This window comes from Corynebacterium senegalense, assembly GCF_900411315.1.
Lineage (GTDB): Bacteria > Actinomycetota > Actinomycetes > Mycobacteriales > Mycobacteriaceae > Corynebacterium > Corynebacterium senegalense.
This window is the reverse complement of sequence record NZ_LS990887.1, coordinates 168,945-224,443: the sequence shown is the minus strand read 5'-3', so window position 1 is coordinate 224,443 and position 55,499 is coordinate 168,945. Positions and strand designations below refer to the sequence as shown.

Genomic DNA, 55,499 nt, shown 5'->3' with positions numbered 1-55,499 from the left:
GAAGACGACCACCCCGGCTCCATGCTCCACGTCGACGTGAAGAAGCTCGGCACCATCCCCGACGGCGGAGGGTGGCGCTACGTTGGCCGACGACAAGGAGGAAAGAACCGCCGCCACACCAGGCAAGCCCAAGAACAAGCACTACGACCCGCTTATGGGCAAGGCCTGCGTCCACACCGTCATCGACGATTACTCCCGCGTCGCCTACGCTGAAATCCACGACGACGAAACCGCGGTCACCGCCACCGCTGTCCTGATCAGGGCTGTCGAGTGGTTCAACGTCCGCGGTGTCACCGTCGAGCGTGTCCTGTCCGACAGCTGGGCCTACGCCCGCTGCTACACCTCCGAGGCCGAACGACGCGGCGAGCTCGACGGTTGGCTGCACTACTACAACCAGCACCGCCCGCACACGGCCTGTGGCAACCAGACGCCCTTCTCACGATTGATCAACGTCCCCGGTCAGTACAACTCGCCAACTAGAACAGGCCGGAGACGACGCCGGTCTCGTCGACGTCGATGTTGTTGGCGGCCGGCTTCTTCGGCAGCCCCGGCATGGTCATCACGTCGCCGGTCAGCGCGAGGACGAAGCCCGCTCCCGTGCGCGGGATGAGCTTGCGCACGTGCAGCGTGTGCCCCTCGGGCGCGCCCAGAAGCGTCGGCTCGTCGGAGAAGGAGTACTGCGTCTTGGACACGCACACGGGCAGGGTGTCGAAGCCGTTGTCCTTCAGCGTCTGCAGGTCCTTCTTCGCGTTGACGGAGTACTGGACGCTCTCGGCGCGGTAGATCTCCCTCGCGATGGTGGCGATCGAGTTTTCCACCCCGTCCGCGGGGTCGTAGAGCGGGTGCGAGGTCCCCTCGCCGAGGTTGTCCAGCACCGTTCGCGCGAGGTCGAGGGCGCCCTCGCCGCCCTTCGCCCACACCTCGCACTCCTCCAGGGCGACGCCGCGCTCGGCGGCCCAGTCGCGGACGAACGCCCGCTCCGCGTCGGTGTCGCTGGTGAAGAGGTTGATCGCCACCACGGGGGTCATGCCGAACTTGGCGACGTTCTCCACGTGTCGCTCCAGGTTCACGATCCCCTCCCGGACCGCGTCCACGTTCTCCTCCGTCAGCCTGTCCTTCGGCACGCCGGCGTTGTACTTCATCGACCGAATCGTGGCCACGACCACCGCCCCAGCGACGTCTAGGCCGCCGTACCGGGCCTTGATGTCGAAGAACTTCTCGGCGCCCAGGTCGGAGCCGAAACCGGCCTCCGTGAGGACGATGTCCGCGTAGTTCATGGCGGTGCGGGTGGCAATTAGGGTGTTGCAGCCGTGCGCGATGTTGGCGAAGGGCCCGCCGTGGATGAACGCGGGGGTCCCGCCGAGCGTCTGCGCGAGGTTGGGTTTGATCGCCTCCTTGAGCAGCGCCGCCATCGCGCCCTGCGCATCGAGGTCGCCCGCGGTGACGGGGCGCTTGTCGTAGGTCAGCCCGATGGTGATCGCGGCGAGGCGGCGCTTGAGGTCCTCGAGGTCGGTGGCCAGCCCGAGGATGGCCATGATCTCGGAGGCGGCCGTGATGGTGAACCCGGTCTGCGCGGGAACACCGTTGGCGGGGCCGCCGAGGCCGGTGACCACGCTGCGCAGGGAGCGGTCGTTGACGTCCAGGCAGCGCTGCCAGGTGACCCGCCGGGGGTCAATGCCGAGCTCGTTGCCCTGGTGGATGTGGTTGTCGATGAGCGCGGCCAGCGTGTTGTTGGCGGAGGTGATGGCGTGGAAGTCGCCCGTGAAGTGCAGGTTGATGTTCTCCATCGGCACGACCTGCGAGTAGCCGCCGCCGGCGGCTCCGCCCTTGATGCCCATCACGGGGCCCAGCGAGGGCTCGCGCAGCGCGACCATCGCGTTGTGGCCCAGCCGGGCCATCGCGTCGGTCAGCCCGATCAGGACGGTCGACTTGCCCTCCCCCGCCGGCGTCGGGGACACCCCGGTGACCAGCACGAGCTTGCCGGGCTGCGCGCCCTCGGCATGGCTGGTGTCCACCTTCGCCATGTGCCTGCCGTACGGGATGAGCGCCTCCCCCGGCACCCCCGCCTTCGCGGCGATGTCAGTGATGGGCTCGAGGGAATGGGCCTGGGCAATTTCTACGTCAGTGCTCATGGCCCTAGATTACAACCGCGCCGATGGCGTAGGAGAGGATCACCGACAGGGCGATGCAGACCACACCCGGAACGATGAACGGGTGGTCGAAGACGTACTTGCCGATGCGCGTGGAGCCCGTGTCGTCCATCTCGACAGCCGCGAGCAGCGTCGGGTAGGTCGGCAGGACGAAGAGCGCGGAGACAGCCGGGAACGCGGCCAGCGCGGTCAGCGGGCTGACTCCGATGGCGATCGCGGCGGGCATGAGCGCCTTCGCGGTGGCCGCCTGCGAGTAGAGCAGCGAGGCCGCGAAGAAGAGCACGACGGCGAGCAGCCACGGGCGAGCGTGCAGGACGTCGCCCGCGATGGTCTGGATGTCCTCGATGTAGTGGTTGATGAAGGTGGTGCCCAGCCAGGCAACGCCGAGCACGCAGACGGAGGCCGACATGCCCGAGCGGAACACCTGGGTGTTGAGGATCTCCGCCGACTTCTGGCGCGTGACGAGGAGGATGACGGCGGCGGCCGCGAGCATGATCGCCATGATCGCCTCGTTGCGCGGGATCGTCGGGTTCGGGATGAGCCCGACCTGCTCCGAGATGAGCGTGGCGTAGGCCATGACGATGACGATGGCGGCGAGGAAGATGCCCACCGACGCCTTGGCGCCCTTCGGGGCGACGTACTCGGCGGCCGGGGTGGGCTGCGAGACCAGGCCGTGCTCGAGCCGGTCACGGTAGACCGGATCGTCCTCGAGGTCCTTGCCCAGGCGGTTGGAGATCCAGGCGGTCGGGAAGATGGCCAGGAACGTCGCCGGGAGCATCACCCCGAGCAGCTGAAGGTAGCCGACGCCGAGGGGTTCGAGGACGGAGGCCATGAACACCACCGCCGCGGAGATCGGGGAGGCGACGATGGCCATCTGGGACGCGATGACCGCGACGGACAGCGGGCGCGACGGGCGGACCTTGCCCTCCTGGGCCACCTCGACGATGACGGGCAGCGTGGAGAAGGCGGTGTGACCGGTGCCCGCCAGAACGGTCATGAGCCAGGTGACGATCGGGGCGTACAGGGTGATGCGCTTCGGGTTGCGGCGCAGGAAGCGCTCTGCGACGTGGACGAGGTAGTCCATGCCTCCCGCGAGCTGCATCGCCGAGATCGCGGCGATGACACACATGATGATGCCGATGACGTCGAAGGGGATGTCGTCGGCGGTGACGTTCATGCCCGTCAACCCAAGAAGAAGGACTCCAAGGCCGCCGGCGAAGCCGATGGCGATGGAGCCCATGCGGGCGCCGAGAACGATGGCGCCGAAGAGGATGATGAGTTGTAGTGCTAGCAGCATTGGAATGTCTCCCTATTGCTGGGGCTGGTGATACTTATCAGTATTCAGCACTCCAACGCTGCCAGCAAACTCTAGTTGTCGTCCTCGTCGAGGTAGAGCTTGCCCCGGTACTCCGGGTGCATGAGGTTTTCCTTGCTGAACGCGCGGTCGAGCTCCGCCTCCGTCATCAGGCCGCGCTCGAGGACGAGCTCGCGCACGCCGCGGCCGGTGAGAGCAGCCTCCTTGCCGATGACGTCGCCGTTGTGGTGCCCGATGTACGGGTTGAGGTAGGTGATGATGCCGATCGAGCTGGTGACGTAGGCCTCGCACACCTCCTTGTTCGCGGTGATTCCCGTCACGCACTTCTCGCGGAGGGTGCGCGCGGCGTTGCGGAGGAGGTTGATCGACCCGAAGATCGACTCCGCGATGACCGGCTCCATCACGTTGAGCTGCAGCTGGCCCGCCTCGGAGGCCATGGAGACGGTGATGTCGTTGCCGAAGACCTTGAAGCAGACCTGGTTGACCACCTCGGGGATCACCGGGTTGACCTTCGCGGGCATGATCGAGGAACCGGCCTGGCGCTCCGGCAGGTTGATCTCGTTGAGGCCGGCGCGCGGGCCGGAGGAGAGCAGGCGCAGGTCGTTGCAGATCTTGGACAGCTTCATCGCGGCGCGCTTGATGGCCGAGTGCATCATGACGTAGCCGCCGGTGTCCGAGGTGGCCTCGATGAGGTCCGGGGAGGCCTGGATGTCGAGCCCGGTGACCTCGCGCAGCGCCGCGACGACCTGGTCGCGGTAGCCGGACGGGGTGTTGATGCCGGTGCCGATGGCGGTGGCGCCGAGGTTGACCTCGAGCAGGGCCTCCGCCGCGGACTGGATGGTGCGCTGCTCCTCGGCCAGGTTCGCGCCGAAGGCGGTAAACTCCTGGCCCAGGGTCATCGGCACGGCGTCCTGCAGCTGGGTGCGGCCCATCTTGATGACGTCGTGGAACTCGTCGCCCTTCGCGCGGAAGGCCTTCTGCAGCTCGTCGAGCTCCTGGAGCAGGCCCTGCACGGCGTAGTAGACGCCGAGGCGGAAGCCGGTCGGGTAGGCGTCGTTGGTGGACTGGGACATGTTGACGTCGTCGTTGGGGTTGATGACGTCGTAGGAGCCCTTCTCGTGGCCGAGGTGCTCGAGGGCGAGGTTGGCGACGACCTCGTTGGTGTTCATGTTGACGGAGGTGCCGGCCCCGCCCTGGAAGGCGTCGATCGGGAACTGATCGAGGCAGCGGCCCTCCTCGATGATCTGGTCGCAGGCCCACATGATGGCGTCGGCCTTCTTCTTCGGCAGAGCGTGGAGGCGGCGGTTGGCCATCGCGGTGGCCTTCTTCACCTGGGCCATGCCGCGGATGAATTCGGGCAGGTCGTTGATGGTGGAGCCGGAGATGTTGAAGTTGTTGATCGCCCGCAGGGTGTGCACACCGTAGTAAACGTCAGCGGGGACTTCCATGGGGCCGAGCAGATCTACTTCTGTACGAGTACTCATGTCCGCCATCATACGCACAACTCAGAGTCGGGCGATTCGCAGCTCAGTGGCCAGAATGCCCTCCGCTCCGACGCTAGCCAGATCGTCCATCACCTTGTTCGCGTCGAGCCGCGGCACCATGGCGCGCACGGCGACCCAGCCCTCCCGCGACAGCGGGGAGACCGTCGGCCCAGTGATGCCCGGGGTGATGGCCGTCGAGGCCTCGAGCTTGTCGCGCGAGACGTTGTAGTCGATCATCAGATAGGTCTGTGCGTTGAGGATGCCCTTGATGCGCTTGAGCACGACGTCGTGGCGCGCGTCGAGCTCGACGCCGGCACGCTTGACGACGACAGCCTCGCTGCTCGTGATCGGCTCGCCGAACGCGGCGAGGCCCTGCTGCCGCAGTGTCGTGCCCGTGGAGACGACGTCGGCAATGACGTCGGCCACGCCCAGCTTGATGGAGATCTCAACCGCGCCGTCGAGGCGGATCACCTCGGCGGGCGCGATGCCGCGGGCGGCGAGGTAGTCCTCGACCAGGTGCGGGTAGGAGGTGGCGATGCGGCGGCCCTGCAGCGCCTCCACGGTCCACGCCTCCCCCTGCGGGGCGGCGAAGCGGAAGGTGGAGCTGCCGAAGCCGAGCTGCAGCACCTCCTCGACCTTCGCGCGGGAGTCGAGGGCGAGGTCGCGGCCGGTGATGCCCAGGTCGAGGTGGCCCTGGGCGACGTAGATGGCGATGTCCTTGGGGCGCAGGAAGAAGAACTCGACCCCGTTGTCCTCGTCGAGGACGTTGAGCGACTTGTGCATCCCGCGGCTCTTGTAGCCGGCCTCGGTGAGCACCTCCATAGCCTTCTCGGACAGGGATCCCTTGTTGGGAACGGCGATCTTGATCACGGTGGTGCGCTCCTAGAGGTACTTGTAGATGTCGTCGGGGGTGATACCGCGCTTGATCATCATCACCTGGGTCCAGTACATGAGCTGGCTCATCTCCTCGGCCAGCTCGGCATCGGACTGGTACTCGGAGGCGATCCACACTTCGCCGGCCTCCTCGATGATCTTCTTGCCGATGAAATGCTCACCCTTGTCCAGGGCCTCCACGGTTCCGGAACCGGCGGGGCGCTCGGCGGCTTTGCGGGTGAGTTCGGCAAAAAGGTCATCGAAGGTTTTCACGCTGAATCACTCTATCGCATCGGTGCCGGCCAGTGCGCTGAACCACCGGGCGACGTCTGCCGCGCCCGCGCCGACGAACAGCGCGGGGTCGAAGCGGGTCACACCGTTGGGCACCTCCTGCGCGAGGCCGAGCACCCGGCAGCCGGCCGCCGCGGCGGCGCTCATGCCGGCCCAGGAGTCCTCGACGACGAGGCAGTCGGAGGGGTCCTCCCCTACTCTCCGGGCCGCCTCCAGGTACATGTCCGGCGCGGGCTTGGGGCTCGCGACCTCGTCGCCGGTGATGGAGTCGACGAAGAAGTGCTCTCCGACGGCGGCGATGCAGGCGTCGGCAAGCTCGCGCTCGGTGTTCGTGGTCACCAGCATCCGCATCCCGGCGTCGCGCAGCGAGGTGAGCAACCCGTGGATCCCGGGGTTGGGCTCGAGGCTGCCGGCGAGCAGCTCGCCCATGCGCGCGTACATCCACGCCCGGTAGCGCTCGTAGTCGCCCTCGCGAAGCTCTCGGCCCGCGAACTCCGCGCACAGACGCAGCGTGTTGGCGAAGCTGCCGCCGACCGTCCGCGCGCGAACCTCCGGGGTGATGCGTCGGCCCAACTTCTCCGACAGCTCGTAGGTGGCGATGCCCCAGAGGGGCTCGGTGTCGACGAGCGTGCCGTCCATGTCCCAGAAGACGGCCCGCGGCATCCCCCTACTCAAACTCGGGGAGGTTGTTCAGGGCCTCGTCGTCCGCGCCCGTCGCCGCGACTGCCCGGAACACCAGCGACTCCAGGTCGGCCTTCTCCTCGGGCTCGAGCACGGCGTCCGCGTTCGCCGCGTTGAACTCCTGCAGGTTGGCGTAGAAGGGGGCCACGACCTTGTTGATGTTCTCGCCCTCCGGGTCATCGCCCAGCAGCTCGAGGGCGTCGAGGAACATCTCGACGAGGCGCTTCAGGTCCGGCAGGACGGCGGGGTCGAAGGGCTGCTCCCACAGCTCCTTGTCCTCTTCCTGCAGGTAGGAGCCGGAGGCGAAGGTGGTCAGGTCGTCGATGAACTCGTCGACGTCGGGCTGGAACTGCTCGCGGATGCTCATGCGTTCATTGTGCGCGAAGTTGGCTGCAGCTGCACGCCGAGCAGCCCGTCGACCGCCGCGGCCACGAGGCCGTCGTGGTCGCCCTCCGCCGCGTCGAGGATCGCCAGGGCGCGGGGGGTGTCCAGGTCATCCGCGAGCGCCGCGCGGAGCCCGGCGACGACAGCGAGGGCCTCCGCCTCGGAAACCTCGCGGCCGGCGGCCTCGCGCCAGCGGGTGAGGCGGGAGGTGGCGGCGTCGAGAAGCGAATAGGAGAAGTCCCTGTCCTGCCGGTAGTGCCCGGCGAAGAGGGCGAGGCGGATCGCGCCCGGCTCGTAGCCCTCCTCGGTGAGTTTGTGCACGAAGACGAGGTTGCCCAGGGACTTGGACATCTTCGTCCCGTCGAGGGCGATCATGCCCGCGTGGACGTAGTGGCCCGCCATCCGCGGCACGCCGTAGGCGGCCTCGGCGTGCGCCGCGGAGAACTCGTGGTGCGGGAACGCGAGGTCGGAGCCGCCGCCCTGGATGGAGAAGCGGTGGCCGAGGCGGTTCGTCGCGATGGCGGAACACTCCACGTGCCAGCCCGGCCGGCCGGGGCCGAAGGGCGAGTCCCACGCGGGCTCGCCCCCGCGGTGGCCGCGCCACACAAGCGCGTCGAGGCTGTCGCGCTTGCCGGGGCGCTCCGGGTCCCCGCCCCGCTCCGCGAAGAAGTGCTCCATCTCGGCGCGCCCCAGGTTGGACTCGTAGCCGAACTGCTCCGTCGCCTCGATGGAGGCGTAGACGTCGCCGCCGTCGAGGCGGTAGGCCGCCCCGGCGCCGAGAAGCGCGGAGACCATCTCGATGACCTCGTCGATGGATTCCATCGCGCCGATGTAGTCGCGCGGCGGGATCACCCCGAGCTGCTCCATATCGCTGCGGAACAGGTCGATCTGCGAGATGCCCAGCTCGCGCCAGTCCACACCGTCGCGGGCCGCGCGCTCGAACAGCGGGTCGTCGACGTCGGTGATGTTCTGCACGTAGTGGACGCGGTGCCCGTTAGCTGCCAGCTGGCGGTGGATGAGGTCGAAGGCGAGGTAGGTGGCGGCGTGGCCCAGGTGGGTCGAATCGTAGGGGGTGATGCCGCAGACGTACATGCCCACCTCGCCGTTTGCGTCGGGGGTGACGTCGACGGCCTTGACGGCCTGGTCGGCGGTGTCGTAGAGGCGGAGTACTACAGCCTCGCCCGGCACGGGCGGGACGGAGGGGGTGGGCCAGGAATGCATGGGCACTACCCTACTCAGTCCGCTACGCGGGGTTCATAAGGCCGAAGCCGAGCAGCGCCATGACGAGCAGGCCCAGCGGGATGCGGTAGGCGGCGAACCAGGCGAAGGAGTTGTTGGAGACGAACTTGAGCAGCCACGCAATCGAGGCGTAGCCCAGGGCGAAGGCGATCGCGCTGCCCACGAACAGCTGGGCGCCGCTGGCCGCCTGCCCGGCCTGGGGGCTGAAGGCGTCGGGAAGCGAAAACAGGCCCGAGGCCAGCACCGCAGGGATGGCGAGCAGGAAGCTGAAACGGGTGGCCACCTCGCGGTCGAGGTTGCGGAACAGGCCGCCGGAGATCGTGCCGCCCGAGCGCGACACGCCCGGGATCAGCGCGAGGCACTGCCACAGGCCCATGACGATCGCGTCGGTCATGGTGAGCTCCTCGAAGCCGCGCGACTTCGTGCCCTTGCGTTCGGCGGCGATGAACACGAGCGAGAACAGGATGAGCACCGCCGCCGTGATCCAGAGGTTGCGGAAGTTCTCGCGGATCAGGTCCTTGAGCAAAAAGCCGAGCACAGCGACCGGGATGGTGCCCACGATGACCATCCACCCCATGCGGTAGTCGAAACCGCGCTTTTCCCTGTTGAACAGCCCGACGAACCAGCCGGAGAGGAAGCGCCAGATGTCCTTGGCAAAGAAAACGAGCACCGCCAGCTCGGTGCCGAGCTGGATGACGGCGGTGAAGCTGGCGCCGGCGTCCTCGCCCCAGAACAACTCGGAGACGATGCGCAGGTGGCCGGAGGAGGACACCGGCAGGAACTCGGTGAGGCCCTGCACGATAGACAGGACGATGACTTGGAGCCAGCTCATACTCATGGGTGGAGAGGTTACACCCGCTCATGGATGCCGGGCGCGGCGGGAAGCGTTGCTAGGCTTGGCAAACGTGAGTGTGAGCGTGAAAAAAGCGACGTTGATGGTGGCCGCGGGCTGCGCCGCCGCCGCGCTGGCCGCGTGCCAGTCCGAGCCGGCCCAGGACGACGGGCAGCAGAAGGATGTGTTCATGGGCAACGCCAGCGCGCAGCCCTCCCCGCCCTCGGCCGGCGTGGCCGGAAAGGTCTACCCCTCCGCCGCGGTCACGGAGCTCGACGCGACCGGCGACCTCCTCGCGCTGCGCACCGCCTCCGAGCTGCGCGTGGGCACCCTCGACGAGATCACCGCAGGCAAGGGCTCGAGCTACCCGCTTGACGACGCCTGCGGCGACGTCTCCGCGAACAACGGCACCTTCGTCATCGCCTGCGGCGACGAGATCCGCCTGATCACGGAGTCCGGTGAAAACTCCGTGGGCACCGACTTCCCCGCCACGGCCGCCGCCGTGACCACCGGCGGGGAGATCATCGCGGGCTCGCGCGAGGACAACACCGTGCGCGTCCTGCGCGACGGGCAGACGGTCTCCGAGTTCACCGTCGCCCGCGAGACCGACCGCATCTTAGCCGCCCCGCGCGGCGAGGGCCGCCCGGACGCCGTCGTGCGGCTCAACAACGCGGACACGACCGTCCAGGACCTCGACTGGCAGTCCGGCCGCCAGGGCGGCACGCTGCGCGCGGGCCTCGGCGTGGGCGGCGCCGCGACCGGCCCGGAGGGCATGGTGCTGGCGGCGGACGCGACGGGCAACCAGGTCCTCGTCTACAACACCGAGGACATCATCCGCCTGCAGATGACCGCGCCGGTGGCCGAGAGCCCGTGGGCCGTGGCCTGGGAGCTGCCGGGGCAGCTCGCGTGGGTGAGCTCCACCGCCGTCAACAAGGCGGAGGGGTACTCGCTGTCCACCGGGGTGCCCATCAAGCACGCCGGCTTCGCCACCGTCGCCGACGCGCAGTCGATGGTTGCGCTGCCCGATGGCACCCTCGTCCTCGCATCCGCCACCGGCGACGGCATCCAGGTCGTCTCCCCCTCCGACCGCTAGAAAGGTCCCTCCATGCGCCCCTACGACGTCCTGCTCAAAGCCATGTTCCTCCTGCCGCCGGAGCGCATCCACGGCATCATCGGCGGCTTGCTGCGCCTGCTCCATGCCGCGCGCCCCGTCAACCGCGCGATGGAGAAGGTGGTCCGCGTCCACGACCCCGTCCTGGAGCAGGAGCTCTTCGGCGTGCGCTTCCCCGCCCCGCTTGGGCTCGCGGCGGGCTTTGACAAGAACGCCGCTGCGATCGACGCCTGGGGGGCCGTCGGCTTCGGCTACGCCGAGATGGGCACCGTCACCCCGCGGCCTCAGCCGGGCAACCCCGCCCCGCGGCTGTTCCGCTTGCCCGCGGACAAGGCCATCCTCAACCGCATGGGCTTCAACAACGAGGGCGCGCTCGCCGCGGCGGTGAACCTGCGTTCGCGCAAGTCCGGCGACGTTGTGGGCATCAACATCGGCAAGAACAAGACCTCCGAGGACGCGGTCGCGGACTACCGGGCCGGCGCGAGCGTACTCGGGCCCCTGGCGGACTACCTCGTGGTCAACGTCTCCTCCCCCAACACCCCCGGGCTGCGCGACCTCCAGGCCGTGGAGGAGCTGCGCCCCATCCTTGAGGTCGTGCGCGACAATACCGACACCCCCGTCCTGGTGAAGATCGCCCCCGACCTCAGCGACGAGGACATCGACGCCGTAGCCGACCTGGCCGTCGAGCTCGGCATCGTCGGCATCGTGGCGACCAACACCACAATCTCCCGCGAGGGGCTCGTCACCGACCCCGCCGAGGTTGAGGCAATGGGCCCGGGCGGTATCTCCGGCGCCCCGCTGAACGAGCGCTCACTCGAGGTGCTGCGCCGCCTCCACAACCGCGTCGGCGGCAAGCTCGTGCTCGTCAGCGTCGGCGGGATCTCCACCCCGGAGCAGGCCTGGGAACGCATCACCTCGGGCGCGAGCCTGCTCCAGGGCTACACCCCATTCATCTACGGCGGGCTCGGCTGGATCCGGGGGATCCACGCGGGTCTCGCCGCGCAGGTGAAGGCGCACGGGTTGGCGTCGATTAGCGAGGCCGTGGGCAGCGGCCTCACATGGCGGAACGACGCAGAATAAGCGCGCAGACGGCGGCCGTCACGGCCCAGAGAATGAGCCAGAACGGCTGCGTCACGAAGAGCTCGGCCGAGGGGGCGAGGAACCCCACCACGAGGAGCACCACGGCCAGCGCGAGCGCAACGACCTGCGGCCGCGAGCGCTCTTGGCCGCGGACGAACGTCGCGTTCGCCCCGAAAATGACCGCCGCTGCGACGATGCTGAGCACCTGGGGCGTCACGACGAATGTCTCGTCCCCGCGCAGGTAGGCCAGCGCCGCGTAGATGAGCAGAACGAGCGCCACGGCCATGAAAGCCCCGCCGGCGCGCAGCTGAACCGGGACCGTCACTTGTTCTCGTACCAGCCCCACACCACGCCGCGGCCCAGGGAGTGGAAGAAGAGGTTGAAGGCCAGCACCGTGGGCGTCGCGTCCTCGGGCACGTCAAGCTTCTCCACGTCAACCGCGTGCACCGCGAAGATGTAGCGGTGCGGCGCGTGGCCCGCCGGCGGGTTGGCACCGTAGAAGGCGCGCTGCCCCGAGTCGCCCTTCAGAGTGACCGCGCCGACGCCCAGGTCCTCGGCGCTGCCCGCGCCCGCGGGGAGCGCGGTGACGTCGACGGGGATGTTGAACGCAGCCCAGTGCCAGAACCCCGCGCCCGTCGGCGCGTCCGGGTCGTAGCACGTCACCGCCAGCGACTTGGTGCCCTCCGGAAGCTGCGACCAGGAAAGCTCGGGCGAGGTGGCGTCCTCGCCGACGAACGTGTCGGCCAGGCGCTCCCCGTCCGAGACGCCGCTGGAGGTCAGCGGGAACGAGGGGACGTCGGCCAGCGACGCCAGCGGGTCGTGGCCCGGGAAAACATCGGAGTCGTAGTCGTAGGTAGTCATGGCTCCATTTCTACCCGATGCGCCCGTGCACGGGGGCCGGATTCATGGAATGACAGGTGTGGGATTCCTCTTCGTCTTAACGCCGATTTCCGCGCGCTGACCTGCCGATTTGTGTGTTTGTCACAGCACCCCCTATAGTAATGCAGGTGCCCAGCCGAGAGGCTGAAAACAAAACCCGGCCCGGGTGGCGGAATGGCAGACGCGCTAGCTTGAGGTGCTAGTGTCCTATTAACGGACGTGGGGGTTCAAGTCCCCCCTCGGGCACAACTCTCCGAGACATCGTGATCACGGTGTCTCGGATTTTTTATTGTGCCGGCACGGCGTCGCCGGCTACACCCCCAGCGCGTCGGCCAGGTAGTAGGAGCCGATGAGCACGAAGATGGCGCCCGGCAGGAAGCGCACCGCCGGCAGGTTTGCCAGCGGCGAGGACGACGCCGCCTTGAGCACCACAGACATGGTGGAGAAGATCAGCAGGGACACCGCGAGGAGGAGCGCGAGCATCGCGGCCTTCGCCGCCGCGCCGTCGTAGTGGTTCATCAGCGGAGTGAAAAACGAGGTGAAGAAGACGAGCGCCTTCGGGTTGGAGAGGTTGGTCACCAGGCCCAGGCGCACCGACCGCCACGCCGAGGCGCGGTCCGGTGCGGACGCCTCGCCGACGTAGCGGACCCCGCCTCCCCCGGCGGGCCGCGCGGCGCCCCTCAGCGCCAGCAGGCCGAGCAGGATGAGCACCGCCGAGCCGAGCACCGGCAGGATGACGGCGAGCGCGGGCACGGCGAGCAAAAGCGCCGAAATCCCGACGAGGGAGAGGACGGACCAGAGGGAAACGCCCAGGGCGGCCCCCAGTGCCGTCGCGAAGCCTGCCCTGTGCCCGTGGCGCGCGACCTGGCTGCCGATGGCGACGATGTCGGGGCCCGGGATGGCCATGACCGCGGCCCAGCTGAGGACGTCGGCGGCGACGAGCATGCTGGCTTCTCCCTGGGGTGCGTGCGGGGGTAGGTTTGTGACGACTATATAGCCCCCCTAGAAAGACCACCCATGCCGAGAATGTCCGCGCGCCGCGCCGTTCTGCTCGCGGTCGCCGCCGCCGGGTTCGTCGCGGCATGGCTGCTTCTCGACGTCCCCCCGCTGCCCGTCCTGCGCTCCTGGGCCGAGCACACCGGCCCGTTGTTCCCTCTCTTCTTCTGGCTGCTCTACGTCTTGGTCACGCAGTTTCCCATCCCCCGCACCATCATGACGCTGTCGGCCGGCGTGCTCTTCGGCAGCCTGTGGGGCCTGGCGATCGCGATCACGGCGACGACGGCTTCCGCGGTGCTCTCCCTGCTCGTGGTGCGCGGCCTGCTGCGCGACTGGATCGCGCCGCGGCTGACCCACCCGGCGGTGGAGACGGTGAACCGCCGCCTCGAGCAGCGCGGCTGGCTGGCGGTGGCGAGCCTGCGGATGATCGCGGTCGTTCCCTTCTCCATCATGAACTACGCCGCCGCCCTCACCCGTGTCGGCGTTCTTCCCTTCGCTCTGGCCACCTTCGCGGGCTCGCTGCCGGGGACCGTCGGCACGGTGTTCCTCGGCGATACTCTGACCGGCCGGGCGGATCCCGCGGTGATCGCGCTGACCGTGGTGCTCGGGCTCCTCGGCCTCGGTGGGCTGCTTCTCGACGCCCTGCTGCCCACCCGCCAGGGCGCGCCGAGTCAAGTCGGGAGCCCGGACAACTAGACTGTTGAGCCATGATTGCCGTACACGCACGCTACCGGGGGCGGGAGAAGCGGCGCGCCGAGCTGGTGCGCCGCTCTGCTGAGGCCCTCGCCACCCTCCCCGGCGTCGGGACCTTCGAGGTGGTGGGCGTGGAGGACATCCGGGCCCGGGTCGACGACGCCGAGGCGGCCCTCAACCTCATCATGGCCCTGCTTTCCGACGGCAGCTGGGCCATCGGGCTGGGCATCACCCGCGAGGGCAGCGCCCTCTACACCGCGACGGAGGCCGTCGGGTCGCGCCCCGCCGTGGTGGGGGTCAAGGTGGACGCCCCGGACGCCGGGACGGACGCCGAGGATATCGCCGCCGCGCTGGCCCTGTTGGGCCACGTCCTGCACAAGCGCACCTTCGAGGGGCGCGAGGCCACCGCCCTGCTGCGCGGCGGTTACAACCAGAACGAGGCGGCGGCCGCGCTGGGCATCTCGAAGCAGGCGATGAGCCAGCGCCTCCAGGCAGCCGGCTGGCGGGCGGAGCAGGCTGGCTGGAAGCTGGTGCTCAACCTGATTACTCGGGCTGCTTCCGCTCCACCTGCTCGCTGACACCAGGTAGAAGGTCGCTGCCCGGCTGCTCGTGGCGCGCCTCGATGCCGCGTGGCTGCGCCGCGCCCGGCGAGGGCGCGCCGGGTTGCGCGACGGCGGTCGGGTCGGGGTCGTCCACGTGCTTGTTGGCCACAGCGCGCGCTTCCGCGAGCGCCTTGGCCAGCTCCGGGTCGGTGGAGGTGTCGAACCACTCGTCCGTGTTTTCCTGCGCCGCCATGTCGCGCGTCGCCTCGTCCACACTCGCGGCCTCGTAGCGGAAGACACCGTCGTCGTCCTTGTGGGCGAAGGCCTTGGCGAACTGCTCCAGGGAGTCGCCGAACGCCGAGGGGATCATCCACATGGTGGCCGCCTCGTTGTCGGCGATCTGGGGCAGCTTGTCCAGGTACTGGTACGCGAGCAGCTCGGGCGTGACGCCGGAGGACTTGATCGCGGCGTTGACCTTCTGGATCGCCCGGGCCTCGCCCTGCGCGGCGAGGAACTTGGCGGCGCGCTCTCCCTCCGCGCGCAGGATGGTGGCCTGGCGCTCCGCCTCGGCGTTGAGGATGGCCGCGTGCTTCTCGCCCTCCGCGGAGAGGATGCGGGCCTGCTTCTCGCCCTCGGCGGTCTTGATGTCGGACTCGCGCTTGCCCTCGGCGGTGAGGATCATCGCGCGCTTCTCCCGGTCCGCCTTCATCTGCATCTCCATGGACTGCTGGATCGAGGGCGGCGGATCAATCGCCTTGAGCTCGACCCTGCTGATGCGCAGGCCCCACTTGCCGGTGGCGGCGTCCAGCTCACCGCGCAGGCGGCGGTTGATCGTCTCGCGGGAGGTCAGGGTTTCCTCGAGGGTCATGCCGCCGACGACGTCGCGAAGCGTGGCCACCGAGATCTGCTCGACGCCGACAAGGTAGTTGTCCACGCCGTAGATCGCCTTGGCGGGGTCGTTGATCTGGAAGGTGACCACGGTGTCGATGGCCACGGTCAGGTTGTCCTGGGTGATCACGGCCTGAGGCGGGAAGGACACGACGCGCTCGCGGGTGTCCACGCGGGCGCGCACCCGGTCGATGAAGGGGACGAGCAGGGTCAGCCCGCCGGAGACGGTGCGGGTGTAGCGGCCGAGACGCTCGATGACGGCCGCCTCCCCCTGCGGAATCAGTTTGATCGAGGTGAAGAGGAGCGCCACCACCAAAGCGATGATGACGAGGGCAAAAATAGCGCCCATCAGCTTTCCTTCCAGACGACCGCCACCGGGCCGTCGATGTCGGATACGGTCACGTGCGCCCCGGCGGGGATGCTCACCGCGGGGTCGAGCGAGCGGGCGGACCAGATGGAGCCGTCCAGGCGCACCTGGCCGCCGGCGGGGGTGATCTCCTCCAGCACCTCCGCGCGCGAGCCGACGAGGGCGCGCGGTGAGTCGTCGTAAAGCGGCGGCTTGATGAAGCGCCGGTGCAGGTAGGGCCGCAGGAAGAACCAGAAGGCCGCGGAGGAGGCGGCGAAGACGGCCACCTCGGCCCACAGGGGCAGGCCGAACAGCGCCGCGCCGGAGGTGGTGAGGGCGCCGGCGGCAATCATCAGGAAGGTGAACTCGCCCGCCGCCAGCTCAAGCCCGGCGATGACGAGTGCTGCGATAAACCAGATGAGTGCGCCCACGTGCCCAGGCTACATGTCCGCCTTGCTCAGCTCAGGGGTTGTGACGAAATCGATGAGCCGCTCCACCGCCCCGATGAGGGTGTAGTCGAGGTCGCGGAACGTCGAGACCGCGTTGTAGACCCTGTTCCACCCCTCCCTCGTGTCGGACCAGCCGAGGCGCGCGCACACGCCCGTCTTCCAGTCCTCGCCGTAGGGCACCTCGGGCCACTCGCGGATGCGCACGCTGCGCGGCTTCACCGCCGCCCAGATGTCGATGTAGGGGTGGCCGGTGACGAGCACGTCGGGGCCGACGTTTTCCACCAGGCGGGACTCCTTGGTGCCCTCGATGAGGTGGTCCGCCAGCACCCCGATGCGGCGGCCCGGCCCCGGCTGGAACTCGGCGAGCTTCTCCCCCAGGTTGTCCAGCCCCTCGAGGTACTCCACGACGACACCCTCCACGCGCAGGTCGTGGCCCCAGACCTTTTCCACGATCGCGGCGTCGTGGATGCCCTCGACCCAGATCCGGCTCGGCATGGCGACCTTCGCCTTCACGTTCTCCACCCGCCTCGAGCCCGAGTTCGACGTGTGGGGGGCGCGCTTTTCCACGTGGCGCACCAGGGTGACCCGGTTGCCCTCCACGAGGAAGGCGCCGGGAAGCATCTTGAACAGCCGCTGGGTGCCGCGGCGGTCCTCGAGCCGCACGAAATCTCCGTCGTGGGTCCGCTCGAAGCCCACCACCGCGCCGACGAACTCGTCGCCGACGACCTCCGCGACCAGGCCGGGCTCGGCCGGGATCGCGGGATAGGAGGGCCGCTGCCTGCGCGAATGACCCTTGAAAATGTCTCCACCGTAGCGCTCATCGAAACCCATAGTGGGCAGATTCTATCCGCTATGATTGCCGCGGTGTACACGCGCGCCGAAGTCTACTCACCCCTGCAGAACACCGCCGTCTGGCTCGCGGCCTGGCTCTACGGCCACGAACCGACGGACGAGCTCCTCGACGCACTGCGCGACCTCGGTGGCACCCACACCTACGGCGGGCGCCCCATCGCCGCATTGCTTGCCGACGCCCGAGCAGCCGCCGACCTCACCTCCCCCGACCCTGCCGTCCGCCTCCTGCTGTGGGGACCCGGCCAGGCCGCCGCCATTCCCGCCGGCTCTCCCGCCCTGTCCGCCCTCACCCCGGCCGGGGCGGTGGCGCTTCGCGAGAGCGACGAGCTGACCCACATCCTCGTGCCGCGCTACACGGAGGGCGCGGTGGAATGGCGCTGGTTCGAGGAGCACGAGCGCCTCCCCGAGCCCGCCTGGCTCACCCCCGGCGAGGCCGACGCGCTGCTCGCGCGGGCCACCGACCAGGCCGCCGACCTCATCGAGGCCCTCGGGGGCGGCGCGGCGGACCTGCCGAACCCCCGCCTGACGGTCGGTGCCCTATCAGACTTCTACGACACGCCGGGTCTGCCCGGCTGCGTGACCCCGCGGGCGGCGAAGCTCTTCGCCCGGGCGGACCGGGTCGCGGCGATCATCGAGACTGTGACGGACACCGTCGGCGACCACAGCCTTGATCCCCAGCTTTTCGCCCTGTGGCGCCACATCCGCACCGCCCGCATGGCCGGAGTCGCCGACGCGGTGCATGACCTGTGGCGGGAGGCCTACGGCTAGGCTTCCTTCTTGCAGCACCCCGGGGCGCAAGGGGCGCCGTTGACGGTGCAGCCCTGGACGGTGACCGTCGACAGGCTTGCGGGCTCCGCGCCCTGGGCGACGTTCTCCGCGATGTCGACGACCATCGCCGCGAAATCCTTCGTCAGACCAACGGTGGGCAGGCGATCGAGCGTCATGCCCTTGTCCTCCAGCGCCTCCCGGAGCTCGGTATCCAGGTCCCAGACGACCTCCATGTGATCCGTGATGAAGCCGACCGGCACGCAGATGACGTGCTGAGTGCCCTCCTCCTCGTGCAGCTCGAGGGAGCGGTCTACCACATCCGGCTCGAGCCAGGGGGTGGCGGGGTTGCCGGAGCGGGACTGCCAGACCACCTCGTAGTCCGTGACGCCCGCGGCCTCGGCGATGAGGCGCGAGGCCTCCGCGACCTGGCGCGAGTAGAGGTGGGCGTCGGTCGGCCCGCCGGAGACCTCGTCGGCGGCGGAGGGGACGCTGTGCGCGGAGAAGAGGACCTTGGTCGCGCCGGCCTCGCCCTTCTTCCATGCCTCGGAGAGGTACTCGGCGTTGAGACGGACGAACTCGGGGTGGCCGTAGAACTGCCAGAGCTTCGTGTACTCGATCTCCGGCGTGACCTCGCGCAGCCGCTCGATGTCCTCGTCGTACTGGCGGCAGGCGGAGTAACCGCCCCAGGCCGAGGTGGCGAACACGAGCACGCGCCGGTGCCCGTCTTCCGCGATGGTGCGTGCGGCATCCTCCGCGAAGGGGCGCCAGTTGCGGTTGCCGAAGTAGACCGGAAGGTCGTGGCCGCGCCCGGCCAGCTCCGCCTCGATATTGGCGATGATCTCCCTGTTTTGGGCGGTGATCGGGCTGACGCCGCCGAAGTGGAAGTAGTGCTCACCCACCTCGGCCAGGCGCTCGCGGGGGATGCCGCGGCCGCGGGTCACGTTTTCCAGAAAAGGAATGACCTCGTCCTTTCCTTCAGGGCCGCCGAAGGAGAGGACGAGGAGTGCGTCGTAGTCGTTCAATGCCATGCCTCAGATAGTAGAGGATGGCTAGAGCAGCCGGACCGCCTTCGCGGACATTCCGCCGTAGCGCACCGGGGAGATCTGCACGTTCTGGCCGGACTGCGGGGCCTCGATCATCGTGCCGTCGCCGAGGTAGATCGCCACGTGCTGGCTGCCCTCCGGCCCCCAGAACAGGAGGTCGCCGCGCTGCGCCTCGCTCGGGTCGATCTGGGTGCCGCGCTGGTACTGGTAGCCCGTGTAGTGGGGCAGCGACACTCCGGCCGCGGCGAAGGCGTACAGGACCAGGCCCGAGCAGTCGAAGCCCTTCTGGCCGCCCTCGAGGCCGGACGTCGGGCCGTTGGCGTCGCCACCGCCCCAGACGTACGGGGTGCCGATCATCGACTGCGCCCGCGCGATCACCGTCTCCACCTTCGAGGTATTGGCCGCCGGGGTCAGGGCGGAGCTGATCTTGTCCGTCACGCTCTCCGCCGTATCGACGTCCGGAAGCACCTCCTCCACCCCGGGGGCCTCAGTCGCGGCCGACTGCGCCGAGCCGAGCGCGCTGGACAGGCCGCGGGAGAACGCGGCGATGAGCTCCGCCGAGTTGCTGCCCGAGTAGGGGTTGTCCAGCTCCGTGTGCTCAGCCTGCGAGGAGCCGATCAGGGCCGTGGCGGCCGCGATCGCCGCGGCCTCCGCGGTGGCGTCGCCAGCGGAATCGCCCGCACGCTCGGCCGCGGTTTCCGCCGTGGAGATCGCGCTGGAGATCTGCTCGTCGGTCGGCTCGGGAGCGTCCGGGGCGGCCGAGGACAGCTTCTCGCGCACCGCCTTGGCCACCTCGGGATCGACCGGCGCCGATTCCTTCTTCGGCTCGGGGGCGGGGGTGGCGGTGGCGGTGGCGTTATCGGCCTTGGCGGCGGACGCGCCGGGTCGGGCGTCGTCAAGCTCCTGCTGCGCGGACTTCAGCTCGGACTCAGCGGCACTGCGCTCGGCGGTGCGCTGCTCGAGCTCGCGCTGGTTGGCGTCGAGCTTCTCGCGGGCGTCGCGCTCGGCCGACTCTGCCTCGGCGGCGGTCTGCTCGGCGAGGCGGCTCGTCTCGCGCAGCGTGGACTCCTCGTTGGCCGCCTCGGTGCGCGCGCGCTCCACCTCGGCGAGCTTGGCCTGCTTCTCCTCCGACTGCTGGCGCAGGTAGAGCGAGCGGTCGAGGACGTCCTTCTGCTTGTCCCCGCCCTCCGAGGCGGACAGGCCCGCGAGCGCCGAGGGGCTGCCCTGGGCGCGGTACTGCAGGCGGGTGATTTCGGCCAGCTCCGCGCGGGCCGCCTCCACGGCGGACTCCGACTCCTCGAGACGCTTGCGCGCCTCCTCGACGCCCCGGCGGGCCTGCTCGGCGCGGGACTGGGCGTCGTGCAGATCCACCAGCGCCTGGTTGACGTTCTCGCGCAGCGTGCCGAGCCCGAGGTCGAGCTCGTCGACGCGGGCCTGCGCGTCCGAGATGGCGGCGACGAGAGAGGAGGCGGAGGATTCGCCCTCCTGCGCCCGGGACGCGGGGGAAACGAGGGTGCCGGCGAGGGAAAGGGTTGTCGAGCACGCGATCACGCTGGTGGCCGTCCGGACCCAGCGCACACGGGTGCCCTTCCTGGGGTTGCCCATTGGAGGTGCTCCTCACACCGCACGTCAAACACACGGCCGGGGCGCGCTGACTAGGCGCGCGACGGCACGAGAGGGTAAGCCCTCAGGCTTGACGGGCGGAAGGTTAGTTGACTACTGACGCAGGCACGTGAGCCGGGCAATCATCCCTCCGCGTCAACCTCCGGCGCTTGGCGTGCTTCCCCACATGCCCGAACCTGTGTTGTCACGGTGAGATATGAAATTGCCTACGACTCACGAGCCGACATCGAAACCATACGACACTTTATTAATCCGTTGCACAACCTTTACCTACTTTCACATTGGTCAAGGCGATTCACATGACCAACGTGCCCCGCACGCTGCGGGATTGACACGCCGGTATATTTCAGTGATCTTCGTCACACTAGTGAAATGTGGCCGGCACCGCCCGGGGCTACTCCTTGAGTCAAGCCTTTCTGCTTGACTGTGACCGGGCGAGCAGGTAGCTCACGGCCGCCACCACCGCCACCGCCACAAGGACCAGCGCGCCCACCGCAGGCCAGTTCCACACCCCGCCCTGCGCCGCGCCCGCAAAGGCCCGCAGACCCTCCCCGTAATCCGGCTGCGCCATCATCGCCCTCTGCCCGCGCTCCACCTGCGCCCTGCTCGCCGCGTCGCTCGCCGCGCCGCTCGCCTGAGGGGTGCGCACGATCACCGTCCCCAGGCCCGTCTCCGTTGCCAGATCCTGCGCCACGTCCCTCAGGTCTGCGGGCTGCGCAGGAGTCTGCTCGAGCACGACGAAACCGATCTCGCCGAGTTCGCCGGCGGGCAGGGACTCCAGCGTCGAGGAGAGGTGCTGCTCGAGGGGGCCGTTCGCCGGATTGTCCGTGGCGAAAGCTATCCCGTCGCCCTCCAGCTGCCCGGCGAGCGAGTTCATGTCAATGTCTGCGGGGATCATCGGTGCCTCACAGTCCTTTCGTCGTGTCTTCCCCACCGCCCTTCCCACCCGAAGGGGGGAGGTCACACGGCCCATCCGCCGGTGAGACGCAGTTCACACGCAAAACATAACGGCCGTTACGTTAAAACGTCGACTGGATTTGGTGGCGTCCCTTAGTATGGATAGTTGACCACCAATTGGGTCATTATTCCCGGATTTGGTTAACGACGAGAAATGGAGCTCACTGTGGCTGAAAGCAAGAACTCCTTCAACGCCAAGAAGACGCTCGAGGTCGGCGAGAAGTCCTACGACTACTTCGCCCTCGACGCCGTCGAAGGCATGGAGAAGCTTCCCTACTCCCTCAAGGTGCTGGGCGAGAACCTGCTGCGCACCGAGGACGGCAAGAACGTAACCGAGGACCACATCAAGGCGCTCGCTAACTGGGACCCGGAGGCCGAGCCTTCCGTCGAGATCCAGTTCACCCCCGCCCGCGTCCTTATGCAGGACTTCACCGGCGTCCCCTGTGTGGTCGACCTCGCCACCATGCGCGAGGCCGTCTCCACCCTCGGCGGCAACCCCGACCAGGTCAACCCGCTCAACCCGGCCGAGATGGTCATCGACCACTCCGTCATCATCGAGGCCTTCGGCTCCGCCGACGCGCTCGACAAGAACGTTGAGATCGAGTACGAGCGCAACGAAGAGCGCTACCAGTTCCTGCGCTGGGGCGCCGAGAACTTCTCCAACTTCCGCGTCGTGCCCCCGGGGACCGGCATCGTCCACCAGGTCAACATCGAGTACCTCTCCCGCGTCGTCTTCGACCACGAGGGCGTTGCCTACCCCGACACCTGCATCGGCACCGACTCCCACACCACCATGGAGAACGGCCTGGGCATCCTGGGCTGGGGCGTCGGCGGCATCGAGGCAGAGGCCGCCATGCTCGGCCAGCCGGTCTCCATGCTCATCCCCCGCGTCGTCGGCTTCAAGCTCACCGGTGAGATCCCGGTCGGCGTCACCGCCACCGATGTGGTGCTCACCATCACCGAGATGCTGCGCCAGCACGGCGTTGTGCAGAAGTTCGTCGAGTTCTACGGCAACGGCGTCAAGCAGATCCCGCTGGCCAACCGCGCCACCATCGGCAACATGTCGCCGGAGTTCGGCTCTACCTGCGCGATCTTCCCGATCGACGAGGAGACCATCAACTACCTGCACCTGACCGGCCGCGACCAGGAGACCATCGACCGCGTCGAGGCCTACGCGAAGGCCCAGGGCATGTGGCTCGAGCAGGACGCTCCGGAGGCGAATTACTCCGAGTACCTCGAGCTCGACCTGTCCACCGTCGTGCCGTCGATCGCCGGCCCGAAGCGCCCGCAGGACCGCATCCTGCTCTCCGAGTCGAAGCAGACCTTCCGCAACCAGCTGCCGGACTACAACGACGCCGGCAACGAGACCTTCGAGCCCGTGCGCGCCGAGAAGACCGAGGCCGTGTCCTACAACGAGTCCTGGCCGGGCAACGGCGAGTCCGCCGCCGAGGGTGCCGAGGGCCGCGCCTCCAAGCCGGTCATCGTCGAGTCCCCGCAGGGTGGCGAGTACACCCTCGACCACGGTGCCGTGGCCATCGCCGCCATCACCTCCTGCACCAACACCTCCAACCCGTCCGTCATGGTCGGCGCCGCCCTGCTCGCCCGCAAGGCCGCCGAAAAGGGCCTGAAGGCCAAGCCGTGGGTCAAGACCATCATGGCGCCGGGCTCCCAGGTTGTTGACGGCTACTACGAGCGCGCCGACCTCTGGAAGGACCTCGAGGCCGTGGGCTTCTACCTCACCGGCTTCGGCTGCGCCTCCTGCATCGGCAACTCCGGCCCGCTGCCCACCGAGGTTTCCGAGGCCATCAACGAGTACGACCTCACCGCGACCGCCGTGCTCTCCGGCAACCGCAACTTCGAGGGCCGCATCTCCCCCGACGTCAAGATGAACTACCTGGCGTCGCCGCTGCTGGTCATCGCGTACTCCATCGCCGGCACCATGGACTTCGACTTCGAGACCCAGCCGCTCGGCCGGGACTCCGAGGGCAACGACGTCTTCCTGAAGGACGTCTGGCCGTCCGCCGAGGAGATCGAGAAGACGATCGCCGACACCATCTCCCGCGAGATGTACGAGTCCGACTACGCCGACGTGTTCAAGGGCGACGCCCAGTGGCAGGGCCTCGACATCCCGGAGGGCAAGACCTTCGACTGGAACGAGGACTCCACCTACATCCGCAAGGCCCCGTACTTCGATGGCATGCCGGAGCAGCCGAACCCCGTCGAGGACATCACGGGCGCCCGCGTCCTGGCCAAGCTGGGCGACTCGGTCACCACCGACCACATCTCCCCGGCGTCCTCCATCAAGCCGGGCACCCCGGCCGCCAACTACCTCGACGAGCACGGTGTGGAGCGCCACGACTACAACTCGTTCGGTTCCCGCCGCGGCAACCACGAGGTCATGGTTCGCGGCACCTTCGCCAACATCCGCCTGCGCAACCAGCTGGTGGAGGAGGCGGGCGGCTACACCCGCGACTTCACGCAGGAGGGCGCGCCGCAGGCGTTCATCTACGACGCCGCCCAGAACTACGCCGAGGCCGGCATCCCGCTGGTCGTCCTGGCGGGCAAGGAGTACGGCACCGGCTCCTCGCGTGACTGGGCCGCAAAGGGCACCAACCTGCTCGGCGTGAAGGCCGTCATCACCGAGTCCTTCGAGCGCATCCACCGCTCGAACCTCATCGGCATGGGCGTCCTGCCGCTGCAGTTCCCGGCCGGCGAGTCCCACGAGTCCCTCGGCCTGGACGGCACGGAGACCTTCGACATCTCCGGCATCACCGCTTTCAACGAGGGCGAGACCATCCCGAAGACCGTGAAGGTCACCGCCACCAAGGAGGGCGGCGAGAAGGTCGAGTTCGACGCCGTTGTCCGCGTCGACACCCCGGGTGAGGCGGAGTACTACCGCCACGGCGGCATCCTGCAGTACGTGCTGCGCCAGATGGTTCAGAGCTAGTCTCCCGTAACCATCAAGGAGGGGTCTTCCGGCTTCGGCCGGCGGGCCCCTCTCCCCTTTTTCCGCCCCGCAAGTGAGGAACCCCGATGCCGATAGTGCCCGACGTTGAACTCAACCGCCGCCGCAGGGAGATCATCGACTCCGCGCGCGCGTGCTTCGCGAAGCACGGGTACGAGGGAGCGACCGTCGCGCGCCTCGAGGAGGCGACGGGCAAGACCCGCGGAGCGATCTTCCACCACTTCGGGGACAAGGAGTCGCTCTTCCTTGCCGTGGCCAGCGAGGACGCGGCGCGGCAGGCGGCGATCGTCGCCGAGAACGGGCTGATCGAGGTCATGCGCACGCTCATCGCGCGGCCCGAAAAGAACAGCTGGTACGCCACGCGAGCGGAAATCGTGCGCAAGTTGCGCACCGACCCGGGGTTCGAGGAGCGGTGGCGGGTCCACCAGGAGGTGCTCGACGGCGCGGTCCACTCGCGGCTCGAGGCCAACGCGGCGATGCGTGACGACGTCCCCGTCGACGTGATCCACACCTACCTATCCACCGTCATGGACGGGCTGGTGGTGAAGCTGGCCGAGGGCGAGCCCACGGCCCGCCTGGAGCAGATGCTGGACCTGGTCGAGCAGTCGGTGCGTGCCCCGGTGCGAGGAAAGTAGACCAAGCGGTATAGAATATGCCGCATGTCTAGATTCCTCCTCGTCTCCCTGCGCAACGGCGAGCTCGGCCCGGATGTCGCCGCGGCCGAGCTGCGCGACGTCCTGGACGCCACCGGGCTCGCCGCGGGCGACGTGGACATGCAGGTCCTCGCGGACACCGGGACGCGCATCGAGGGCGTCGACAAGTATGCGGGCGTGATCGTGGGAGGCAGCTCTCTCAACGTGACCAACCCCCACTACTCACCCTGGCAGGAGCACATCCACGCAGAGCTGCGCTCGCTGCTCGAGGCGGACCGGCCGGTCTTTTTCATCTGCTTCGGCATGAGCTGGCTTGTCGACGCCCTCGGCGGCTCCATCGGCCACTCGGCGCCCGAGGCCTCCGGCCCGACGGAGGTGGAGCTGACCGCCGCCGGGCGCGAGGACGCCCTCATGCGGGACTTCCCCGACTCCTTCCGCGCGCTGACGGGGCACACCGAGAACCCCGAGACCCTCCCGGAGGGCCTGGAGGTCCTCGCCGCCGGGCCGAGCACGACGGTTCAGGTGGCGCGCTGGGGCGAGAAGGTGTGGGCGACCCAGTTTCACGCGGAAATGGACGCCGCCGCGATGAAGACGCGCATGGACTTCTACTACGACTACGGGTACTTCCCCCTGACGGAGTACGACACCATCGTGGCGGCCCTGCCGAGCGTCGATGTGACGTGGTCGAATGAGCTGCTGAAACGCTTCGTGGATCACTGCCGCTAGCGCGGTGCCGACGCGTGTCGGCGACCCGGGGTTGACTAGACTGCGGGCTATGCACGCAATCATCACGACCACGGGCCAGGACCGCGTCGGCATCATCGCCGGCGTCTCGGCCGCCGCCGCAGAGCGCAATCTGAACATCCTCGACGTCTCCCAGACCCTCATGGACGACTTCTTCACCATGATCATGCGGGCGGAGATCCCCGGCGAGAGCGTCGACATGGCGGAGCTGCAGCGCCACCTCGCGGGCGTCGGCGAGCGTCTCGGCGTGGTCGTGCGGATCCAGTCCACGGACCTGTTCACCGCGATGAACGAGATTTAGGCGGGCAAAACAGTGGCCGTTGATTTCAGGATTGCATCCAAGAACATCCTCAGCGTCATCCAGATGATCGAGGACTACCGCCTCGATATCCGCACCGTGACCATGGGCATCTCGCTCATCGGCTGCACGCGCGCGACGATGGAGGACACCTGCCGCGCGGTCTACGACCGCGTGACCACCCGCGCGGCCCGGCTCGTCGAGGTCTGCGAGGGCATCGAGCGCGAGCTCGGCATCCCGATTGTGAACAAGCGCATCTCCGTCTCCCCCGTCTCGCTCGTCGCCGCGGGCGTGGAGGGCAACCCGGTGGAGATCGCCAAGGCGCTCGACCGGGCGGCTGCGGAGCTCGGCGTCAACTTCGTGGGCGGCTACTCCGCGCTGGTGGAGAAGGGCGCGACGGAGTCCGACAACCGGCTGATCCGCTCGATCCCCGAGGCGCTCACCGTCACCGACGCCGTGTGCGGCTCGGTGAACGTGGCCACCTCGCGCGCGGGCATCAACATGGACGCCGTGCGCGTCATGGGCGAGGTGGTCAAGGAGGCCGCCGAGCTGACCCGCGAGCGCTCCTCCATCGCGTGCGCCAAGCTGGTCGTCTTCGCCAACGCTGTCGGCGACAACCCCTTCATGGCCGGCGCGTTCCACGGCATCGAGGAGCCGGACACGGTGGTCTCGGTCGGCGTGTCGGGCCCGGGTGTCGTCGATAATGCGATCGGCTCGCTCGAGGGCGCCTCGCTCAACGAGGTGGCCGAGGAGATCAAGAAGGCGGCGTTCAAGATCACCCGCGCGGGGCAGCTCGTGGGCAACCTGGCCGCCGAGCGTCTCGGCGTGCCCTTCGGCATCGTCGACCTTTCGCTTGCCCCGACCGCCGAGGTGGGCGACTCCGTGGCCCACATCCTCGAGAGGATGGGGCTCGAGCAGGTGGGCACGCACGGGACGACCGCCGCGCTCGCCCTGCTCAACGACGCCGTGAAGAAGGGCGGCATGATGGCCTGCTCGCGCGTCGGCGGCCTGTCCGGCTCGTTCATCCCGGTCTCCGAGGACCAGGGCATGATCGACGCGGTGCGCGCGGGCTCCATCTCGATGGACAAGCTCGAGGCCATGACCTCGATCTGCTCGGTCGGCTTCGACATGATCGCCATCCCCGGCAACACCTCAGCCGAGCTCATTTCCGGCATGATCGCCGACGAGGCCGCGATCGGCGTGATGAACCACAAGACCACCGCGGCCCGCCTCATCCCGGTGCCGGGGACGAAACCGGGCGACGAGGTCAACTTCGGTGGCCTGCTCGGCTACGCGCCGGTCATCCCCGTCAACGAGAAGGGCAACGACTCCTTCATCCACCGCGGCGGCTTCATCCCCGCCCCGGTGCACGGGTTCCGCAACTAGCGCTTCTTCCCCACCGCGAACCAGGCGAGCCAGCCCAGGGTGTTGACGCCGGCGATGAGCGGGGTCCACAGCAGCTTCGGCCCGCGCACCTTCTCCTTCGGGGTGCGGGCCAGGCTGGCCAGCGCGAGGGACTTGCCCACCGCGTCGGCCGCCCCGAGGACGCCGAGCACGGCTCGCCCGCCGGGGCTGAGCTCCTTCCAGGATTCGGACAGCTGCTTGCGGATGCCTCCATTTTTCTGTGCCATACCCCGACCTTACTGCTACCTTTAGCCAATGAGCACGTACACGCGCCCGTTCCTCCTTCTGAGCACCCGCCCGGAGGACGAGGCCGCCGCTGCCGAGCTGGCCAGCTTCCTCTCCGCCATGGGCCTGCCGGCCGGCGCGATCGAGCAGCGCCGCCTCGAGCGCGCCCCGCTCGGGCGGGTCGACCTCGACGCGTACTCGGGGGTCCTGCTCGGCGGCAGCCCCTTCAATAACACCGACGCCAGCAAGTCGCGCCTGCAGCTGCGAGTCGAGCGCGAGATCGGCACTCTCGTCGCGGCGATCATCGACCGCGACCTCCCCCTGCTCGGCGCCTGCTACGGCATCGGCGCGATCGGCACCGCCATCGGCGCCCGCCTGAGCAGCCGCTACGCCGAGGACGCCGCCTCCATCGAGCTTTCGCTTAACGACGCCGGGGCGGCCGACCCCATCCTCGCGGGCCTCCCCGCCCGCTTCTCCACCATCGTTGGCCACAAGGAGGCTGTCGAGCACCTGCCCGACGCCGCCACGGTGCTCGTCACCGGTGAGGCCTGCCCCACCCAGATGTTCCGGGTGCGCAGCAACGTCTACGCCACCCAGTTCCACCCCGAGCTGACCGCCGAGTCCCTGGAGCTGCGGCTGCGCATCTACGCGGACCAGGGCTACTACGACGCCGACGAACTGGAATCCATCCTCGAGACGGCCTACGCGGCTGACTACTCGTGGAACCGCAGGATCCTGGAGAACTTCGCCGCACGATACGCCCGGTGACGCCCTAGGCGAGCTCCACGATCTCCATGTACTCGTCGTTCCACATGTCCTCGTCGCCCTCGGGCATGATGATGACGCGCTCCGGCTCGAGCGCGCGGACCGCGCCTGGGTCGTGTGTGACCAGGACGACGGCGCCGGTGTAGGTCTTCAGCGCGTCGAGCACCTGCTCGCGGGACTGGGGGTCCAGGTTGTTGGTGGGCTCGTCGAGAAGCAGCACGTTCGCGCGCGAGGACACCAGCGTGGCCAGGGCGAGGCGCGTCTTCTCGCCGCCGGAGAGAGTCCCGGCGGGCTGGTCGAGCTTGTCACCCGAGAACATGAACGCGCCGAGCAGCCCGCGCAGGTCCTGCTGGCCCGCATCCGGGCAGGCGGCGATGGTGTTTTCCCAAACAGACTTCTCCCCGTCGATGGTGTCGTGCTCCTGGGCGAAGTAGCCGATCTTCAGACCGTGGCCGGTGACCAGCCCGCCCTCGCCGTCCGTGCGCTCGACGCCGGCGAGCAGCTTCAGCAGCGTCGTCTTGCCGGCGCCGTTCGTGCCCAGGACAACCACGCGCGAGCCCTTGTCGATGGCCAGGTCGACGCCCGCGAACACCTCGAGCGAGCCGTACATCTTGGTCAGGCCCTTCCCGTAGAGGGGGGTCTTGCCGCAGGGGGCGGGCTCCGGGAAAGAGATCGAGGCGACCTTGTCGGCGATGCGGACGTCGTCAAGGCTGTTCATCATGCGCTCGGCGCGGGCGAGCATCTGCTTCGCCGCGGCCGCCTTCGTCGCCTTCGCCCCGAGCTTGGCGGCCTGCTTCTGCAGCGCGGAGGCCTTCTTTTCGGCGTTGGCGCGCTCGCGGCGCCGCCGCGCCTCGTCGAGGGCGCGCGCGTCCTTGTACTTGGCAAAGCCCATGTTGTACACGTCCGCCTCCGCGCGCACGGCATCGAGGTACCAGATCTTGTTGCACACGTCCTCGAGGAGGTCGACGTCGTGGGAGATCATGACCAGCCCTCCCTCGTGCTTGGACAAAAAGCCGCGCAGCCAGGTGATCGAGTCGGCATCGAGGTGGTTGGTCGGCTCGTCGAGAAGCAGCGTCGTCGTCGACTTACCGGCCCCGTCGTTCGCGGCGAAGAGGATCTGCGCCAGCTCCACGCGGCGGCGCTGGCCGCCGGAGAGGGTCTTCAGCGGCTGGTCGAGGATGCGCTCGGGAAGCCCCAGGTTGTCGCAGATCTGCGCCGCCTCGGCGTCGGCCTCGTAGCCGCCGAGGGCGTGGTAGCGCTCCTCCAGACGCGAGTACTTGGAAATCGCGGCGTCGCGCTTCGACCCGTCGGAGGACTCCATGATCTCCTGCTGCCGGTCCATCGAGCTGCGCAGCTGGTCCAGTCCCCGGGCGGAGAGGACGCGGTCGCGCGCGGTCTGCTCGATGTCGCCCTCCTTCGAGTCCTGGGGCAGGTAGCCGATCTCGCCGGAGCGGGTCACCGACCCGGCGTAGGGCTCGGTCTCCCCCGCCAGGATGCGCATCGTCGTCGTCTTGCCCGCGCCGTTGCGGCCGACGAGGCCGATGCGGTCGCCCGGCTGGACGCGGAGGTGCTGGCCGGGGGCGTCGAGAAGCGTGCGCGCGCCGACGCGCACTTCAAAGTCGTTGGTGACAATCACGGGGAACTACCTTACTCGGGCGGGCAAACGGAAAAACCGGCGGAGTTACCCGCCGGTTGTGTGCAGCCGCAGCCTAGACCGCGAAGCCGAGCGCGCGCAGTTGCTCGCGCCCCTCCTCGGTGATCATGTGCGGGCCCCACGGGGGCATCCACACCCAGTTCAGCTCGACCTCGTCGACGGAGGTGTTGCCCACCACCGCCTGGGAGGCCTGCTCCTCGATGACGTCGGTGAGCGGGCACGCCGGCGAGGTCAGCGTCATGTTGAGCACCGCCTTCGTCACCTCACCCTCCTCCTCGATCCAGGCGTCGTAGACCAGGCCGAGGTCCACGACGTTGATGCCGAGCTCGGGGTCGATGACGTCGTGCAGGTACTCCACGACGTCGCTGGTGAGCTTGATCTGCTCCTCGGTCTGCGTCGGGCGCTCGCGCTGCCCGTCGAACTTGTTGTCGCTCATGTGCTTCGTCCTTCGGTTTCTAAGAGCGTGTGTCCAGCGCGTCGGAGGTAGCAGCCTGGAAGGCCTTCCACCCCAGCAGCGCGCACTTGACGCGGGCGGGGAACTTCGCCACGCCGGCGAACGCGACACCGTCGCCGATCTTCTCGGGGTCGCCCTCGACGGTGCCCCGCGAGGTAATCATCGTGTCGAAGACCTCCAGCTTGTCCATCGCCTCAGCGACAGGCAGGCCGATGACCTCCTCGGCCATCACGCTTGCCGACGCCTGGGAGATCGAGCACCCGGTCGCATCGTACGACACGTCCTCAACCGTCTCCCCGTCCTCCGAGAGGTGCACCCGGAGCGTGATCTCGTCCCCGCAGGACGGGTTCACGTGGTGAACCTCGGCCTCGTAGGGGTCGCGCAGGCCCGCGTGCTGGGGGTTCTTGTAGTGGTCGAGAATGACCTCTTGGTACATGGATTCAAGGTTCATGGCTCACACCCCAAAGAACTTCCTGGCTTTGTCGATGCTGTTGACCAGCGCGTCGACTTCCTCCTCGGTGTTGTAGAGGTAGAAGCTGGCGCGCGCCGTCGCCTGGACGTCCAAGCCGCGGTGGGCCGGCCACGCGCAGTGGTGCCCGGTGCGGATGGAGACCCCGTCGCTGTCGAGGACCTGGCCCAGGTCGTGCGGGTGCAGCCCCTCGACGGTGAAGGCGATCGCGCCGCCGCGCTTCTCCGCGGTGAGAGGGCCGGCGATGCGCAGGCCCTCAATGCCCTGCATCTTCTCCAAAGCCAGCGCGGTGAGGCGGTGCTCGTGCGCGGCGATGGCGTCCATGCCCACCTCCTCGAGGAACTCGACGGCGGCGCCGAGCCCGACGACCTGGCTGGTCATCTGGGTCCCCGCCTCGAAGCGCTGCGGCGCGGGCGCGTAGGTCGACTGGTCCATGTGGACCACCTCGATCATGGACCCGCCCGTGAGGAACGGGGGCAGCTCGTCGAGGAGGCGGCCCTTGCCGTAGACCACGCCCACGCCGGAGGGACCGCACATCTTATGGCCCGAGAACGCCGCGAAGTCGACGTCGAGGGCGTGCAGGTCCACCTTCATGTGGGGCACGGACTGGCAGGCGTCGAGAACCGTGAGGGCCCCGACGGCCTTGGCGCGGCGCACCATCTCCTCCACGTCCGCGTGGGCTCCCGTGACGTTGGACTGGTGCGTGAAGGCGACGACCTTCACGGATTCGTCAAGCTCGAGCGAGTCGAGGTCGATGCGCCCGTCCGGGGTCATCGAGTACCACTTCAGCTGGGCGCCGGTGCGGCGCGCCAGTTCCTGCCAGGGCACGAGGTTCGCGTGGTGCTCGAGTTCGGTGACCACTATGGTGTCGCCCTCGCCGACGCGGTGGGCCCCCGCGCGGTCGTCGCCGAGCACGTACGAGACGAGATTGAGCCCCTCGGTCGCGTTCTTCGTGAACGCGATCTCGTGCCCCTCGGCGCCGACGAACCCCGCGATGCGCTCGCGCGCCGTCTCGTAGGCGTCGGTCGCCTCCTCCGCGAGCTGGTAGGAGCCGCGGTGCACCGGCGCAAAGTTGTTCAGCACGAAGTCGCGCTCGGCGTCCCACACGCGTTCCGGTCGCTGCGATGTCGCACCGGAGTCGAGGTAAACCAGCGGCTTGCCGTCGCGCACGGTGCGGGACAGGATCGGAAACTCCGCGCGGATGGCCTCCACGTTGAGCGTTCCGTCAGAGTGTGTGTACGTCATTAGATGAACTTCTCGTAGCCTTCCGCCTCGAGGGTGTCCGCCAGCGACGCGTCACCGGTCTGCACAACCTTGCCGTCGGCGAAGATGTGGACGAAGTCCGGCTTCACGTAGTTGAGAATGCGCTTGTAGTGGGTGATCATGAGCACGCCGCCGTCGGTCTCCTGCTGGTACTTGTTGATGCCCTCGGAGACGATGCGCAACGCGTCGACGTCGAGGCCGGAGTCGGTCTCGTCCATCACGGCGAACTTCGGCTTCATCAGGGCGAGCTGCATGACCTCGTGCCGCTTCTTCTCGCCGCCGGAAAAGCCCTCGTTGACGGAGCGCTCGGAGAAGGAGGCGTCCATCTGCAGGGACTCGCGCGCGGCGTTGAGCTCCTGGACCCACTCGCGCAGCTTGGGGGCCTCGCCGCGCACGGCGGTCACGGCGGAGCGCATGAAGTTGGAGGAGGACACGCCCGGGACCTCAACCGGGTACTGCATGGCGAGGAAGAGGCCGGCGCGGGCGCGCTCGTCGACTTCCATCTCGAGGATGTTCTCGCCGTCGAGAAGCACCTCGCCGTCGGTCACCTCGTACTTCGGGTGGCCCGCCAGGGTGTAGGCGAGGGTGGACTTGCCGGAGCCGTTCGGGCCCATGATGGCGTGGGTCTCGCCCGACTTGATGGTCAGGTTCACGCCCTTGAGGATCGGCTTGGGCTCCTGGCCCTCCTCGGTCGGGAGAACGTTGGCGTGGAGGTTCTTGATTTCCAGGGTGGACATAGGTTTTCTACCGTCTGCTTTCTGTTGGGGTGGGTCGGCTTAGAGGTTGGCCTGCTCGAGCTCGCCGGAGACGCGGGCGATCAACTCGTCGCGGACGGACTCAACCGGGATGAGGTTCAGCACCTCGTTGAAGAAGCCGCGGATGATGAGGCGGGTGGCCTCCTCCTCGGGGATGCCGCGGGAGCGCAGGTAGAAGACCTGCTCCTCGTCGAAGCGACCCACCGTGGCGGCGTGGCCGGCGCCGGCGATCTCGCCGGTCTCGATCTCCAGGTTCGGGATGGCGTCGGCGCGGGCACCGTCAGTGAGCACCATGTTGCGGTTCGTCTCGTAAGTGTCCGTGCCCAGCGCCTCGGCGCGGATGAGGACGTCGCCGACCCAGCAGGTGTGGGCGTCGGGCTTGTCGGAGCCCTTCACGCCTTGCAGCGCGCCCTTGTACAGGACGTTGGAGCGGCAGTTCGGCACGGAGTGGTCCACCAAGAGGCGGTTCTCGATGTACTGCCCGTCGTCGGCGAAGTACACGCCGGTCAGCTCGGCGTCGCCGCCGGGGGCGGTGAACTTCACGCGCGGGGTGATGCGCACGATCTCGCCGCCGAAGGTGGTCACGGTGTGGCGCAGGGTGGCGTCGCGGCCCAGCACGATCTGCTGCGCGCCGAGGTGGACGGCGTCGAGGTCCCACTCCGCGTCGACGACCGCGTGGATGCGCGAGCCGTCGCCGAGGACCCAGTTGACGTTGTCCGCGTGGGTGCCGGACCCCTCGTAGTTGACCAGGACGGTCGCCGAGGAGTTCGCGCCCGACTGGATGAGCACCGTGCCGAAGGTGGTCACGTCGGCACCAGCGCCGGTCACGGTGACCACGACGGGCTCGGTGAGCTCGGCGTTGGCGGGGATGGTTACCAGAGTGCCGGACTTCGCCGCGGTCCAGGCCTGGGCGGCGACGCGGTCGACGGGGGCGCCGGCGGCCTGCAGGCGCTCGTCGTCAGGCGCAACCTGCTCGACGGTGACCTCGGCCGGACCCTCGACCGAGATGCGCGCCTCGGCGACCTCGGAGAAGGTGCCGTTGTGCAGGCCGCGGATGCGGCGCAGCGGGATGAAGCGCCAGACCTCGTCGCGCCCGCCGGGGATCTCGAAGTCCTCCACGTTGAACGAGGAGAAAAGGTCGCCCTTGTTGTTGTGGGGCGTGCCGGCCTTGACGGTTTCTACGGGAGCTTGCGTCATGGGTTAACCCACCGATCCTTCCATTTGCAGTTCGATAAGACGGTTGAGCTCGAGGGCGTACTCCATCGGCAGCTCCTTGGCGATCGGCTCGACGAAGCCGCGCACGATCATCGCCATGGCCTCCTCCTCCTCGATGCCGCGGGACATGAGGTAGAACAACTGCTCCTCCGAGACCTTGGACACCTTCGCCTCGTGGCCGAGGGTCACGTGGTCGTTGCGGATGTCGTTGTAGGGGTAGGTGTCCGAGCGCGAGATGTTGTCCACCAGCAGGGCGTCGCACTCGACGTTGGAGGCCGAGTGGTGCGCGTTCGGGTGGATCTGCACCAGGCCGCGGTAGGCGGCGCGGCCGCCCCCGCGGGCCACGGACTTGGACACGATGGTCGAGGAGGTGTGCGGCGCCAGGTGCGTCATCTTCGCACCGGTGTCCTGGAACTGGCCCTCGCCGGCGAAGGCGACGGAGAGGACCTCGCCGCGGGCGTGCTCACCGGTCATCCACACGGCCGGGTACTTCATGGTCACCTTGGAGCCGATGTTGCCGTCGACCCACTCCATGGTCGCGCCCTCTTCCGCCTTGGCGCGCTTGGTCACCAGGTTGTAGACGTTGTTCGACCAGTTCTGGATGGTGGTGTAGCGGCAGCGGCCGCCCTTCTTCACGATGATCTCCACGACGGCGGAGTGCAGCGAGTCGGACTTGTAGATCGGCGCGGTGCAGCCCTCGACGTAGTGGACGTAGGCGTCCTCGTCGACGACGATGAGCGTGCGCTCGAACTGGCCCATGTTCTCCGTGTTGATGCGGAAGTAGGCCTGCAGCGGGATGTCCACGTGGACCCCCGGCGGGACGTAGATGAAGGAACCGCCCGACCACACGGCCGAGTTGAGGGCGGAGAACTTGTTGTCACCCGCCGGGATGACGGAGCCGAAGTACTCCTTGAAGATGTCCTCGTGTTCGCGCAGCGCGGTGTCGGTGTCGACGAAGATGACGCCCTTGGCCTCCAGATCTTCGCGGATCTGGTGGTAGACCACCTCGGACTCGTACTGGGCGGCGACGCCGGCGACGAGGCGCTGCTTCTCCGCCTCGGGGATGCCCAGCTTGTCGTAAGTGTTCTTGATGTCCTCCGGCAGGTCCTCCCAGGAGGTGGCCTGCTTCTCGGTGGACCGGACGTAGTACTTGATGTTGTCGAAGTCGATCTCCGAGAGGTCCGCGCCCCAGGTGGGCATGGGCTTCTTCTCGAAGATGTCGAGCGCCTTCAGGCGCTGCTCGAGCATCCACTCCGGTTCCTGCTTGATGCCGGAGATGTCGCGCACGACGTCGGCGTTGAGGCCGCGGCGGGCCGCGGCGCCGGCAACGTCGGAATCGTGCCAGCCGTAGTTGTACGCACCAATGGACTCGATGATTTCGTCGTCGTTCATCGGCCTTTCCAGGCCGGGTGCGGGAGTAGTGTCAGTCACGTTCTCCGCTCCTTTCAGGTAAAGACCCGGCCGACTTCACGGCGGCCAGGGGGATGTTGGTCGTGCAGATGCCGTTTCCGTCGGCAATGAGTGCCAGCGGTTGAACGTGCCTGCCGACGAGTTGCGAGATCGCCTCGTGCTCCGCCTCGCAGATCTCGGGGTGGTCGGCCGCCACGGAGGCGACCGGGCAGTGGTGCTGGCAGATCTGGATGCCGGAGCCCGCGCGCGTCACAGTCGCAGCGTACCCGTTGTCGTCCAGGGCGGCGGCGAGCTGGCGGGCCACCGCCTCCACGTCCGCCTCCCCGGCCGAGTCCGCCGAATCGACCCCGTGCACCTCGGCGAGGATCTTGTGGATCCGCCCGCGCGCCAGCGAGCGCACGGCCTCCTCCCCGCCGATCTCGCGCAGGATCCCCAGCGCGTCGGCGGCGAGGCTGTCGTAGCTGCTGCCGAAGAGCTCCCGGCCCGACTCCGTGAGACGGTAGTGCTTGGCCGGGCGGCCCCTCGTCGCCCCCTCGCCGGCGACGGCGTGGGGCTCGCAGGTCTCGGCGTAGTCCTCGTCGACCAGTTTGTCTAGGTGGCGCCTGACACCCGCGGGGGACAGGCCCAGGGACTGTCCGATCTCGGACGCGGTGACCGGGCCGAGCTTGAGCAGCAGCGACATGACTTCGCGCCGGGTGTCGCCGCCCATCGAGCGGGGCTGCTCCGTCATCTCCTCACCTCTTTTGCCTCTCGTCACTATGCGAATCAGTGCGGAACATGTGTTCTTCGGCACAATTCCGCCACCACCTTTTTACAACAGTAGTGTGCTTTTAATCATTCCACCGCTAAGGGTTGCCTCACTTCCGGCCGCCGCGCTCCGATAGACTCGGGGGCCGTGAAACCCCGTCTCCGCCTCGCCCGCCCGACCGGCATCCTCCCGCGCATGGGGAGGCCCGGGTCGCGCTCCGCGGAGCTGCACGAGGGCTCGCTTGACGACGTCACGCTGGCCCGGCCGTCGATAAGTGAGCTCAACCGCTTTTCCCTCCTGCGCTGGGTGGGAATGGTGGGCACCCTGCTCATTGGGCTGGGCGGCCTCGGCGGCGGTGCCCTGCCCGTGGTGGGAAACCCCTACGGCCAGCTTCCCGGCGGGGCGTTCATGGGGCGGATGCTGCAGGCGTCCTCGGCCCTCGTGATCCTCGGCGTCGGGCTGCTCGTGCTCGCCTGGGTGCTGATGGGGCCCTTCGTCGGAGCGGGGGGCAACCGGGCCCGCGTGCGCACCGGCGTTGTCCTGAGCACCCTCGCCGCGTGGATCCTGCCTCTGCTCGTCACCGCGCCCCTGTTCACGCAGGACATCTACTCCTACCTCGCCCAGGGCTCGATCGTGCGCCAGGGGCTCGACCCCTACGCGGCGGGCCCGGTGGAGATCCTCGGCACGGAGGACAGGCTGGCGCGCTCGGTGCCCTTCATCTGGGCGCACTCCCCCAGCCCCTACGGCCCGGTGGCGCTCGGCGTCGCGGCGTTGATCTCGCGGCTGACCGGCGACTCCATCCTGCTGGGGGTGCTGGCGCACCGCGCCGTCGCCGTCGCGGGGCTGAGCCTGGCGGCGTGGGGCGTGATCGCCCTGTCGCGGCGCTGCGGGGTGGCCACGCCCGCCGCGCTCTGGCTCGGGGTGCTCAACCCGCTGTCGCTTCTGCACCTCATCGGCGGAATCCACAACGAGTCCCTCCTTCTCGGCTTCGTCCTGGTGGGCCTCGAGCTCGGCCTCCGGGGCATCGACGCGCTCGCGGCCTCCCCGCCCCGCGCCGCGGGCCTGCTGGCGGCCTCCGGGGCGCTCATCTCCTGCGGCGGGATGGTCAAGGTGACCGGCTTCATCGCACTCGGGTTTGTCGGGATGGCGCTCGCCCGCGCCCTGCGGCCGCGCTGGGGGGCGTGGTCCGTCGCCGCCGCAGCGGGTGTCCAGGCGGCGCTGCTTGCGGCCTCGATCGCCGCCGCGTCGTGGGTGACGGGGATCGGGCTCGGCTGGGTCACCGGCCAGGGGGGAGCTGCCACCATCCGCAGCTGGCTCTCCATCACCACCGACATCGGCGTCATCGGCGGGTTTATCGGCATGCTCCTCGGACTCGGTGACCACACGGAGGCCATGATGTCCATCACCCGCGCGGTCGGGGTGCTGGTCGCCGCCGGCTTCATGGTGCGCATGCTCTGGGCCACCTACCGCGGCACCATCCACCCGGTCGGCGGGCTCGGGGTGTCCACCCTCGCCCTGGTGATCTTCTTCCCGGTGGTCCATCCCTGGTACCCGCTGTGGGCGATTCTCCCCCTCTCCGCGTGGGCCAACCGCTTCGCCTTTCGCGCCGGGGTGGCGGCCTACTCCGCCTTGTTCAGCTTCCTCGTCCTGCCTCGCGGGCTCGCGCTGCCGCCGGGCACGGTGTTCACCATCTACGCCTCGTCGGCCCTGGCCTTTGCGTTCCTCTTCGCGTGCGGGTGGGTGTGGTACCGCCGCCGCGGCCGGCGCAGCCTCAGTTAGGCGCGTATCAGGTGCCGCCCCCGGCGGGCGGGGTCTACACTCCTAACCCATGACTACAACTTTCGGAGGATCACCCGAGGGTGCCCTCGTCCTGCGGGACGTGACGAAGAGGTTCGGGGACACGCCCGCCGTGAACGGCATGACCTTCACCGCGCAGCGCGGCGAGGTCCTCGCGCTGCTCGGGCCGAACGGGGCGGGAAAGACCACCACCGTGGAGATGTGCGAGGGCTTCCTCAAACCCACCTCCGGCAGCATCTCGGTGCTCGGGATCGACCCCGTCACCCAGCCGGAGAAGGTCCGCTCCCGCATCGGGATCATGCTCCAGGGCGGCGGGTCCTACTCGGGCATCAAGGTCCGCGAGATGCTGGAACTGACGGCGTCCTACAACCAGGACCCGATGGACATTGACTGGCTCATCGAGCTCCTCGGCCTCGGGGGGCTGCAAAAGACCACTTATCGACGCCTCTCGGGCGGCCAGAAGCAGCGCCTGTCCCTGGCGCTGGCCATGATCGGCCGGCCCGAGCTCATCTTCCTCGACGAGCCGACCGCGGGCATGGACGCCCAGTCGCGCCTCGCCGTGTGGGACATCGTCTCCGCGATGCGCCGCGACGGGGTCTCAGTCCTGCTGACCACGCACCTCATGGACGAGGCCGAGGCTCTGGCGGACAAGGTGGTCATCGTCGACCGCGGCACCGTCGTCGCCGAGGGCACCCCCGCCGAGCTGACGAGCCACGAACGCTCCCCCCTGCTCTCCCTCGAGACGGCCTCGGCGCTCGACCTGCCCGCCCTTAACGCGGCGCTCGCGCGTTTCGACGTCTCCGCGGAGGCCAGCCGGCCCCTCCACTACCAGGTGGCGGGCGCGGCCTCCCCCGAGCTGATCGCCGCCCTGGCGGCCGAGGCGGCCGCCCAGAACGTGCAGATCCGCGGACTGGGTGTGTCCCACCGCAACCTCGAGGACGTCTTCCTCGACATCACCGGACGCGAGCTGAGGAGCTAGAAACATGGAGATCACACCCGGAACGTTCACCCCGCGCCCGCGCCGCGCCCCGCTCGCCCGAATGGCCTGGGCCCAGGGCGCGATCGAGGCGAAGCTCCTGCTTCGCCACGGCGAGCAGCTCCTCGTCAACATCCTCATCCCGGCCGTCCTGCTCGTCGCGGCGGCGAAGCTGCCCATCTTCGGCGACGGGGTGGACCTCAACCACGTGGTGCCCATGGTCTTCGCCGTGGCCGCCAGCAGCGCGGGCTTCACCGGGCAGGCGATCTCGCTCGCCTTCGACCGGCGCTACGGAGCCCTGAAGCGCAGCGGGGCCTCGGGCGTGCCCGCCTGGACGATCATCGTGGGCAAGATCATCGGCGTCCTGGCCACCGTGGCGGTGCAGATCGCGGTGCTGGGGAGCATCGCCCTGTGGCTCGGGTGGCGAGCCAGCGCGGGCGGGGTGTTTTTCGCCCTCGTCGCGTTGCTCCTCGGCGTCGCCGCGTTCACCGCCCTGGGCCTGCTCATGGGCGGGACCCTGAGCTCCGAACTGGTCCTCGCCCTGGCCAACCTCATCTGGCTCATCCTCATGGGCGCGGTCGGCTGGGTCGCCTACTCCGCCGACCTTACGGCCGCGGGCTGGTGGAACGTCGTGCCCACCGTCGCGCTGGCCGGTGCCCTGTCCCAGGCACTCACGGCGAGCTTCAACCCCGCCGCGTGGGTCTCGCTGCTCGCCTGGGCCGTCGCCGCCACAGCCGGGGCCGTTCGCTGGTTCCGCTTCGACGGCTAGATTTCCCAGGTTGGGCGGGCCGTCCGTTAAGGTAGAACTCGAACAAAAGTTGGATTGAAAGGGATCGGTATCCCAGTGAGTACCACCACACACGCACCAGCCTCCACCTCCTTCCGCGAGGCCTGGCGCAACCCCAGCATCGGCCTGCAGCGCCTCTTGGCCCTGCTCCTCCTCATCGGCCAGGGCGGCATCACCGTCACCGGTTCGCTCGTGCGCGTCACCGGCTCCGGCCTCGGCTGCGACACCTGGCCGCTGTGCCACGAGGGCTCCCTCGTCCCCGTGGCCGGAGCGGCACCCTGGATCCACCAGGCCATCGAGTTCGGCAACCGCCTGCTCACCTTCGTGCTCACGGCCGCAGCCGTAGCGGTCATCGTCGCCGTCTACCGCGCCGGCCGACGCTCCGAGCTGAAGTGGCTCGCCATCGCCTCCCTCGCCGGCATCGTGGTGCAGGCGATCATCGGTGGGATCTCCGTGCGCATCGATCTGCGCTGGTGGGCCGTCGCGCTGCACTTCCTGCCCTCGATGATCCTCGTCTGGATCGCCGCGCTGCTCTACATGCGCATTGCCGAAAGCGACGACGCCGAGCCCCAGCGCCGCTACACCCCCAGCGCCCGCACGATGACCGTTCTTGCGGCCGTTGCGCTCTCGCTCATCCTCGTCACCGGAACCATGGTCACCGGGTCAGGCCCCCACTCCGGCGACGCCGCCGCCGGCATGGACGGCCGCCTCGAGCTGGACACGCGCATGCTCGTCTACGTCCACGCCGCGTGCATGTACCTGTACCTGTTCACCACGCTGGCCACCGTGTACATCCTGCGCCGCAGCAACGCGCCGAAGGACGCCTTCAACACCTCGCTCGTGCTCGTCGCCGCGCTGGTGCTCCAGTGGGCCATCGGGGTCACCCAGTTCTACCTGGGCGTGCCGCGCTGGACCGTGCCCTTCCACATCGCGATGTCGTCGGTGGTCGTGGCGTTCTGCGCCTTCCTCTACGCCCACGGGCGCAGGCGGCTGCCGCTTCTGGTGTAGGGCCGATGGGGGCGTCGTGAAGCGATGCCCCCTACAGCATCTCCGCGATGGTCTGCAGCCCCAGGACCGCGTCGACCGACAGCGCCAGGAAGAGGGCGGCGAGGTAGTTGTTGGAGAGGATGAACAGCTTCAGCGGCTTGACGTCGGCGCCCGCCTTGACGTCGTTGTGCAGGCGCGTGGCCACGACGAGGAACGCGACGCCCGACGCGACCGCGGCGATGAGGTAAATCCACGACGCCGCCGGGACGAGCACGAGCGAGGTGGCCACCGTGAGCCAGGAGTAGAAGACGATCTGCCTCGTCGTCTCGGCCGGGGTGGCGATGACGGGAAGCATCGGGACGTTCGCCTTGGCGTAGTCCTCGCGGTACTTCATGGCCAGCGCCCAGGTGTGCGGGGGCGTCCAGAAGAATATGATCATGAACAGCACGACGGCCTGCCACCAATTGTCCGGGGTGCCGTCGTTGACGTTGTCGCGGATCACGGCCCAGCCGACCATGACCGGCATGCAGCCCGCGGCGCCGCCCCAGATCACGTTCTGCCAGGTGCGGCGCTTGAGCCACTTGGTGTAGACGAAGATGTAGAACCAGTTGGTCAGGACGATGAAGAACGCGGCGAGCCAGGAGCGGCACAGCAGCCCGAGCCACAGCACGCTGACGATCAGCAGCGCCCAAGCGAAGATCGCCGCGCGCTTCTTGGTCACCTTCGCCCGCACCAACGGGCGGGCGCGCGTGCGGCCCATCTTCTGGTCGATGTCGTAGTCCGCCACCATATTGAAGGTGTTGGCGGCGCCAGCACCCATCCAGCCGCCGAGAAGCGTCGCGAGGATGAGCCACACGTTCACGCTGCCGCGGTCGGCCTGCAGCATCGCCGGGATCGCGGCGACGAGGAGTAGCTCGATGACCCTCGGCTTCGTCAGGGCGAAATAGGCCTTGATGGTCTCCAAGAAATGCTCCTCCACACAAACACGTAGCCGCCGTGCCCGCGTCGGGCGGGCCTGCATCTGAGTTAGTCGTGGGCCGCGCCAGGTTAGTTCCGCGCGACCTCAATCCTTTGGACGATGGTAGCCCCAGACCACCTGCCCCAACTAATCGAACACGCACTGCGCCCTCCCACTGTCAACCTAGTGGTGGTCCATAGGACGCCGCCGCCGACGAACGGTTAGGCTTGGTGCGTACACGCGCCCGCGCTGAACGAAGCCACACCAAAGCGAGGAAACTTTGACTCTTTCTCCCGAACTCGAAGCCATGACCGTCCGCAACTACCCGGACGACTGGACCGACACCGACACTCGCGCGGTAGACACCGTCCGAGTCCTCGCTGCCGACGCCGTGGAGAACTGCGGCTCCGGCCACCCCGGCACCGCGATGTCGCTCGCCCCGCTGGCCTACACCCTCTACCAGCGCGTGATGGACATCGACCCGCGCGACCCGCACTGGGTCGGCCGCGACCGTTTCGTCCTCTCCAACGGGCACTCCTCCCTAACCCAGTACATCCAGCTCTACCTGGGCGGTCTCGGTCTTGAGATCGAGGACCTCAAGGCACTGCGCACCTGGGGCTCCAAGACCCCGGGCCACCCCGAGTACAACCACACCGCCCACGTGGAGATCACCACCGGCCCGCTCGGCCAGGGCCTCGCCTCCGCCGTCGGCATGGCGATGGCGGCGCGCCGCGAGCGCGGGCTCTACGACCCCGAGGCCGCCCCGGGCGAGTCCCCGTTCGACCACTTCATCTACGTCGTCGCCGGCGACGGCTGCCTCCAGGAGGGCGTGACCGCCGAGGCGTCCTCGCTCGCGGGCACCCAGCAGCTGGGCAACCTCATCCTGTTCTGGGACGACAACCGCATCTCCATCGAGGACAACACCCAGATCGCGTTCACCGAGGACGTGATGAAGCGCTACGAGGCCTACGGCTGGCAGACGCTCACCGTCGAGTCCGGCGAGGATGTCGTCGCCATCGAGGCCGCCGTCGCCGAGGCCAAGGCCGACACGTCGCGCCCGACGATCATCCGCGTCAAGACCGTCATCGGCTACCCCGCCCCGAACCTGCAGAACACCGGCGCCATCCACGGCGCGGCCCTCGGCGCCGAGGAAATCAAGCTGGTGAAGCAGGAGCTCGGCTTCGACCCCGAGGTCGCCTTCCCCGTCGAGGACGAGGTCATCGCCCACACCCGCAAGCTCGTCGAGCGCGGTGCCGCCAAGCGCGCCGCCTGGGACGAGAAGTTCGCCGCCTGGGCCGAGCGCAAGCCCGAGAACAAGGCTCTGCTGGAGCGGCTCACGGCCCGCCAGCTGCCGGAGAACTGGGCCGCCGACTTCCCCACCTGGGACGCGGACCCCAAGGGCCTGGCCACCCGCAAGGCCTCCGAGGCCGCCATCCAGGCAGCCGCCGCGGCGCTGCCCGAGTTGTGGGGCGGCTCCGCCGACCTCGCCGGGTCCAACAACACCCTGGTCAAGGGGGCCGACTCCTTCGGCCCCGAGGCCATCACCACGGACATGTTCTCCGCGCAGCCCTACGGCCGCAACCTGCACTTCGGCATCCGCGAGCACGCCATGGGTTCGATCATGAACGGCATCGCGCTGCACGGCGGCACCCGCGTCTACGGCGGCACCTTCCTCATCTTCTCCGAGTACCTCTACCCCGCCATCCGCGTCGCGGCGCTGTCCGGCATCGACGGCTACTACGTGTTCACCCACGACTCCATCGGCCTCGGCGAGGACGGCCCGACGCACCAGCCCGTGGAGACCCTCACCGCCCTGCGCGCCATCCCGGACCTCGCCGTGATCCGCCCGGCGGACGCCAACGAGACCTCCGCCGCGTGGAAGGCGGCGCTGGAGGGCCGCGAGCAGCCGAAGATCCTCGCCCTGTCCCGCCAGAACCTCCCCGTCCTCGAGGGCACGAAGGAGAAGGCCTTCGAGGGCGTCGCCCGCGGTGCCTACGTCCTGGTCGAGTCGTCGAAGGCCACCCCGGACGTCATCCTCATGGCCACGGGCTCCGAGGTCCAGTACGCCGTCGAGGCTGCGAAGCAGCTCGAGGCCGAGGGAACTGCGGCGCGCGTCGTCTCCTTCCCCTCCATCGAGTGGTTCCTCGAGCAGGAGGAGGATTACATCGAGTCCGTCCTGCCGAGCGAGGTCAAGGCGCGCGTCTCGGTCGAGGCGGGCATCGCCATGCCGTGGCACCGCTTCACCGGCGACCACGGCCGCAACGTCTCGCTCCAGCACTTCGGCGCCTCCGCCCCGGGCAGCGAGCTGTTCGAGCGCTTCGGCTTCACCACGGAGAACGTGCTCGACGCCGCCCGCGCATCCCTCGAGTCGGTCCGCAACTCTTAAGCGAAGAAGGATCCACCATGACCTATATTGACGAACTCGCCGAGATCGGCACCTCCACCTGGCTCGACGATCTCTCCCGCGACCGCATCACCAGCGGCAACCTCGACGAGATCCGGGCGGCAAAGTCCATCGTCGGCGTGACCACGAACCCCGCCATCTTCGCCAAGGCAATGTCGGGAGGCAATGCTTACGACGTCCAACTCGCCGAGCTGAAGGCCGCGGGCTCCAACGTCGACGAGGCCGTCTACGCCATGAGCATCAAGGACGTCCAGGACGCCTGCGACCTGTTCGCCGACGTCTTCGCCCGCACTGACGGGCGCGACGGGCGCGTCTCCATCGAGGTCGACCCCCGCTACGCCGCCGACGAGCAGCGCACCGTCGAGCAGGCCAAGGAGCTGTGGCGCCTAGTCGACCGCGAGAACGTGATGATCAAGATCCCCGCCACCGACGAGTCGCTGCCCGCGATCACCGCGGCGCTCGCGGAGGGCATCTCCGTCAACGTCACGCTGATCTTCTCGGTGGACCGCTACAAGCAGGTCATCGAGGCGTACAAGGAGGGCATCCGCCGCGCCCTGGAGGCCGGCCGCGACGTCTCCACCATCCACTCCGTCGCCTCCTTTTTCGTCTCGCGGATGGACACCGAGGTGGACAAGCGCCTCGAGGCCATCGGCACCGAGGAGGCGCTGGCCCTGCGCGGCAAGGCGGGCATCGCCAACGCGCGCCTCGCCTACCAGCTCTTCCTCGATGAGTTCCAGGTCGAGCCGGACCTGCCCGCCGGGGCGCACCGGCAGCGCCCGCTGTGGGCGTCGACAGGCGTGAAGAACCCGGAGTACCCGGCGACGATGTACGTCACCGAGCTCGCCGGGCCCCACACCGTCAACACGATGCCCGAAGCCACCCTTGACGCCGTCCTCGAGCTCGGCGGGCTGCACGGTGACACCCTCACCGGCTTCGCGGGCGAGGCCCGGGAGGTCTTCGACCGCCTGGAGTCCGTGGGTGTCGACCTCGACGACGTCGTGCGGGTACTGGAGCGCGAGGGCGTCGACAAGTTCGTCGACGCGTGGCAGGAACTCCTCGAATCCATGCTCGAGAACCTGCGCTAAAACAACCCGCCGAACCCCGAAAGGTGACCACGTGGCCAACGCCGCCGCACGCGAGCAGCAACCGCTCAACCCCCTGCGCCAGGCAGACGACACCCGGCTGCCCCGCATCGCCGGGCCCTCAGGGCTCGTCATCTTCGGGGTGACAGGCGACCTGGCCCGCAAGAAGCTCCTCCCCGCCATCTACGACCTGGCCAACCGCGGGCTGCTTCCCGCCGGCTTCACCCTCATCGGGTTTGGCCGGCGCGAGTGGTCGAAGCGCGACTTCGAGGACTACGTCCGCGGTGCCGTCGAGAAGGGCGCGCGCACGCGCTTCAACGACAACGTCTGGGAGCGCCTCGCGGAGGGCATGCACTTCGTCCGGGGCGCCTTCAACGACGACCAGGCCTTCGACTCGCTCGCGGAGCTGCTCCGCGAGATGGACGCCACCCGCGGCACCGCCGGGAACTGGGCCTACTACCTCTCTGTTCCCCCGGACTACTTCTCGGATGTCATCCACCAGCTCGACCGCTGCGGCATGGCCACCCCGGAAGACGGGCAGTGGCGCCGCGTGGTCATCGAGAAACCCTTCGGCCACGACGCAGCCACCGCCCGGGAGCTCAACGAGGTGGTCAACCAGGTCTTCCCGGAGCGCTCGGTGTTCCGCATCGACCACTACCTGGGCAAGGAGACGGTGCAGAACATCCTCGCGCTGCGCTTCGCCAACCAGCTCTTCGAGCCGATCTGGAACGCCAACTACATCGACCACGTCCAGATCACCATGGCCGAGGACATCGGCCTCGGCGGCCGAGCCGGCTACTACGACGGCATCGGCGCCGCGCGCGACGTCATCCAGAACCACCTCATCCAGCTCATGGCGCTGGTCGCGATGGAGGAGCCGGCGTCGTTTTCCCCCCGCCAGCTCAAGGCCGAGAAGATCAAGGTGCTCCGGGCGACCTACCCCGTCGAGCCCTTCGACCGCACCACCGCGCGCGGGCAGTACACCGCCGGCTGGCAGGGCTCGGAAAAGGTCGTCGGCCTGCGGGAGGAGGAGGGCTTCGACCCGGACTCCACCACCGAGACCTTCGCCGCCTGCACGCTGCAGATCAACACCCGCCGCTGGGCGGGCGTGCCGTTCTACCTGCGCACCGGCAAGCGCCTCGGCAGGCGCGTGACCGAGATCGCCCTCGTGCTCAAGCGCCCGCCCTACCAGCCCTTCCAGCCGGGCCAGACGGAGTCGCTGACCAACAACGCGGTGGTCCTGCGCATCCAGCCGGACGAGGGCGTGCTCATGCGCTTCGGTTCCAAGGTCCCCGGCTCCGCGCTCGAGGTGCGAGACGTGAACATGAACTTCTCCTACTCCGAGGCCTTCACCGAGAAGTCCCCGGAGGCCTACGAGCGGCTCATCCTCGACGCCCTACTCGACGAGTCCAGCCTCTTCCCCACCAACGAGGAGGTCGAGTACAGCTGGGAGATCCTCGACCCGATCCTCGACTACTGGGCGGAAAACGGAAGGCCCGACGAGTACGCCGCCGGCACCTGGGGGCCCGAGTCCGCCGACCGCATGCTCGAGGCCGACGGGCGCGTCTGGCGCCGCCCGTAGACGGAAAGGATTTCCCCGATGAACATCACCCTGACCGACACCTCCACCTCCGAGATCGCCTCCTCCCTCGTCAACGGGCAGGAGCTGTTCTCGCTCGCCACCGGGCGCGTGCTCACCCTCCTCGTCGAGGCCTCTGCTGACGACGACCTCGACTCGATCCTCCTGTCCGTGCGCGAAGCCACCCGCGAGCACCCCGCCCGCGTGCTCGTCATCGTGCGCGGCGACGCCGACGCCCCCACTTCCCTCGACGCGGAGGTCGTGCTCACCGCCGAGGAGGGCGCCTCCGAGATGGTGGTCATGCACCTGCGCGGCGACCTTGTCCACCACCTGGATTCGGTGGTCACCCCGCTGCTGCTTCCGGACACCCCCATCGTGGCGTGGTGGCCGACCGCCGCGCCGAAGGTCCCCGCGCGATCGCAGCTGGGCGTCTTCGCGCAGCGGCGCATTACGAACGCCCGCCGCGATCTCTCCGGCAACACCTTGCTGCGCCTGAGCAGCGGCTACACCCCCGGCGACTCCGACATGATGTGGTCGCGCATCACCCTGTGGCGCGGCATTGTCGCCTCGGCACTGGACCGCAACCCGGGCGCCACGATCCTGTCGGCGCGCATCACGGGTCCGGTGGACAACCCGGCCGTCGACATCGCCGCCGGCTGGCTCGCCAGCTGCCTGGACGTCGACGTCGTCCGGCTGCCCGCCGAGGAACCCTGCGCGATCATCCAGAACGTGCCCATTACCGAGCTGAGCATCACCCGCTCCGACGGGATCATCGCGGTCACGGTCGTCGACGAGCGCAGCGTGCGAATCTCGTCCCCGGGGCTGCCCGACTCCTACGTCGCCATGACCGCGCGCACGGACGCGGAGTGCCTCGCCGAGGAGCTGCGTCACCTCGACCCCGACACCGCCTACGCCCGCGCTCTCGCGGGTCTGGTCCACATCACGGCGGGTTAGCCCCGCAAGGAGGAACCCCATGGTCACCGTTTCGCGCTTCCCCAACCTCGCAGCGCTTGTCGACGCCACCGCCGACCGCCTCACCGCCACCCTCGCCGCGATCCACGCGGACCCCGCGGGCGGGGTGAACGGCGACGGTATGGCGCGGCTGGTCCTCACCGGCGGCGGCGCGGGCATCGCCCTGCTGCGCGAACTTTCCGCCCGCCAGGTCGACTGGTCGCGCGTCCACGTCTACTTCGGCGACGAGCGCAACGTCCCCGTCACCCACCCGGACTCCAACGAGGGCCAGGCCCGCGAGGCGCTGCTCGATGGCGTCCCGATCCCCCCGGAGCGCGTCCACGGCTACGGCCTTACCGGAGGCGACATGGCGGAGGCCGTGCGCGGCTACGAGTCGGTGCTGAACACCACCGCGCCGCGCGGTTTCGACCTCCACCTGCTCGGAATGGGCGGCGAGGGCCACGTCAACTCCCTGTTCCCCCACGCCGCCGCCACAGCCGAGGCGGACCGCCTGGTCGTGGCGGTGACCGACTCGCCGAAGCCCCCGGCCGAGCGCGCCACCCTCACGCTTCCGGCCGTCCACCGCGCGGAGCGGGTCTGGCTGCTCGTCTCGGGTGCGGAGAAGGCGGAGGCGGCCGCGCACGTCGCCGCCGGGTCCGATACACGGGAGTGGCCCGCGGCGGGTGCCCGCGGAAGCAGAGAGACGCGACTCTTCGTCACGGAGGACGCGGCCGGGCGGATCGGGCAATAAAAAAGAGCCTCCCCGGTGGGGAGGCTCTCAGCGCCTTGCTGCCTACACCGCGAAGGACTGCGCCAGGTTCAAGCCGATGATGCAGGTGATCCAGATGACCGCGATGACGATGGTGTAGCGGTCGAGGTTCTTCTCCACGATCGTCGAGCCGGAGAGGTTCGACTGCACGCCGCCGCCGAAGAGGCTGGACAGGCCCCCGCCCTTGCCCTTGTGCAGGAGAACGAAGAGCGACATCAGCACAGAGGCGATCACGAGGATGATCTCGAGGGTCAGGACCATGAGGGGCGTTCCTCCACTTTCTTCGTAAAGCTTAACCTTGATAACTCTACACCACGCCCCGCGAGGCGGGGCGTGGTGACGCGCTACCTGACCGCGTTCGCTGCGGCCGCCGCGAGGCGGGCAAACTCCTGGCCGTCCAGGGAAGCTCCGCCGACAAGGCCGCCGTCGACGTCGGCCTCCGCGAGGATCTCCCCGATCGTCTCGGTCTTCACCGAGCCGCCGTAGAGGATTCGCATTGCGCCGGCGGTGCTGTCGTCGGCAAGCTCGGCGAGGAGCCCGCGGATGGCGTGGCACACCTCCTGGGCGTCGGCTGCCGAGGCCACCTTGCCAGTGCCGATCGCCCAGACGGGCTCGTAGGCGACCACGGTGCGGGCCAGCTCGTCGCGGTCGAGTCCCGCCAGGGATTCGCGGGCCTGGGCGACGACGTATTCGACGTGCTCACCCTTCTCGCGGACCTCGAGCGGCTCGCCGACGCAAACGATCGGGCTGATGCCGTGCGCTAGCGCCTTATTGGCCTTGGCGGCGACCGTCGCGTTGTCCTCTCCGTGGTACTCGCGGCGCTCGGAGTGCCCGACCACAACCCAGGTGCAGCCGAGCTTCTCGAGCATCGCCGCAGAAATGTCGCCGGTGTAGGCGCCGTTGTCGTGCTCGCTGACGTCCTGGGCACCGAACGTGAACTGCAGCTTGTCGCCCTCCACCAATGTCTGCACCGAACGCAGGTCGGTGAACGGCACCACGAAGGCGACGTCGACGAGCTCGTAGCCCTCCTTCGGGAAGGCGAAGGCGAAGCGCTGCGCGGTGGAGATGGCCTCGAGGTGATCGTGGTTCATCTTCCAGTTGCCGGCGATGAGGGGGGTGCGTGCCATGGGTTCCGCCCTCCCCCTACTTGCTGACGACGCTGACGCCGGGCAGGTTCTTGCCCTCGATGAGCTCGAGCGAGGCGCCGCCGCCGGTGGAGATGTGGGAGAAGCCGGACTCGTCCAGGCCGAGCGTGCGGACGGAGGCGGCGGAGTCGCCGCCGCCGACGACGGTGAAGGAGTCGTTCTCGCGGGTCGCGGCGATCATCGCCTCGGCGACTGCCTTCGTGCCGTCCGCGAAGGCGGGGAACTCGAACACGCCCATCGGGCCGTTCCAGAACACGGTCTTGGAGTCCTTCACCGCCGCGGCGTAGGCCTGGGCGGTCTCGGGGCCGATGTCCAGGGACATCCAGCCCTCCGGGATGCCGTCGAGGCCGACGATCTTCTTCTCTGCGTTCTTGTCGAACTCCGGCGCGACGGCCAGGTCGGTCGGCAGGACCAGCTTGTCGCCGTAGCGATCGATGAGCTGGGAGCACGTCTCCACCATGTCCTCCTGCAGCAGGGACTTCTGCACGTTGTGACCCTGCGCCGCGAGGAAGGTGTAGCACATGCCGCCGCCGATGATGACCTTGTCGGCCTTCTCCGCCAGGGCCTCGATCACCCCGAGCTTGTCGGAGACCTTCGAGCCGCCGAGCACCACGACGTACGGGTGGTTCGGGGCATCCTTCACACTGCTGAGGGTCTCGACCTCCTTCTCCACGAGGTAGCCCGCGTAGGCCGGCAGTTCGCGGGCGACGTCGTAGACGGAGGCCTGCTTGCGGTGCACGACGCCGAAGCCGTCGGAGACGAACGCGCCGTTGTCGGCGGCGAGGGCGGCCAGCTCCTTGGCGAAAGCCGCGCGCTCCGCGTCGTCCTTGGAGGTCTCGCGGGCGTCGAAGCGAACGTTTTCGAGCAGGAGGATTTCGCCCTCGGTCAGGCCGTTGGCCCGCTCGTGGGCGTCCTCACCGCTGACATCGCCGGCGAGGGCGACGAACTGGCCGAGGCGCTCGGACAGGGCCTCGGCGACCGGGCGCAGGGAGAATTCGGGCTTTACCTCGCCCTTCGGGCGACCCAGGTGAGCCATGACGATGACCTTCGCACCCCCCTCGAGGAGCGCCTTGAGCGTCGGCAGCGAGGCGTCGATGCGGCCCGCGTCGGTGATGTTGCCCTCGTCGTCGAGGGGAACGTTGAAGTCCGAGCGGACCAGCACGTGGCGGCCGTCGACGCCTTCGTCGAGAAGCTGCTGGAGGGTGTTCAGGGCCATCGAAATCTCCTTGGAGTCAGATTGGTTCAACCAGGTCGAGTTTAGCGGCGTTGCCGCCACCGGGGGTTAGCCCAGCTTGTCCGCGACGACCTTGGTCATACGGATGTACTGCTCGGTGTAGCCCCACTCGTTGTCGTACCAGGAGATGACCTTGACCATCGTGCCGTCAATGACCTTGGTCATGCCGGCGTCGAAGATCGCGCCCTCGTGCGCGCCGATGATGTCGGAGGAGACGATCGGGTCCTCGGTGTAGCGCATCGCCTGGCCGAACTTCGGGTCGGAGGCAGCCTCCTTGAGAGCCGCGTTGACCTCCTCCACGGAGGTCTCCTTCTCCACCAGAACGGTGAGGTCGGTGGCCGAGCCCGTGATGGTGGGCACGCGCATGGCGAAGCCGTCGAGCTTGCCCTGCAGGTTCGGCAGGACGAGACCCACAGCCTTGGCGGCGCCGGTGGTCGTCGGGACGATGTTCTGCGCTGCGGCGCGGGCGCGGCGCAGGTCCTTGTGCGGCGCGTCCTGCAGGCGCTGGTCGCCGGTGTAGGCGTGGATGGTGGTCATCAGGCCGTCGCGGATGCCGAACTTCTCGTCGAGGACCTTCGCAACCGGAGCGAGGGAGTTGGTGGTGCAGGACGCGGCGGAGATGATGGTCTCCTCGCCCGTGTAGTCGTCGTCGTTGACTCCCCAGACGTAGGTGCCGTCGACGTTCTTGCCCGGGGCGGAGATAATGACCTTCTTCGCGCCCGCGTCGATGTGAGCCTTGGCGTCCTCGCCGGTGCGGAACTTGCCCGTGCACTCGAGGACGATGTCTACGCCGGCCTCGCCCCAGGCCAGGTTCGCCGGGTCCTTCTCGGAGGAGACCTCGATGCGCTTGCCGTCGATGGTGATGGAGTTCTCGTCGTGCTCAACCTCGCGCCCGAGCGGGCCGAAAGCGGTGTCGTACTTGGTCAGGTGTGCGAGGGTCTCGTTGTCGGTGAGGTCGTTGATCTTCACCACCTCGAGCTCGTCCTGGTACTTGTCCAGGATAACGCGCAGGCTAGCGCGACCGATGCGTCCAAAACCGTTGATGCCGATGCGAGTAGTCACTAACTTTCTCCTTAATGTGTGGAGCGATTGCTTCTCATCACCGAGCCGTCCGGCCGTCACCGGCGCCCCCGAAGTATGCGGAGCCGCTCGAAGCCAGCCTCGGGCTCGTCGGGGCCCAGTGTAGCGACGCGCCCGATAACGCGCAGGAGCGCGAAAGCGGGCAGGGCTGCGTCACTCGCCGTCCGGTTGCGCGCCGGCGTTGACGTGGGTGTCCGGAATCCCCAGCTCCTCGGCCCTCTTGTCGGCCAGGGAGAGGAGCCTGCGGATGCGGCCCGCCACGGCGTCCTTGGTCATCTGCGGGTCGGCGAGGCGACCCAGCTCCTCGAGGGAGGCGTGGCGGTACTCCACGCGGAGGAACCCGGCCTCGGCCAGGTGCTCGGGCACGTCGTCGCCGAGGATCTCCATCGCCCGTTCCACGCGCGCCGCCGCGGCCGCGGCGGCCTGGGCCGAGCGGCGTGTGTTGGCGTCGTCGAAGGTCGCCAGCCTCTGGCCGGTCCGTGTCCGCAGCTGCTTCGTCCGGCGCTTCTCGTCCCACTCCAGCCGGGCGCGCGGCGCACCCATCCTGCTCAGCAGGATGCCGATCGCCTCGCCGTCGCGGATGTGCACCCGCTCCACGCCGCGGGTCTCCTTCGTCTTGGCGGAGACCCCGAGCCGGCGGGCCAGGCCGACGAGCGCGAGCGCGGCCTCCTGGCACGGGCTGGCCACCTCGAGGGCGGAGCTGCGGCCCGGCTCGGTCAGGGTGCCGCGTGCGAGGAAGGCGCCGCGCCAGGCTGCCTCGACGTCGAGGATCGTGCCCGAGATGACCTGGCGCGGCAGGCCGACCACGGGGTGGCCGGAGGCGGTGACCAGCTTGAGGCGGCGCACCGCCTCCCGGGCGCCCTGCTCGACGCGAACCTGGTAGGTGGTTTCGCGCGTCGCGGTGCCCGGCGTCAAGGTCACGATCCTGACGGCGGGGACTCCGAGGGCCTCCAGGGTCGTCGCCAGCCGCTGGGCGACCGGCGGTTCGCCGAAATTCGCCACGACGACGAGACCGCGGGGGGTGGACTCGTACTCACCGGCGAAGCGGATCAGCGCGGCCGCCTCCGCGGCCCGGGCGTCGAGCGAAGTGACGTCGACATGCAGAAGCTCGTCCTTCACCTTCGCGGTGAGTGAAACCTGCGACACCGCCCTACCTCCTCGGCCTCTCCGCCAACCTGCCCCGCGCGCGGGATGAACGTGCCCAGTCTAGCGTCCGCTGTAGAGGTCCCGGAGGGCAGCTGCCAACTTGGCCGGATCGTGCCTGTTGACCACCCCGTCGACAGCCTCGGCGTGCACGTCGCGGTAGGCGACGCGCGCCCCGACTCCCTCGGCCGTGCGGCGCAGGTGGCGCCGCTCCCCCTCCGTCGGGCTGATGTGGTTGTCCGCGAGGAAGTAGTCGACCTTCAGTTCGGGGGCGTGCTGCGAGAGCACGTGGATGTGGCGTTCGGTGGTGAAACCCTGGGTCTCCCCCGCCTCCGGCGACAGGTTGAGCAGGACGACCACCATCGCGTCCGTGGAGTTGAGAGCGTCCACCACGTCCGGGACGAGCAGGTGGGGGATCACCGAGGAGAACCACGACCCGGGCCCGATGGTCACCACCTCCGCCTTCGCGATCGCCTCGATGGCCAGCGGGTTGACCGGCGGCCTGTCCGGCAATAGCCGCACCCGCCGCACGGTGCCGGGCGTGGTGGCCACGGCCACCTGTCCGCGCACGGAACGCAGGACGCGGGGGTCGTCGTCAAGCCCGGCGACATCCGCCTCGATGTCGAGAGGCTCGTTGCACACCGGAAGCACCCGGCCGGCGGAACCCGTCCAGCGCCCGATGGTGTCGAGGGCCTCCTGGATGCCGCCCAGCTCCTCTGTCAGCGCGGCGATGAGCAGGTTGCCCAGCGCGTGGCCCGCCATCGCGCCGTGCCCGCCGAAGCGGTGCTGCAGCGTCGTGCGCCACAGCCTGCCCTCTTCGTCTTCGCTGCTCAGGGCGGCCAAGGCCATGCGCAGGTCGCCCGGGGGGATGATGCCCATCTCGCGGCGCAGCCGCCCCGAGGAACCCCCGTCGTCCGCGACGGTCACGACGGCGTTGATCTCGTCGGCCCGGGCGCAGCGCGCGGCCAGAAGCGTCTGGTAGAGGCCGTGGCCTCCGCCGAGGCAGGTACAGGTCAGTGAACTCATGGTGGGCCTACAGGGGGTCGGTGGGTGGTCAGTGGCGTTCGAGGTCGCGGTGCAGGACGCTGACGTCGACATCCCCGGACTCCCGCAGCTTCGCCGCGACAGCCTCCGAGACAGCGACGGAGCGATGGTGTCCCCCCGTGCAGCCGATTCCGACGGTGATGAAGTCCTTGCCCTCGTGGCGGTAGCCCCCGAGCATCGACTGCAGCAGCGCGACGACGTTGTCCACGAACTCGCGGGCGCCCGGCTGCGAGAGCACGTAGTCCGAGACGGGCTCGTCCACCCCGCGGAAGTTGCGCAGCCCCTCGATCCAGTAGGGGTTGGGCAGGAAGCGCACGTCGAGGATGATGTCGGCGTCACGCGGCGAGCCGTGCTTGAAGCCGAAGGACTCGACGGTGACGTGCTGCTTGTCTCCGGGGAGCTGGCCTATCGACGCCTCCACCGCCCGCCGCAGGTCGTGCACGGACAGGTTGGACGTGTCGATGATGACGTCGGCGGCGTCGCGGACCTCCGCGAGCTCGGCGCGCTCCCGCTCGATCCCGGCCTGCAGCGTGTCCCCCTCCTGCAGCGGGTGCGTGCGTCGCACGCTGTCGAAGCGCCGGATCAGGACGTCGTCACGCGCCTCGAGGAAGAGGACGAAGGGCGCGTACCCCCGCTCCCGGACCTCGCTCACCGTGCCGAGGAGGGAGCCGTTGAACATCCGGGCGCGCACGTCGGTGACGAAGGCGAGCCGGTCCACGGGGGAATCGTCTCCCCCGGCGAGGTCGATGAGCTCGAGGATCATCTGCGGGGGCAGGTTCTGGGCCACGAAGTAGCCCTTGTCCTCGAACACCTTAGCGGCGGTGGACAGGCCGCCGCCGGACATGCCTGTGATGATGACGGGGCGAATCGGTGAATCGGGCGACATACCGCTCATCCTAGCCAAAGGCCCGCCCACCCGATCACTGGTTGCGCAGGTGTTCGAAGATGGTCTCAGCGAGCTTGGGGCCGATCCCCTTGACCTGCTCGATCTCCTCCGGGCTGGCCTCGCGGATCTTCTTCACGCTGCCGAAGTGCTTGACCAGGTCGGTGCGCCGCGCCGGGCCG

The 55,499-nt window shown here is 68.7% G+C and carries 56 protein-coding genes, 1 tRNA gene and 1 pseudogene (2 of these 58 cut by a window edge); 22 read left to right on the top strand and 36 right to left on the bottom strand.

What is annotated here, in order from left to right:
• Positions 1-466 (top strand): annotated as a pseudogene (locus tag DYZ02_RS01120) (integrase core domain-containing protein) (its annotated part extends 87 nt beyond the left edge of the window); the annotation flags it as partial.
• A 10-nt stretch (positions 467-476) separates the two neighbouring features.
• On the opposite strand, the gene DYZ02_RS01115 reads toward DYZ02_RS01120, so the two are convergent.
• From DYZ02_RS01115 to DYZ02_RS01075, 9 genes are all read right to left on the bottom strand, one after another.
• On the bottom strand, positions 477-2,132 hold the full coding sequence (locus tag DYZ02_RS01115; protein ID WP_115684620.1) for a formate--tetrahydrofolate ligase: 1,656 nt from the start codon (positions 2,130-2,132) through the stop codon (positions 477-479).
• A 4-nt stretch (positions 2,133-2,136) separates the two neighbouring features.
• Positions 2,137-3,447, bottom strand: a complete 1,311-nt coding sequence (locus DYZ02_RS01110) for an anaerobic C4-dicarboxylate transporter (protein ID WP_115684619.1) — start codon at positions 3,445-3,447, stop codon at positions 2,137-2,139.
• 71 nt (positions 3,448-3,518) lie between these two features.
• On the bottom strand, positions 3,519-4,949 hold the full coding sequence (aspA, locus tag DYZ02_RS01105) for an aspartate ammonia-lyase (RefSeq protein WP_115686309.1): 1,431 nt from the start codon (positions 4,947-4,949) through the stop codon (positions 3,519-3,521).
• A gap of 21 nt (positions 4,950-4,970) precedes the next feature.
• Positions 4,971-5,819: an ATP phosphoribosyltransferase gene (gene hisG, locus DYZ02_RS01100; RefSeq protein ID WP_115684618.1), complete on the bottom strand. Its 849-nt coding sequence runs from the start codon at positions 5,817-5,819 to the stop codon at positions 4,971-4,973.
• A 12-nt stretch (positions 5,820-5,831) separates the two neighbouring features.
• A complete protein-coding gene (locus DYZ02_RS01095; protein WP_115684617.1) occupies positions 5,832-6,095 on the bottom strand; it encodes a phosphoribosyl-ATP diphosphatase in 264 nt (87 codons plus the stop codon).
• Between the two features lie 6 nt (positions 6,096-6,101).
• A complete protein-coding gene (locus DYZ02_RS01090; protein WP_115684616.1) occupies positions 6,102-6,776 on the bottom strand; it encodes an HAD family hydrolase in 675 nt (224 codons plus the stop codon).
• Positions 6,777-6,780: 4 nt separating this feature from the next.
• Positions 6,781-7,161 (bottom strand): hypothetical protein, encoded by a 381-nt coding sequence (locus DYZ02_RS01085; RefSeq protein WP_115684615.1) that lies wholly within the window; start codon positions 7,159-7,161, stop codon positions 6,781-6,783.
• Positions 7,158-8,399, bottom strand: a complete 1,242-nt coding sequence (mshC, locus tag DYZ02_RS01080; protein WP_115684614.1) for a cysteine--1-D-myo-inosityl 2-amino-2-deoxy-alpha-D-glucopyranoside ligase — start codon at positions 8,397-8,399, stop codon at positions 7,158-7,160. Before mshC ends, DYZ02_RS01085 begins: the two co-directional genes overlap by 4 nt.
• A gap of 22 nt (positions 8,400-8,421) precedes the next feature.
• Positions 8,422-9,249, bottom strand: coding sequence for an undecaprenyl-diphosphate phosphatase (locus DYZ02_RS01075; RefSeq protein ID WP_181896966.1), 828 nt, complete (start codon positions 9,247-9,249; stop codon positions 8,422-8,424).
• Between the two features lie 79 nt (positions 9,250-9,328).
• On the opposite strand from DYZ02_RS01075, the gene DYZ02_RS01070 reads away from it, so the two are divergent.
• Both DYZ02_RS01070 and DYZ02_RS01065 read left to right on the top strand, forming a co-directional pair.
• Positions 9,329-10,342 carry a WD40 repeat domain-containing protein gene (locus DYZ02_RS01070; protein ID WP_245945515.1) on the top strand — a complete coding sequence of 338 codons (1,014 nt, stop codon included), beginning with the start codon at positions 9,329-9,331 and terminating at the stop codon, positions 10,340-10,342.
• A 12-nt stretch (positions 10,343-10,354) separates the two neighbouring features.
• Positions 10,355-11,440 (top strand): quinone-dependent dihydroorotate dehydrogenase, encoded by a 1,086-nt coding sequence (locus tag DYZ02_RS01065; RefSeq protein ID WP_115684611.1) that lies wholly within the window; start codon positions 10,355-10,357, stop codon positions 11,438-11,440.
• On the opposite strand, the gene DYZ02_RS01060 is transcribed toward DYZ02_RS01065, so the two are convergent.
• Both DYZ02_RS01060 and DYZ02_RS01055 read right to left on the bottom strand, forming a co-directional pair.
• Positions 11,415-11,765, bottom strand: coding sequence for a hypothetical protein (locus tag DYZ02_RS01060; protein ID WP_245945514.1), 351 nt, complete (start codon positions 11,763-11,765; stop codon positions 11,415-11,417). The genes DYZ02_RS01065 and DYZ02_RS01060 overlap by 26 nt on opposite strands.
• A complete protein-coding gene (locus tag DYZ02_RS01055; RefSeq protein ID WP_115684610.1) occupies positions 11,762-12,301 on the bottom strand; it encodes a YbhB/YbcL family Raf kinase inhibitor-like protein in 540 nt (179 codons plus the stop codon). The genes DYZ02_RS01060 and DYZ02_RS01055 overlap by 4 nt, the downstream gene beginning before the upstream one ends.
• A gap of 178 nt (positions 12,302-12,479) precedes the next feature.
• Between DYZ02_RS01055 and DYZ02_RS01050 the strand changes: the two genes are divergently transcribed.
• Positions 12,480-12,565 (top strand) — tRNA-Leu (locus DYZ02_RS01050).
• A gap of 66 nt (positions 12,566-12,631) precedes the next feature.
• Here DYZ02_RS01050 and DYZ02_RS01045 read toward each other — a convergent pair.
• Positions 12,632-13,264, bottom strand: coding sequence for a LysE family translocator (locus DYZ02_RS01045; RefSeq protein ID WP_115684609.1), 633 nt, complete (start codon positions 13,262-13,264; stop codon positions 12,632-12,634).
• 72 nt (positions 13,265-13,336) lie between these two features.
• Between DYZ02_RS01045 and DYZ02_RS01040 the strand changes: the two genes are divergently transcribed.
• Together DYZ02_RS01040 and DYZ02_RS01035 are read left to right on the top strand one after the other, a co-directional pair.
• Positions 13,337-14,011, top strand: a complete 675-nt coding sequence (locus tag DYZ02_RS01040) for a TVP38/TMEM64 family protein (protein ID WP_425450989.1) — start codon at positions 13,337-13,339, stop codon at positions 14,009-14,011.
• A gap of 11 nt (positions 14,012-14,022) precedes the next feature.
• Positions 14,023-14,586, top strand: a complete 564-nt coding sequence (locus DYZ02_RS01035) for a MarR family transcriptional regulator (RefSeq protein ID WP_115684607.1) — start codon at positions 14,023-14,025, stop codon at positions 14,584-14,586.
• Here the strand turns inward: DYZ02_RS01035 and DYZ02_RS01030 are convergent.
• From DYZ02_RS01030 to DYZ02_RS01020, 3 genes are read right to left on the bottom strand one after another with little or no spacing between them, the layout of a single operon-like run.
• Positions 14,552-15,787 (bottom strand): SPFH domain-containing protein, encoded by a 1,236-nt coding sequence (locus DYZ02_RS01030; protein WP_245945513.1) that lies wholly within the window; start codon positions 15,785-15,787, stop codon positions 14,552-14,554. The two genes, DYZ02_RS01035 and DYZ02_RS01030, sit on opposite strands and share 35 nt — an antisense overlap.
• Positions 15,787-16,215, bottom strand: coding sequence for an NfeD family protein (locus DYZ02_RS01025; RefSeq protein WP_115686307.1), 429 nt, complete (start codon positions 16,213-16,215; stop codon positions 15,787-15,789). The genes DYZ02_RS01030 and DYZ02_RS01025 overlap by 1 nt, the downstream gene beginning before the upstream one ends.
• Positions 16,216-16,224: 9 nt before the next feature.
• Positions 16,225-17,064 (bottom strand): DUF3097 domain-containing protein, encoded by an 840-nt coding sequence (locus DYZ02_RS01020; protein WP_115684606.1) that lies wholly within the window; start codon positions 17,062-17,064, stop codon positions 16,225-16,227.
• Between the two features lie 33 nt (positions 17,065-17,097).
• On the opposite strand from DYZ02_RS01020, the gene DYZ02_RS01015 reads away from it, so the two are divergent.
• Entirely contained in the window at positions 17,098-17,853 is a 756-nt protein-coding gene (locus tag DYZ02_RS01015; protein WP_115686306.1) for a hypothetical protein, read from the top strand.
• On the opposite strand, the gene DYZ02_RS01010 is transcribed toward DYZ02_RS01015, so the two are convergent.
• The 3 genes from DYZ02_RS01010 to DYZ02_RS01000 all read right to left on the bottom strand — a co-directional run bounded on the left by DYZ02_RS01010 (position 17,850) and on the right by DYZ02_RS01000 (position 21,417).
• Positions 17,850-18,881, bottom strand: coding sequence for a ferrochelatase (locus DYZ02_RS01010; RefSeq protein ID WP_115684605.1), 1,032 nt, complete (start codon positions 18,879-18,881; stop codon positions 17,850-17,852). The two genes, DYZ02_RS01015 and DYZ02_RS01010, sit on opposite strands and share 4 nt — an antisense overlap.
• 21 nt (positions 18,882-18,902) lie before the next feature.
• Positions 18,903-20,501 carry a DIP1281 family NlpC/P60 protein gene (locus DYZ02_RS01005; RefSeq protein ID WP_115684604.1) on the bottom strand — a complete coding sequence of 533 codons (1,599 nt, stop codon included), beginning with the start codon at positions 20,499-20,501 and terminating at the stop codon, positions 18,903-18,905.
• Positions 20,502-20,925: 424 nt separating this feature from the next.
• Positions 20,926-21,417, bottom strand: a complete 492-nt coding sequence (locus tag DYZ02_RS01000; RefSeq protein WP_115684603.1) for an Rv1476 family membrane protein — start codon at positions 21,415-21,417, stop codon at positions 20,926-20,928.
• Positions 21,418-21,642: 225 nt separating this feature from the next.
• On the opposite strand from DYZ02_RS01000, the gene acnA reads away from it, so the two are divergent.
• The 5 genes from acnA to DYZ02_RS00975 all read left to right on the top strand — a co-directional run bounded on the left by acnA (position 21,643) and on the right by DYZ02_RS00975 (position 27,522).
• Entirely contained in the window at positions 21,643-24,423 is a 2,781-nt protein-coding gene (gene acnA, locus DYZ02_RS00995; RefSeq protein WP_220272193.1) for an aconitate hydratase AcnA, read from the top strand.
• 86 nt (positions 24,424-24,509) lie between these two features.
• The gene (locus DYZ02_RS00990) at positions 24,510-25,076 is read left to right on the top strand and encodes a TetR/AcrR family transcriptional regulator (RefSeq protein ID WP_115684601.1); all 567 of its coding nucleotides are present in this window, start codon (positions 24,510-24,512) and stop codon (positions 25,074-25,076) included.
• 24 nt (positions 25,077-25,100) lie between these two features.
• Positions 25,101-25,820, top strand: coding sequence for a glutamine amidotransferase-related protein (locus DYZ02_RS00985; protein WP_115684600.1), 720 nt, complete (start codon positions 25,101-25,103; stop codon positions 25,818-25,820).
• Positions 25,821-25,869: 49 nt separating this feature from the next.
• Complete coding sequence (locus DYZ02_RS00980; RefSeq protein WP_115684599.1) at positions 25,870-26,139, top strand: ACT domain-containing protein; 270 nt, start codon at positions 25,870-25,872, stop codon at positions 26,137-26,139.
• 12 nt (positions 26,140-26,151) lie between these two features.
• On the top strand, positions 26,152-27,522 hold the full coding sequence (locus DYZ02_RS00975; protein WP_115684598.1) for a PFL family protein: 1,371 nt from the start codon (positions 26,152-26,154) through the stop codon (positions 27,520-27,522).
• Here the strand turns inward: DYZ02_RS00975 and DYZ02_RS00970 are convergent.
• Positions 27,519-27,767, bottom strand: a complete 249-nt coding sequence (locus DYZ02_RS00970; RefSeq protein ID WP_115684597.1) for a hypothetical protein — start codon at positions 27,765-27,767, stop codon at positions 27,519-27,521. The genes DYZ02_RS00975 and DYZ02_RS00970 overlap by 4 nt on opposite strands.
• 28 nt (positions 27,768-27,795) lie before the next feature.
• On the opposite strand from DYZ02_RS00970, the gene DYZ02_RS00965 reads away from it, so the two are divergent.
• The gene (locus DYZ02_RS00965) at positions 27,796-28,533 is read left to right on the top strand and encodes a glutamine amidotransferase (RefSeq protein ID WP_115684596.1); all 738 of its coding nucleotides are present in this window, start codon (positions 27,796-27,798) and stop codon (positions 28,531-28,533) included.
• 4 nt (positions 28,534-28,537) lie between these two features.
• Here DYZ02_RS00965 and DYZ02_RS00960 read toward each other — a convergent pair whose 3' ends face one another.
• From DYZ02_RS00960 to DYZ02_RS00925, 8 genes are all read right to left on the bottom strand, one after another.
• The gene (locus DYZ02_RS00960; RefSeq protein WP_115684595.1) at positions 28,538-30,166 is read right to left on the bottom strand and encodes an ABC-F family ATP-binding cassette domain-containing protein; all 1,629 of its coding nucleotides are present in this window, start codon (positions 30,164-30,166) and stop codon (positions 28,538-28,540) included.
• 73 nt (positions 30,167-30,239) lie between these two features.
• Complete coding sequence (locus tag DYZ02_RS00955; RefSeq protein ID WP_115684594.1) at positions 30,240-30,620, bottom strand: metal-sulfur cluster assembly factor; 381 nt, start codon at positions 30,618-30,620, stop codon at positions 30,240-30,242.
• Positions 30,621-30,639: 19 nt separating this feature from the next.
• Positions 30,640-31,089 carry a Fe-S cluster assembly sulfur transfer protein SufU gene (sufU, locus tag DYZ02_RS00950; RefSeq protein WP_115684593.1) on the bottom strand — a complete coding sequence of 150 codons (450 nt, stop codon included), beginning with the start codon at positions 31,087-31,089 and terminating at the stop codon, positions 30,640-30,642.
• Between the two features lie 3 nt (positions 31,090-31,092).
• Entirely contained in the window at positions 31,093-32,352 is a 1,260-nt protein-coding gene (locus tag DYZ02_RS00945) for a cysteine desulfurase (RefSeq protein ID WP_115684592.1), read from the bottom strand.
• The gene (gene sufC, locus DYZ02_RS00940) at positions 32,352-33,107 is read right to left on the bottom strand and encodes a Fe-S cluster assembly ATPase SufC (RefSeq protein ID WP_115684591.1); all 756 of its coding nucleotides are present in this window, start codon (positions 33,105-33,107) and stop codon (positions 32,352-32,354) included. Before sufC ends, DYZ02_RS00945 begins: the two co-directional genes overlap by 1 nt.
• Positions 33,108-33,146: 39 nt before the next feature.
• A complete protein-coding gene (sufD, locus tag DYZ02_RS00935; protein WP_115684590.1) occupies positions 33,147-34,322 on the bottom strand; it encodes a Fe-S cluster assembly protein SufD in 1,176 nt (391 codons plus the stop codon).
• Between the two features lie 3 nt (positions 34,323-34,325).
• Entirely contained in the window at positions 34,326-35,732 is a 1,407-nt protein-coding gene (gene sufB, locus DYZ02_RS00930) for a Fe-S cluster assembly protein SufB (protein WP_115684589.1), read from the bottom strand.
• Between the two features lie 31 nt (positions 35,733-35,763).
• Positions 35,764-36,480: a helix-turn-helix transcriptional regulator gene (locus DYZ02_RS00925; RefSeq protein ID WP_115684588.1), complete on the bottom strand. Its 717-nt coding sequence runs from the start codon at positions 36,478-36,480 to the stop codon at positions 35,764-35,766.
• A 213-nt stretch (positions 36,481-36,693) separates the two neighbouring features.
• On the opposite strand from DYZ02_RS00925, the gene mptB reads away from it, so the two are divergent.
• From mptB to DYZ02_RS00905, 4 genes are all read left to right on the top strand, one after another.
• Positions 36,694-38,277, top strand: coding sequence for a polyprenol phosphomannose-dependent alpha 1,6 mannosyltransferase MptB (gene mptB / locus DYZ02_RS00920; protein ID WP_115686305.1), 1,584 nt, complete (start codon positions 36,694-36,696; stop codon positions 38,275-38,277).
• Between the two features lie 49 nt (positions 38,278-38,326).
• Positions 38,327-39,274: an ABC transporter ATP-binding protein gene (locus DYZ02_RS00915; protein WP_115684587.1), complete on the top strand. Its 948-nt coding sequence runs from the start codon at positions 38,327-38,329 to the stop codon at positions 39,272-39,274.
• Positions 39,275-39,278: 4 nt separating this feature from the next.
• Positions 39,279-40,040 carry an ABC transporter permease gene (locus DYZ02_RS00910; protein WP_115684586.1) on the top strand — a complete coding sequence of 254 codons (762 nt, stop codon included), beginning with the start codon at positions 39,279-39,281 and terminating at the stop codon, positions 40,038-40,040.
• Between the two features lie 75 nt (positions 40,041-40,115).
• Positions 40,116-41,066 (top strand): COX15/CtaA family protein, encoded by a 951-nt coding sequence (locus DYZ02_RS00905; RefSeq protein ID WP_245945512.1) that lies wholly within the window; start codon positions 40,116-40,118, stop codon positions 41,064-41,066.
• Positions 41,067-41,097: 31 nt separating this feature from the next.
• Here the strand turns inward: DYZ02_RS00905 and DYZ02_RS00900 are convergent, their stop codons facing one another.
• Entirely contained in the window at positions 41,098-42,066 is a 969-nt protein-coding gene (locus DYZ02_RS00900; RefSeq protein WP_115684585.1) for a heme o synthase, read from the bottom strand.
• Between the two features lie 244 nt (positions 42,067-42,310).
• On the opposite strand from DYZ02_RS00900, the gene tkt reads away from it, so the two are divergent.
• The 5 genes from tkt to pgl are packed head-to-tail and all read left to right on the top strand — an operon-like array spanning position 42,311 to position 48,770.
• A complete protein-coding gene (gene tkt, locus DYZ02_RS00895; RefSeq protein ID WP_115684584.1) occupies positions 42,311-44,389 on the top strand; it encodes a transketolase in 2,079 nt (692 codons plus the stop codon).
• A gap of 17 nt (positions 44,390-44,406) precedes the next feature.
• Positions 44,407-45,492 (top strand): transaldolase, encoded by a 1,086-nt coding sequence (tal, locus tag DYZ02_RS00890; RefSeq protein WP_115684583.1) that lies wholly within the window; start codon positions 44,407-44,409, stop codon positions 45,490-45,492.
• A 31-nt stretch (positions 45,493-45,523) separates the two neighbouring features.
• Positions 45,524-47,071 carry a glucose-6-phosphate dehydrogenase gene (gene zwf / locus DYZ02_RS00885; RefSeq protein WP_115684582.1) on the top strand — a complete coding sequence of 516 codons (1,548 nt, stop codon included), beginning with the start codon at positions 45,524-45,526 and terminating at the stop codon, positions 47,069-47,071.
• An 18-nt stretch (positions 47,072-47,089) separates the two neighbouring features.
• Positions 47,090-48,022 (top strand): glucose-6-phosphate dehydrogenase assembly protein OpcA, encoded by a 933-nt coding sequence (locus tag DYZ02_RS00880; RefSeq protein ID WP_115684581.1) that lies wholly within the window; start codon positions 47,090-47,092, stop codon positions 48,020-48,022.
• 19 nt (positions 48,023-48,041) lie between these two features.
• Positions 48,042-48,770, top strand: coding sequence for a 6-phosphogluconolactonase (pgl, locus tag DYZ02_RS00875; protein WP_115684580.1), 729 nt, complete (start codon positions 48,042-48,044; stop codon positions 48,768-48,770).
• 42 nt (positions 48,771-48,812) lie between these two features.
• On the opposite strand, the gene secG is transcribed toward pgl, so the two are convergent.
• The 8 genes from secG to uvrC all read right to left on the bottom strand — a co-directional run.
• On the bottom strand, positions 48,813-49,049 hold the full coding sequence (gene secG, locus DYZ02_RS00870) for a preprotein translocase subunit SecG (protein WP_115684579.1): 237 nt from the start codon (positions 49,047-49,049) through the stop codon (positions 48,813-48,815).
• Positions 49,050-49,132: 83 nt separating this feature from the next.
• Positions 49,133-49,915: a triose-phosphate isomerase gene (tpiA, locus tag DYZ02_RS00865; RefSeq protein ID WP_115684578.1), complete on the bottom strand. Its 783-nt coding sequence runs from the start codon at positions 49,913-49,915 to the stop codon at positions 49,133-49,135.
• 16 nt (positions 49,916-49,931) lie between these two features.
• On the bottom strand, positions 49,932-51,149 hold the full coding sequence (locus DYZ02_RS00860; RefSeq protein WP_115684577.1) for a phosphoglycerate kinase: 1,218 nt from the start codon (positions 51,147-51,149) through the stop codon (positions 49,932-49,934).
• 66 nt (positions 51,150-51,215) lie between these two features.
• Positions 51,216-52,229 (bottom strand): type I glyceraldehyde-3-phosphate dehydrogenase, encoded by a 1,014-nt coding sequence (gene gap, locus DYZ02_RS00855; protein ID WP_115684576.1) that lies wholly within the window; start codon positions 52,227-52,229, stop codon positions 51,216-51,218.
• Between the two features lie 171 nt (positions 52,230-52,400).
• The gene (gene whiA / locus DYZ02_RS00850; protein ID WP_115684575.1) at positions 52,401-53,393 is read right to left on the bottom strand and encodes a DNA-binding protein WhiA; all 993 of its coding nucleotides are present in this window, start codon (positions 53,391-53,393) and stop codon (positions 52,401-52,403) included.
• A 60-nt stretch (positions 53,394-53,453) separates the two neighbouring features.
• Positions 53,454-54,416: a gluconeogenesis factor YvcK family protein gene (locus tag DYZ02_RS00845; protein ID WP_181896855.1), complete on the bottom strand. Its 963-nt coding sequence runs from the start codon at positions 54,414-54,416 to the stop codon at positions 53,454-53,456.
• Between the two features lie 28 nt (positions 54,417-54,444).
• Positions 54,445-55,329 (bottom strand): RNase adapter RapZ, encoded by an 885-nt coding sequence (gene rapZ, locus DYZ02_RS00840; RefSeq protein ID WP_115684573.1) that lies wholly within the window; start codon positions 55,327-55,329, stop codon positions 54,445-54,447.
• 25 nt (positions 55,330-55,354) lie between these two features.
• Positions 55,355-55,499 carry the 3' end of an excinuclease ABC subunit UvrC gene (gene uvrC, locus DYZ02_RS00835; protein ID WP_115684572.1) on the bottom strand. It continues 1,910 nt past the right edge of the window, so 145 of the gene's 2,055 nt are visible here — the last part of the coding sequence; its start codon lies off the right edge, out of view; its stop codon occupies positions 55,355-55,357.

Coding starts and splice junctions, on each gene's coding strand:
- DYZ02_RS01115 (WP_115684620.1), bottom strand. CDS start 2,132: ATGAGCACTGACGTAGAAATTGCCCAGGCCCATTCCCTCGAGCCCATC.
- sufD (WP_115684590.1), bottom strand. CDS start 34,322: ATGACGCAAGCTCCCGTAGAAACCGTCAAGGCCGGCACGCCCCACAAC.
- DYZ02_RS01010 (WP_115684605.1), bottom strand. CDS start 18,881: ATGGCATTGAACGACTACGACGCACTCCTCGTCCTCTCCTTCGGCGGC.
- mptB (WP_115686305.1), top strand. CDS start 36,694: ATGGGGAGGCCCGGGTCGCGCTCCGCGGAGCTGCACGAGGGCTCGCTT.
- DYZ02_RS00980 (WP_115684599.1), top strand. CDS start 25,870: ATGCACGCAATCATCACGACCACGGGCCAGGACCGCGTCGGCATCATC.
- DYZ02_RS01040 (WP_425450989.1), top strand. CDS start 13,337: ATGCCGAGAATGTCCGCGCGCCGCGCCGTTCTGCTCGCGGTCGCCGCC.
- rapZ (WP_115684573.1), bottom strand. CDS start 55,329: ATGAGCGGTATGTCGCCCGATTCACCGATTCGCCCCGTCATCATCACA.
- DYZ02_RS01045 (WP_115684609.1), bottom strand. CDS start 13,264: ATGCTCGTCGCCGCCGACGTCCTCAGCTGGGCCGCGGTCATGGCCATC.
- sufC (WP_115684591.1), bottom strand. CDS start 33,107: ATGTCCACCCTGGAAATCAAGAACCTCCACGCCAACGTTCTCCCGACC.
- DYZ02_RS00880 (WP_115684581.1), top strand. CDS start 47,090: ATGAACATCACCCTGACCGACACCTCCACCTCCGAGATCGCCTCCTCC.
- DYZ02_RS00985 (WP_115684600.1), top strand. CDS start 25,101: ATGTCTAGATTCCTCCTCGTCTCCCTGCGCAACGGCGAGCTCGGCCCG.
- DYZ02_RS00910 (WP_115684586.1), top strand. CDS start 39,279: ATGGAGATCACACCCGGAACGTTCACCCCGCGCCCGCGCCGCGCCCCG.
- DYZ02_RS01085 (WP_115684615.1), bottom strand. CDS start 7,161: ATGAGCATCCGCGAGCAGTTCCAGCCCGACGTCGACGAGTTCATCGAC.
- DYZ02_RS00955 (WP_115684594.1), bottom strand. CDS start 30,620: ATGAGCGACAACAAGTTCGACGGGCAGCGCGAGCGCCCGACGCAGACC.
- DYZ02_RS01035 (WP_115684607.1), top strand. CDS start 14,023: ATGATTGCCGTACACGCACGCTACCGGGGGCGGGAGAAGCGGCGCGCC.
- DYZ02_RS01000 (WP_115684603.1), bottom strand. CDS start 21,417: ATGATCCCCGCAGACATTGACATGAACTCGCTCGCCGGGCAGCTGGAG.
- DYZ02_RS00900 (WP_115684585.1), bottom strand. CDS start 42,066: ATGCAGGCCCGCCCGACGCGGGCACGGCGGCTACGTGTTTGTGTGGAG.
- DYZ02_RS01075 (WP_181896966.1), bottom strand. CDS start 9,249: ATGAGCTGGCTCCAAGTCATCGTCCTGTCTATCGTGCAGGGCCTCACC.
- DYZ02_RS01090 (WP_115684616.1), bottom strand. CDS start 6,776: ATGCCGCGGGCCGTCTTCTGGGACATGGACGGCACGCTCGTCGACACC.
- DYZ02_RS01055 (WP_115684610.1), bottom strand. CDS start 12,301: ATGACTACCTACGACTACGACTCCGATGTTTTCCCGGGCCACGACCCG.
- DYZ02_RS00845 (WP_181896855.1), bottom strand. CDS start 54,416: ATGAGTTCACTGACCTGTACCTGCCTCGGCGGAGGCCACGGCCTCTAC.
- DYZ02_RS00970 (WP_115684597.1), bottom strand. CDS start 27,767: ATGGCACAGAAAAATGGAGGCATCCGCAAGCAGCTGTCCGAATCCTGG.
- tkt (WP_115684584.1), top strand. CDS start 42,311: ATGACCGTCCGCAACTACCCGGACGACTGGACCGACACCGACACTCGC.
- pgl (WP_115684580.1), top strand. CDS start 48,042: ATGGTCACCGTTTCGCGCTTCCCCAACCTCGCAGCGCTTGTCGACGCC.
- DYZ02_RS00945 (WP_115684592.1), bottom strand. CDS start 32,352: ATGACGTACACACACTCTGACGGAACGCTCAACGTGGAGGCCATCCGC.
- tal (WP_115684583.1), top strand. CDS start 44,407: ATGACCTATATTGACGAACTCGCCGAGATCGGCACCTCCACCTGGCTC.
- sufB (WP_115684589.1), bottom strand. CDS start 35,732: ATGAACGACGACGAAATCATCGAGTCCATTGGTGCGTACAACTACGGC.
- DYZ02_RS01065 (WP_115684611.1), top strand. CDS start 10,355: ATGCGCCCCTACGACGTCCTGCTCAAAGCCATGTTCCTCCTGCCGCCG.
- DYZ02_RS00915 (WP_115684587.1), top strand. CDS start 38,327: ATGACTACAACTTTCGGAGGATCACCCGAGGGTGCCCTCGTCCTGCGG.
- DYZ02_RS00860 (WP_115684577.1), bottom strand. CDS start 51,149: ATGGCCCTGAACACCCTCCAGCAGCTTCTCGACGAAGGCGTCGACGGC.
- sufU (WP_115684593.1), bottom strand. CDS start 31,089: ATGAACCTTGAATCCATGTACCAAGAGGTCATTCTCGACCACTACAAG.
- secG (WP_115684579.1), bottom strand. CDS start 49,049: ATGGTCCTGACCCTCGAGATCATCCTCGTGATCGCCTCTGTGCTGATG.
- DYZ02_RS00965 (WP_115684596.1), top strand. CDS start 27,796: ATGAGCACGTACACGCGCCCGTTCCTCCTTCTGAGCACCCGCCCGGAG.
- DYZ02_RS00925 (WP_115684588.1), bottom strand. CDS start 36,480: ATGACGGAGCAGCCCCGCTCGATGGGCGGCGACACCCGGCGCGAAGTC.
- DYZ02_RS00990 (WP_115684601.1), top strand. CDS start 24,510: ATGCCGATAGTGCCCGACGTTGAACTCAACCGCCGCCGCAGGGAGATC.
- DYZ02_RS01005 (WP_115684604.1), bottom strand. CDS start 20,501: ATGGGCAACCCCAGGAAGGGCACCCGTGTGCGCTGGGTCCGGACGGCC.
- DYZ02_RS01020 (WP_115684606.1), bottom strand. CDS start 17,064: ATGGGTTTCGATGAGCGCTACGGTGGAGACATTTTCAAGGGTCATTCG.
- tpiA (WP_115684578.1), bottom strand. CDS start 49,915: ATGGCACGCACCCCCCTCATCGCCGGCAACTGGAAGATGAACCACGAT.
- aspA (WP_115686309.1), bottom strand. CDS start 4,949: ATGAGTACTCGTACAGAAGTAGATCTGCTCGGCCCCATGGAAGTCCCC.
- mshC (WP_115684614.1), bottom strand. CDS start 8,399: ATGCATTCCTGGCCCACCCCCTCCGTCCCGCCCGTGCCGGGCGAGGCT.
- DYZ02_RS01030 (WP_245945513.1), bottom strand. CDS start 15,787: ATGGGCGCTATTTTTGCCCTCGTCATCATCGCTTTGGTGGTGGCGCTC.
- DYZ02_RS01110 (WP_115684619.1), bottom strand. CDS start 3,447: ATGCTGCTAGCACTACAACTCATCATCCTCTTCGGCGCCATCGTTCTC.